Origin of the sequence: Shewanella sp. JNE2 (assembly GCF_023159115.1) — a bacterium.
Taxonomy (GTDB): domain Bacteria; phylum Pseudomonadota; class Gammaproteobacteria; order Enterobacterales; family Shewanellaceae; genus Shewanella; species Shewanella putrefaciens.
In genome coordinates this window covers 2,306,855-2,364,525 of the sequence record NZ_CP096169.1, presented here as the reverse complement: position 1 = coordinate 2,364,525, position 57,671 = coordinate 2,306,855, and the positions used below count along the sequence as shown (strand labels likewise).

At 44.5% G+C, this 57,671-nt stretch carries 40 protein-coding genes (2 of these 40 running past the window's edge); 17 read left to right on the top strand and 23 right to left on the bottom strand.

Going from position 1 to position 57,671, the window contains the following annotated elements; all coding sequences use genetic code 11:
* The 9 genes from recD to rmuC form a co-directional block, all read right to left on the bottom strand.
* A protein-coding gene (gene recD, locus MZ182_RS10580) for an exodeoxyribonuclease V subunit alpha (protein WP_248066927.1) crosses the window boundary here: on the bottom strand, nt 1–1,243 show its 5' portion. The gene continues 818 nt to the left of window position 1, outside the view; only the first 1,243 of its 2,061 coding nucleotides appear in the window; it begins with the start codon at nt 1,241–1,243; its stop codon lies beyond the left edge, outside the window.
* A complete protein-coding gene (recB, locus tag MZ182_RS10575; protein ID WP_248067047.1) occupies nt 1,240–4,995 on the bottom strand; it encodes an exodeoxyribonuclease V subunit beta in 3,756 nt (1,251 codons plus the stop codon). Before recB ends, recD begins: the two co-directional genes overlap by 4 nt.
* 17 nt (nt 4,996–5,012) lie before the next feature.
* Nucleotides 5,013–8,693 carry an exodeoxyribonuclease V subunit gamma gene (gene recC, locus MZ182_RS10570; protein ID WP_248066928.1) on the bottom strand — a complete coding sequence of 1,227 codons (3,681 nt, stop codon included), beginning with the start codon at nt 8,691–8,693 and terminating at the stop codon, nt 5,013–5,015.
* Nucleotides 8,694–8,844: 151 nt separating this feature from the next.
* On the bottom strand, nt 8,845–10,974 hold the full coding sequence (locus MZ182_RS10565) for a DUF3488 and DUF4129 domain-containing transglutaminase family protein (protein ID WP_248066930.1): 2,130 nt from the start codon (nt 10,972–10,974) through the stop codon (nt 8,845–8,847).
* Nucleotides 10,971–12,035: a DUF58 domain-containing protein gene (locus tag MZ182_RS10560; protein WP_248067050.1), complete on the bottom strand. Its 1,065-nt coding sequence runs from the start codon at nt 12,033–12,035 to the stop codon at nt 10,971–10,973. Before MZ182_RS10560 ends, MZ182_RS10565 begins: the two co-directional genes overlap by 4 nt.
* A gap of 71 nt (nt 12,036–12,106) precedes the next feature.
* Entirely contained in the window at nt 12,107–13,018 is a 912-nt protein-coding gene (locus tag MZ182_RS10555) for an AAA family ATPase (protein ID WP_014610511.1), read from the bottom strand.
* A gap of 143 nt (nt 13,019–13,161) precedes the next feature.
* Nucleotides 13,162–13,866: an EAL domain-containing protein gene (locus MZ182_RS10550; RefSeq protein ID WP_248066932.1), complete on the bottom strand. Its 705-nt coding sequence runs from the start codon at nt 13,864–13,866 to the stop codon at nt 13,162–13,164.
* Nucleotides 13,867–14,081: 215 nt separating this feature from the next.
* Nucleotides 14,082–16,007, bottom strand: a complete 1,926-nt coding sequence (locus MZ182_RS10545) for a transglycosylase SLT domain-containing protein (RefSeq protein WP_014610513.1) — start codon at nt 16,005–16,007, stop codon at nt 14,082–14,084.
* A 77-nt stretch (nt 16,008–16,084) separates the two neighbouring features.
* A complete protein-coding gene (gene rmuC / locus MZ182_RS10540; RefSeq protein WP_248066934.1) occupies nt 16,085–17,641 on the bottom strand; it encodes a DNA recombination protein RmuC in 1,557 nt (518 codons plus the stop codon).
* 242 nt (nt 17,642–17,883) lie between these two features.
* Here rmuC and msrP point away from each other — a divergent pair, with 242 nt between their 5' ends.
* Nucleotides 17,884–18,918 (top strand): protein-methionine-sulfoxide reductase catalytic subunit MsrP, encoded by a 1,035-nt coding sequence (gene msrP / locus MZ182_RS10535; RefSeq protein ID WP_248066936.1) that lies wholly within the window; start codon nt 17,884–17,886, stop codon nt 18,916–18,918.
* Between the two features lie 22 nt (nt 18,919–18,940).
* Entirely contained in the window at nt 18,941–19,573 is a 633-nt protein-coding gene (gene msrQ / locus MZ182_RS10530) for a protein-methionine-sulfoxide reductase heme-binding subunit MsrQ (RefSeq protein ID WP_014610516.1), read from the top strand.
* A gap of 73 nt (nt 19,574–19,646) precedes the next feature.
* Here msrQ and gloA read toward each other — a convergent pair whose 3' ends face one another.
* Nucleotides 19,647–20,057, bottom strand: coding sequence for a lactoylglutathione lyase (gene gloA / locus MZ182_RS10525; RefSeq protein ID WP_248066939.1), 411 nt, complete (start codon nt 20,055–20,057; stop codon nt 19,647–19,649).
* A 621-nt stretch (nt 20,058–20,678) separates the two neighbouring features.
* Between gloA and MZ182_RS10520 the strand changes: the two genes are divergently transcribed.
* From MZ182_RS10520 to MZ182_RS10500, 5 genes are all read left to right on the top strand, one after another.
* Nucleotides 20,679–21,842 (top strand): cation diffusion facilitator family transporter, encoded by a 1,164-nt coding sequence (locus tag MZ182_RS10520; RefSeq protein ID WP_248066942.1) that lies wholly within the window; start codon nt 20,679–20,681, stop codon nt 21,840–21,842.
* Nucleotides 21,842–22,291: a MarR family winged helix-turn-helix transcriptional regulator gene (locus tag MZ182_RS10515; RefSeq protein WP_011789239.1), complete on the top strand. Its 450-nt coding sequence runs from the start codon at nt 21,842–21,844 to the stop codon at nt 22,289–22,291. The genes MZ182_RS10520 and MZ182_RS10515 overlap by 1 nt, the downstream gene beginning before the upstream one ends.
* Before the next feature lie 211 nt (nt 22,292–22,502).
* The gene (locus MZ182_RS10510) at nt 22,503–24,608 is read left to right on the top strand and encodes a prolyl oligopeptidase family serine peptidase (protein WP_248066945.1); all 2,106 of its coding nucleotides are present in this window, start codon (nt 22,503–22,505) and stop codon (nt 24,606–24,608) included.
* A 288-nt stretch (nt 24,609–24,896) separates the two neighbouring features.
* Complete coding sequence (locus tag MZ182_RS10505) at nt 24,897–26,522, top strand: phosphoethanolamine transferase (RefSeq protein WP_011789241.1); 1,626 nt, start codon at nt 24,897–24,899, stop codon at nt 26,520–26,522.
* 148 nt (nt 26,523–26,670) lie between these two features.
* On the top strand, nt 26,671–27,696 hold the full coding sequence (locus MZ182_RS10500; protein WP_041408173.1) for a GGDEF domain-containing protein: 1,026 nt from the start codon (nt 26,671–26,673) through the stop codon (nt 27,694–27,696).
* A 68-nt stretch (nt 27,697–27,764) separates the two neighbouring features.
* Here MZ182_RS10500 and MZ182_RS10495 read toward each other — a convergent pair whose 3' ends face one another.
* The 8 genes from MZ182_RS10495 to hyaA form a co-directional block, all read right to left on the bottom strand.
* Nucleotides 27,765–28,727 carry a universal stress protein gene (locus MZ182_RS10495; RefSeq protein WP_011789243.1) on the bottom strand — a complete coding sequence of 321 codons (963 nt, stop codon included), beginning with the start codon at nt 28,725–28,727 and terminating at the stop codon, nt 27,765–27,767.
* Nucleotides 28,728–28,757: 30 nt separating this feature from the next.
* On the bottom strand, nt 28,758–30,383 hold the full coding sequence (locus MZ182_RS10490; RefSeq protein ID WP_411028073.1) for a cation:proton antiporter: 1,626 nt from the start codon (nt 30,381–30,383) through the stop codon (nt 28,758–28,760).
* Between the two features lie 223 nt (nt 30,384–30,606).
* Nucleotides 30,607–33,012 (bottom strand): carbamoyltransferase HypF, encoded by a 2,406-nt coding sequence (hypF, locus tag MZ182_RS10485; RefSeq protein ID WP_248066950.1) that lies wholly within the window; start codon nt 33,010–33,012, stop codon nt 30,607–30,609.
* A gap of 30 nt (nt 33,013–33,042) precedes the next feature.
* Nucleotides 33,043–34,896, bottom strand: a complete 1,854-nt coding sequence (locus MZ182_RS10480) for a NiFe hydrogenase (protein ID WP_248066953.1) — start codon at nt 34,894–34,896, stop codon at nt 33,043–33,045.
* Nucleotides 34,877–35,440, bottom strand: a complete 564-nt coding sequence (locus MZ182_RS10475) for a HyaD/HybD family hydrogenase maturation endopeptidase (RefSeq protein WP_011789247.1) — start codon at nt 35,438–35,440, stop codon at nt 34,877–34,879. The genes MZ182_RS10480 and MZ182_RS10475 overlap by 20 nt, the downstream gene beginning before the upstream one ends.
* A 7-nt stretch (nt 35,441–35,447) precedes the next feature.
* Complete coding sequence (gene cybH / locus MZ182_RS10470; RefSeq protein ID WP_011789248.1) at nt 35,448–36,122, bottom strand: Ni/Fe-hydrogenase, b-type cytochrome subunit; 675 nt, start codon at nt 36,120–36,122, stop codon at nt 35,448–35,450.
* A 19-nt stretch (nt 36,123–36,141) separates the two neighbouring features.
* Nucleotides 36,142–37,845: a nickel-dependent hydrogenase large subunit gene (gene hyaB, locus MZ182_RS10465; protein ID WP_248066956.1), complete on the bottom strand. Its 1,704-nt coding sequence runs from the start codon at nt 37,843–37,845 to the stop codon at nt 36,142–36,144.
* A gap of 3 nt (nt 37,846–37,848) precedes the next feature.
* Complete coding sequence (gene hyaA, locus MZ182_RS10460; protein WP_011789250.1) at nt 37,849–38,985, bottom strand: nickel-dependent hydrogenase small subunit; 1,137 nt, start codon at nt 38,983–38,985, stop codon at nt 37,849–37,851.
* A gap of 364 nt (nt 38,986–39,349) precedes the next feature.
* Between hyaA and MZ182_RS10455 the strand changes: the two genes are divergently transcribed.
* From MZ182_RS10455 to mdoH, 8 genes are all read left to right on the top strand, one after another.
* Complete coding sequence (locus tag MZ182_RS10455) at nt 39,350–39,817, top strand: TlpA family protein disulfide reductase (RefSeq protein ID WP_011789251.1); 468 nt, start codon at nt 39,350–39,352, stop codon at nt 39,815–39,817.
* Between the two features lie 3 nt (nt 39,818–39,820).
* Nucleotides 39,821–40,039 (top strand): DUF4266 domain-containing protein, encoded by a 219-nt coding sequence (locus MZ182_RS10450; RefSeq protein WP_011789252.1) that lies wholly within the window; start codon nt 39,821–39,823, stop codon nt 40,037–40,039.
* Nucleotides 40,040–40,117: 78 nt separating this feature from the next.
* The gene (locus tag MZ182_RS10445) at nt 40,118–41,437 is read left to right on the top strand and encodes a DUF3570 domain-containing protein (protein WP_248066959.1); all 1,320 of its coding nucleotides are present in this window, start codon (nt 40,118–40,120) and stop codon (nt 41,435–41,437) included.
* 238 nt (nt 41,438–41,675) lie between these two features.
* Nucleotides 41,676–42,503 (top strand): FAD:protein FMN transferase, encoded by an 828-nt coding sequence (locus tag MZ182_RS10440; protein ID WP_248067053.1) that lies wholly within the window; start codon nt 41,676–41,678, stop codon nt 42,501–42,503.
* Nucleotides 42,504–42,513: 10 nt separating this feature from the next.
* Nucleotides 42,514–43,173 carry a response regulator transcription factor gene (locus tag MZ182_RS10435; RefSeq protein ID WP_011789255.1) on the top strand — a complete coding sequence of 220 codons (660 nt, stop codon included), beginning with the start codon at nt 42,514–42,516 and terminating at the stop codon, nt 43,171–43,173.
* A 71-nt stretch (nt 43,174–43,244) separates the two neighbouring features.
* Entirely contained in the window at nt 43,245–44,639 is a 1,395-nt protein-coding gene (locus MZ182_RS10430; protein WP_011789256.1) for an ATP-binding protein, read from the top strand.
* A gap of 448 nt (nt 44,640–45,087) precedes the next feature.
* The gene (locus MZ182_RS10425) at nt 45,088–46,722 is read left to right on the top strand and encodes a glucan biosynthesis protein G (protein WP_011789257.1); all 1,635 of its coding nucleotides are present in this window, start codon (nt 45,088–45,090) and stop codon (nt 46,720–46,722) included.
* Between the two features lie 23 nt (nt 46,723–46,745).
* Complete coding sequence (mdoH, locus tag MZ182_RS10420; protein WP_011789258.1) at nt 46,746–48,929, top strand: glucans biosynthesis glucosyltransferase MdoH; 2,184 nt, start codon at nt 46,746–46,748, stop codon at nt 48,927–48,929.
* 173 nt (nt 48,930–49,102) lie between these two features.
* Here the strand turns inward: mdoH and ansA are convergent, their stop codons facing one another.
* Nucleotides 49,103–50,116, bottom strand: a complete 1,014-nt coding sequence (ansA, locus tag MZ182_RS10415; protein ID WP_248066962.1) for an asparaginase — start codon at nt 50,114–50,116, stop codon at nt 49,103–49,105.
* A 139-nt stretch (nt 50,117–50,255) separates the two neighbouring features.
* A complete protein-coding gene (gene sppA / locus MZ182_RS10410) occupies nt 50,256–52,103 on the bottom strand; it encodes a signal peptide peptidase SppA (protein ID WP_248066964.1) in 1,848 nt (615 codons plus the stop codon).
* 165 nt (nt 52,104–52,268) lie between these two features.
* On the opposite strand from sppA, the gene MZ182_RS10405 reads away from it, so the two are divergent.
* Together MZ182_RS10405 and MZ182_RS10400 are read left to right on the top strand one after the other, a co-directional pair.
* Nucleotides 52,269–54,287 (top strand): FAD-dependent oxidoreductase, encoded by a 2,019-nt coding sequence (locus tag MZ182_RS10405; protein ID WP_248066967.1) that lies wholly within the window; start codon nt 52,269–52,271, stop codon nt 54,285–54,287.
* 154 nt (nt 54,288–54,441) lie between these two features.
* Entirely contained in the window at nt 54,442–54,924 is a 483-nt protein-coding gene (locus MZ182_RS10400; protein ID WP_248066970.1) for a YciI family protein, read from the top strand.
* A gap of 31 nt (nt 54,925–54,955) precedes the next feature.
* On the opposite strand, the gene yfaE is transcribed toward MZ182_RS10400, so the two are convergent.
* The 3 genes from yfaE to nrdA form a co-directional block, all read right to left on the bottom strand.
* Complete coding sequence (gene yfaE, locus MZ182_RS10395) at nt 54,956–55,411, bottom strand: class I ribonucleotide reductase maintenance protein YfaE (protein WP_248066973.1); 456 nt, start codon at nt 55,409–55,411, stop codon at nt 54,956–54,958.
* Between the two features lie 11 nt (nt 55,412–55,422).
* Entirely contained in the window at nt 55,423–56,553 is a 1,131-nt protein-coding gene (gene nrdB, locus MZ182_RS10390; protein ID WP_011789264.1) for a class Ia ribonucleoside-diphosphate reductase subunit beta, read from the bottom strand.
* Nucleotides 56,554–56,617: 64 nt separating this feature from the next.
* Nucleotides 56,618–57,671: the final stretch of a class 1a ribonucleoside-diphosphate reductase subunit alpha gene (nrdA, locus tag MZ182_RS10385; RefSeq protein WP_248066976.1), read on the bottom strand. The gene runs 1,235 nt beyond the window's last position; the window shows 1,054 of its 2,289 coding nt (coding positions 1,236–2,289); its start codon lies off the right edge, out of view; it ends in the stop codon at nt 56,618–56,620.

Here is a 57,671-nt window from a genome sequence, read left to right as displayed (position 1 = left end):
TATGCATTAACATACATAAACTATCGCCCATTTGGGGGGACTGGCTGATAAATGGTGTTAAGTCATAGCCTGTCAATATACTGAGCTGTGTGGCCTGTTCGAGCGAATAGCGCATTTGCCAAAGTGATTCTTGTGTACCTCCTTGCGGCATAGGCAGTTTTAAACCTGCACAAATATCGGCAAGTACAGCACCCGCTTCAACGGAAGCCAACTGATCTTGATCGCCCAGTAAAATCAAACTGGCATGCTCTGGTAGGGCATTTAACAACTTATACATCATAGGTAAATCTACCATCGAGGCTTCATCCACGATCAATAAGTCGAGCCTTAACGGATTACCTTGATGGTGGCGAAACTGAGGTGAATTAGGAATGACCCCAAGTAGTCGGTGTAAAGTAGAGGCCTCTTCTGGTATTCGGCTGAGTGCGGTTAAAAATATTGCTTGGCTATTGTCACTTTGATTAAGGCTCAGTTCTTTCGCAAGGCGGGCTTTTGAGGCCTTAATGGATTCACTTAAGCGCGCCGCGGCTTTTCCCGTAGGAGCGACTAAGCGGATCGTTTGGTTTGATTCCAATTGCAACAATAATAATAGCTTAGTCACCGTTGTGGTTTTACCTGTGCCAGGCCCACCGGTGATAATCGCCAGCTTTTTGCCAAGCGCGGTGGCCGTTGCCACTTTTTGCCAATCAATTATTTCGGCATTGTTGGCAGGGAATAACTGATCTAAGTGACTTTTGAGATCCTCAACTTTTACAGTATTGGTTTGTGCGGATAATTGAATTAACGAGGTGGCAACAGCAGTTTCAAACTGATGATAACGCTGTAAGTAGAGTCTGCCATTTTCGATAATCAGGGGTTTATTGCTGCCAGCTTGGCCCACGGCATCAAAGGTTTGCAGAATGCTAGTTAATTCATCAAGGGTTAATGTGATTTTACAATGACTGACTTGCTCTGCCATGGGGTTGAGGGGCACGATATGGGCAAGTACTAAGCAACTATGCTGTGAAGATAACTGTTGGCTCAACAGCGCACAGAGTAAGATAAACAGGGGATTTTGGCTATCACCTTGATGTAACTGACTCATTTGTAGTGCAAAATGTCGATCGAGCGATGTTATCAATCGCTCTTGCTCCCACTGTTTGAGTAAATCAGCTAGTGGCGCCGTAAGTTGGATGGCGCCATAGTCAAGCCAATGCTCCGCTGAATGAGCGTGCGCATTTAAGCCGAATGTTGAGCGCATCATACCGTAACTCCAGTGTCGATAAATGGGTTATCAAATAAAGCATCCAGCGCATAGATCAGTGCCTTAGGCGGTTTATCATAATAAATACCATAGCCAGGATATTGAGCAGACATTCCCCTTAAAAACAAATAATAACAACCCCCTATATGGGTGTCATAATCATATGCGGGCAGGCGCAATCGTAAGTATCTGTGCAGGGCGAGGGAATAAAGAATGTACTGTAAATCATAGTGATGTTCTTTAATTGCTCCCTGAAGAGCCGCCTGATGGTAGGTATATATATCATCACCGAGATGGTTGGATTTATAGTCAGCAATGTAAAATTTACCTTCATATTCAAAGGTTAAGTCAATAAAACCTTTCAGCATACCTTGAAGATCATCAAATTTAAGGGTTGACCTATAACCAAATTGATTCAGTAAGGCATTAAGTTGTGTATCTTTTAGCGCGTTAAGGGGTAAATAAAACTCCATTTCAACTAAGGTATCTTGTTTTGATAATGTGGCCAAACACAGCTTTGGATTGATAACTGGAGTCGTCGCTTCGGCTTCAGCGGGCATCAGTGCAAGGGGTGCCTTGAGGATATCAAGATACCAAGCATGCAAGACGTCTACCCATTCGGCTGCGATACCATATTGCAGCATGGCTTTAGGAAGTTGCTCAGGTAAATCGAACTCTGCCTTTGTAAAATCAATTAGCTCGAGCACTAAGTGCATAAAACTCCCCGCGTTTGCACCGCGCTCAAAGTTAAAGCGATTAAGCCCAAATGGCTTAGGATCTAAGCTGTTATCGGTTTTAAGTTGGTCGCGTGATGCAACACCTTGTTCTAAGACGCTGAGCGCTTCATCATCGGCACCGGGCGCGGCTTTACCGTGGCTGGTATTTTTCACTAAACCAGAATAACTGCCGACTCGCCAAGGTGTACTGTACTGGCGATGGATTGTTTTGGGGGCGAGTGTTTGCGTTGCATCATGGCTTGATGGCAATGTTTGCAGGCTAGTTTCTTCTGGTATTTTATCAATGCTAATCGCATCAATACGTTGGGCAAGATTTTGTGCTGCTTGGCTGATACGGTTAAAATCACAATCGGCATCGGTGATCCCCAGAAGATAGCCAATAGCGGTTTCATGGAGCTGACTTTTAAGGCCATTTTTGAGTTGACGGCTGTGGTTAGCGATATACAAGTAACACAGATACACAGGCCGAGTGAGTGCCACATACAATAGCCGGAGATCTTCGGCCAAGGTTTCTTGCCTAAACTGCTCCCAGCCTTCCTCTGTTCCTTCAATATCCCACACTAACGCTTGCCCATGAGTCTGGTTTATTTTGTGGTAAAGCATAGGTGTTGGGCGACGGCGATTGTCCCGCGCCAGACTGACAAAGGGCACGAAACAAACGGGGTATTCGAGTCCCTTACTTTTATGGATAGTGACGATTTGCACTAAATTCTGCTCGCTTTCTAGGCGAAGCTGTTGTTCATCTGTTCCTGTATTATCAATAAGTTGTTGTTCATACCAATTGAGTAGGGCACTTATCCCGTCGAGTTCCGTGGCCTTTTGCTGTAATAGTTCAGCTAAATGACGAAAGTCGGTCAAGCGCCGTTCACCGTATGTTATTTCTTGTTCTTGATTGCTATCCAACTTGGGCTGAGGTGCGTGCAGCAAACGTTCGATAAGCGACGTACTATTGGCAAGACTGAGCAGTGCCGGCATGATGCCGCGTTTTTGCCAGATAGTGTGTAAATCAAAAAACTGTTCTAACAGTTGTTGTCTCTGCTCTTCATTTTGGTTAAATGCATGAATTTGTTCTGCGTTATAACCAAGTAATGCCGTGGCGAGGGCGCTTCGCAGTGCGCGCTCATCTTTGGGGTTTGCCAGTGAGCGTAGGATCAACGCCATTTCTCGCGCTTCAAGGGTATCGAATACACTGTCGCGACTTAAAAACACGGCACCGATTTGGTGCTGACTGAGTGCCGCTTTCATTACTGCGGCTTCGTTACGATCACGCACTAATATGGCAATGTCTTTAGCCATTAATGGCCCTTTAGGGGTATAGCATTCACCATGGGCGGCACTCGTTAACAAACGGGTGATTTCTGCCGCAGCATCGTTAGCGAGTCGATGCCTTGCCGTGGTTTTATTTAGGCCATTTTCGGTTTCACTTAACAGTCTTACTCTGAGCGCAGCGGGATTTTCACTTGGCTCGGTTAAGATTTTATGCTTCGCGCTGCTGGGGGTTTTGACGCTGTCAAAGGGAATCGATTGACTGATAAAAGGATCGGGATGTCGGCTAAATAAATGGTTAACGCCAGCGACCATATTGGTGCTTGAGCGGTAGTTTGTATCTAAGTGGTAGTGGGCTTCAGTGGCTTTGCGAGCCTCGATATAGGTATAGATATCGGCGCCACGAAAAGCATAAATCGCCTGTTTAGGATCGCCAATCATCAATAGACTGAGGTTTTTTTCAGCATGATTAAGGTGATTATCAGTTGGTAAATTGAATGCGTGATGGGGTTGATAAATGCTTGAGAAAATAGCAAATTGCAGGGGATCTGTGTCCTGAAACTCATCAATCAATGCCACAGGGAACCGACTTGCTACCGCTTTGGGTAAGGTCTGACGGTTGGCATTTAATGCATCGGCCAAGGTGGTTAGTAGGTCATCGGGCGTCAATACATTTTGTTGTTGTTTTTGTTTTGCAAAACGCGCGCTAATCCCCTGTTTAGCACTATACAAAAACGCGGGTTTAACGGCTTTAATGAGTGCCGCCAATTGCTCCATATGATCAAGCAGTGGAGCTTCGCTTACACTTGGGAGCACGCCGCCTTTATTGAGCTTAAGTTCCGATAGGGATAAATCCTCCAATACTTTTATGGGCGGTAGACCATTTCCATAGGCAAGCCAATTATCTAAGGCATCGAACATCGCCGCGAGTTTAGGGTAATGCTCCGTTGCTTTACCAAATCGCGTGCCATTAAGTGGTAGGCTATGCAGTAACTCGAGTAATCCATCACGGCCACGTGGCCAAGCTAACTTGAAGCGTTCTAAACTCTGGCAGAGGGATTGCGCTAAGGTGGTAAAGTTTGCTGTTGGGCTAAGCGGTTGCGCTTGGCTCGCCCCCAGTAATGGCCGCAGTTGTTTGATTAAACCGTCGGGCTCGCCAAACTCTTTTGCGATAACTTGGGCTAAGTAGTCTGGTAAGGGATAACAAGCCTCACGCCAAAAATCCCGCACAGCATGGTGCAGGAATTCGCTATCATCTAAGGTAAAGTCTGACTCGAAAAGCAGGGATGATTCAAAGGCAAGATCCGACAAAATGCGCTGGCAAAAACCGTGAATAGTAAAAATCGCGGCTTCGTCGAGGGATTTTAGTGCTAAATCGAAACGCCTAAGGGCAATTGAGCGTTCATCAACAGGCGTGTTGTCGTAAAGTGCTTGTACAAAGGGATCCTCAATCGGCAAGCCTAAAAAACACTTAAAGGCGACTTGAATGCGGCGACGAATACGATCCCTTAATTCTTCAGTTGCGGCATTGGTAAAGGTGACCACTAAAATTTGTTCACAGGTTAAAGGGGTATCGATGCCATCACCTAGGAGTAAACGCAGATAAAGACCTGAAATAGTATAGGTTTTACCCGTTCCTGCGCTGGCTTCTATCAGCCGACTGCCGCCAAAGGGCAATGTCAGTGGGTTAAGTGCCTCAGCCTGATGTTGTACTGTTGGCGTTTGGGTTGTCGTGTGTGTACTCAACATCCTATCTTCACCCATCTTTATTCTCCCCGAGAGATATGCTGTTGTGTGCTAACGCTATTGATGTCGGCCGCTGGATCTAAGTTAACACTACCGAGGTTCATGCCATGATTGAGGGCAAAGTCCTCAAGCTGAGCCAGCGTGTCTTTCACGTATAAACTGACCATGGGGCGATAAATACGGTCGGCGAGTACGCCAAAGGTGTTTTCAGTAAAATCCTGTGGGAATTGGAATAGCCGCTGATAATGGGGCTCTGTACCTTCACCTATTTCTCCTTGTTCATCTAGCCATTCAGCCCGTGCCTCATTGAGTCTTTCAGCATGTTCGCCTTCACTGCTCGCGTAAACAAGGGCGGTGCGTGGCATAAAACACAGGGGATGCTGTTGACCTTGATAAAAGAGTTGCAGTAAATCAGTCAATAGCTGGTGGGCGTGCTCTGGCGTGATGGGCGAAAGCGCATGAAAATGTCCCATATCCAATAGATAGCTAGCATGGTCATACCCCATCGCCATAAGGCACAGGTGGCGTAAATACAGCCTCAATATATCACGGCCATGGGCACTGCCGGGGCGGTAATTGATGAGTCCCTTAGGGCTAATATCATCAATGCGACCTTCAAGCCATACTCTGCGCGTTTGACTGGGCTGAGTTGTGGGTGAAATCGCTAAATCGAAGCTGAGCCTAATGTCTGCATGATGGCTCTGCTGCTCGCCTTTAAGGAATAAGGTCCTGCCAATAAGCGGTTTAATGTCCTGCTGATATTGGCGTAGCAGTAGATCATCAAAGGGATGCATGGGCAAGTTACCACTGGCTTTTAGGCGTTTTAAAAGCTCAATGTCCGGCTCTAACACACCTTGGCTTATGCTATTGTCGAGTAGTTGTGCTTGTAACATATAGCGTTCAAGGGCATTCAAGCTAAAGGGTTCGTCATTGTCATCAGCTTGAATATTAAGGCTTAAATCAACCTTGAGTGTACGGTTAAAGAAGTATTGTGCCGGATTACGAAAGAAGCGGATCAAGGCTGAAATATCCAGATGTTCTTCTTCAATAATAGCGGCCTGTGTGATTTCATTCTCGACCACTATCCGAGTGAATTCATCGATAAAACGACCATTATCCGTTCGAGTATTGGGTGGACACCATTGTTGGCTGTAACTTTGCTTGATCCCTTTTGTGCCCGCCGTTTCGGCTTGGTACAACTTAGGATCAAAGGGTTGCAATGGCTGTTGACTGACAATCTCATTGAGCAGGGCTTTTTCTACCTCTTCACTGTTACTGATAGTGGCAAGCTGCGGCGATAGATCTTCAGGCAGATAACAAAGCTGACAATATTCAATCAGTTCAGAAACAAGCATCGAGGCGATACGCTCCGAGTTGTCCCTTTCACTGCGACCAATGTAGCTGATATATAACTGCTCGCGCGCTGAGAGTAGGGCTTCTAAAAACAGATATCTATCATCAAGACGGCGGGAGCGATCACCTTTACGCGGCCCAAAGTGGGCCATAAGGTCAAAACCGACTGGGTGTTGCACTCTTGGATATACCCCGTCATTCATCCCGAGCAAACAGACAAGCTTAAAGGGAATGGAACGCATGGGCATAAGGGTACAAAAGTTGACACTGCCTGCGAGATAGCGTTGACCAACGCGGGATTCCGTTAAACGCTGATTAAACCATTGCTGTAATACTTCGATGCTTAAGGTTAGCGACGTGGCGATATCGGCTTGGGCTGTTGATAGTGCCTCGATCGGTTTTCCTGCGGATAATAGCTCTTGTTCTAGGGTGGCAATGGCATCGCGGATATCTTGTAACTGCTCGCGCTCGTCCTCATCTGTGTCGTAAAAGGCATCTAATAATGTCGTTAATTCCATTAAACGCACGGCGCCCGTTTGGGGCTTTTCGAGTATTTGTTGGGTTTCATCGAGTGCTTCGATAAAGTTGAGCAGTTTACCGAGTGCTTGTGCCGATTGTCCTTCTATGCCGGTAACCACTAAATGATCTTGATAGAGCGGCGCATCGTCACTTAAGGCATAACCTAAGATCAGTCGTTTTATGCCAAAGGCCCAAGAGTTTTGCTCAAATGCGGGTACACCTTGTTTTAGGCGACTTTGTTGATCTCGCCCCCAACGAACGCCAGCTTCATCAAGCCAGCGGCGGATCAGTTGTAATTCATCGTCATCAAGCTGAAAACGGCGCAAAATGGCGGGTACTTCGAGGATGCTGAGGATATCGGTCAAGCCGAAACGACTTTGATTAATCCCAAGTAAATTCAAAAAACTATTAATAAGAGGTGATTCTTGTGCCGCGCCGCGATCCGCGATGGCATAGGGAATATAATGCAGGCCCTGTTTGGCGGCGAACACAGCATCGATATAAGGCGCATAGGCGGCGACATCGGGCATCATCACGACAATATCTTTGGGGGACAATTGGGGATGGCGACTTAACATATCGAGAAGGTGATCGTGTAGGGTCTCGACTTCTCGCAGTGGGCTATGGCAGCTCTTAACGAGTATTGACTCGTCATCTTTTTTAAGTATGCGGCGTGCTGCGATATTTTGGTAAAGCGCAGCATCAGGCCCAAGTACGCTATCTAAGGTTTGCATCTCTAAAATATCGTATTGCACCCCGTGGAGCATACTGGCGTGACAGGCAGGATCGTTAGGGTCATCGCAAGGTTCACAGTAAACATCATCACCAAAATCACAATGCTCGGCGGGAAGCTCAAGCAACATATCGAGTAACTCACGCCCCATCTTGCCATTGTTTGCCAACAGAGGATTACCAACCTCGAGTTTATCCTCCCATTGCTCTGCTAATTGGCGCTTGCCGGCGTATTGCACCGCCATGCGTGCACGGTGCCGTGGATCGATAATATCACCCCAATAATGCTGGCATGGACTCAAACTTAAAATAATCACATCGATACGGCTTGCTAAATGATAAAGCACTTCAAGGGTTTGAGGCGCCATTGATGAAATACCAAATACAAAGAGCCGTTGAGGCAACGGGGTTAGTGAGGTATTGGGATCATTGAGCGCTTCAATCAATGCGCTGTGTAGGTTTGCCCTGTGATAATGGCTTTGATTGAGTTCATCTCGATTAAAGGCAACTAAGGCGCGCCATAAAATAGGCTGCCAGCGTTGGTCTTCATTGAGCGGTTTGTTGAGCGTTGTAGGGTGCTGGTTTTGCTCCCAAGCTAACATCCAGTCGGGGCGATACACTAAATATTGATCGAAAATATCGGCAATACGACCGCACAACTGATACAGCTTGATATCATCGGCAGGACGCTGATGCGCCAATTCATCCAATCCATTTATGTTACCTAACGTATGTAAACTTAAATCACCTAAATAGTGCCTAAGTGGCCCAAAGGCATCATCCGCTAACAGACGGGGCAATAACTGCATGAGTTTCCAGGTCATTGCAGCCTTAGTGAAGGCATTTTCCTTCGGGACATTAGGTAATAAATGGTGGCACAACTGCCATGTAAAACTGGAGGGCAGAGGAAATTCGAGTGCTGCTGCAATACCATTTTGCTTTGCAATTTCAAGACGTAACCAAGTCGACATACCGGGGCTTTGTACCAGAATATGCTCACTGCGTAATAGGCGTGTATTGGGGACACTCTGGCGAAGGTAAGCGGCTAAATGGGCACAGAGTACTTCCATTTGATTAGACTGGATTAACTTTAGCATGGGCAACTCGTGGTGTTGTGAGTGACTATTGTTTAACAAACAATGGTTTGTTTGAGTAGCAACAAGGTAAATGACAATAGTGTCAGTAAAAGCAATTCTATGTGTTTGATTTATAAGATTCAACTCTTTACTTTTTCAGTTGATTTAGTGCCTATTTTAATGGGTTATTCGGCCGTATTAATCGCCAATATAATGCCTTTGCCGTGTTGTTAAATTGCCTTAACTGTTGTTGATATACTTTGGGGGATAAATTTTGATATTTCAGCGCGACATAGCTTTGGGTTAATGCATTAAATAGGGTGCAAAAGTTAGGTGCTTTATGTTGATAAACTTTCATCACTTGCGCGGCAAAATCATTCGGGCCTTGGCCTTCTTGACGTGTTATCCCATGTGCTGCAAGGCGTAAACAAATTTTTTGATAGCGTGAACTTATCGGATCATTTGTCTGTTTACGGTGAAATAATCCCACGCTGTAGGCGATATAAAGTCCAATCAAACTTAGGCACAACCCCATAAATACCGCTATTTTGGTTTTAGTGACATCCCCTAAAATATGACTGAGCACCTGATTCTGTCTTTCTTGATTAAAGCCTAATACCCACACACTCCAGTAGTAATCTATGCTGGCAAAACGTTGTCTTAGCTCATTGAGCCATGGTGTGGATTTAAAGCGTAAGCTACTAAAAGGGCTTTCTTTTAGGTAACTATCCTCTGGTGTAAATTCAGCATCAAAACCGAGTTCAATACGATTAGGCGCCACCATAGCTGTGGGGTCGAAACGTACCCAACCTTCGTTTTCAAGCCAAACTTCGGCCCACGCGTGTGCCATATATTGATATACGCTCAGATATCCCGCTTTGGGATTATATTCACCGCCTTGATAGCCCGTGACCATACGCGCGGGGAGGCCCGTCGCCCGCGCCATAAAAATCAATGCAGTTGCATAATGCACGCAAAAACCCGCTTTATTTTCAAACAGAAAATCATCCACTTGCTGTGGACCAAGCGTAGGTGGTGTAAGCGTGTAGAAAAAGGGCTCAGTGCTGAAATATTGCATTATGGCCCCTAGACGTTGTTTGGCATCGGGGTAGGTTTGCTTAAATTGCTGCGCAAGTTGCAGGGTACGTGGATTACTCTTGTCTGATAGCGCCAGATTGATATCCCTTTGCCGAGAAGAGAGTACAAGGTCCATTTTGGCATGGGGCCAAGAATCAAGTTGATAGCTCATCCGCTGATCGAGATTACGTAGGGCTACAATGCGATAATCGGGTAGATTGACTACCGCTTTATCTTCGCTGTAGGCCACATCAAGACCAAAAAGCCATGGCTGATGACTTGGCTCGGCAATGATCTGATATCGATAAACCTGCACCTGTTGACCGCGAACCTTTGCTTGATTGTCATTCATGTTTAACGTGGAGATCTGTAGGGCAGGGCTTGGTCTAGAGGGTGGAAAAATCAAGGCATCCTGTTGCAGTTTTTTGATCCCTTTCTCTTGTCGCCATGTCACTCCGTCGTAATCTTCCATCACCAATGCCCGCCAATAAAGGTCAGCATGATGTGGCGTGTGTTCTGTAAAACTTGCTCTAAAGGCAAGCTCGGTGGAGCGGGTTAGTTTATTGATATCACCAATGGCAAGGATATCGGATAAGCCTGTTTTGGCCTCTTTCATATTGGGGACGAGCCAGAGCGGTGTAAAGCGGGGCAAGACTAAAAAGAGCAATAACGCGAGCGGTACACTTTGTAACAGCAACTTGCCCCCAAACCACAATGTATGGCGCCATGTGTATTGACTTTGATATAACGTCACAAGTACGCAGGTATTCACCACTGTCACTGCGAGTAAATGCGCAGTGCTTAGCATCGATTGGTGATCGATAAACGTTAGCGCGATTAGAAAATAGCCAACAACCACTACAGCTCGGACATCCCTTTGATTACGCATCTCAATGTATTTTAAGGCATAACCTAAAATAAGCAGATTGATTAAGGCATTGAGTACCCCCATTTGACCTGAGACCAGTGCTAAGGTGATGGCAGCACCAATAGCCAAACTTGTCACTAAAAAGCGCGGCGGTTTCGCCACTTTGCCTATATAAATGCCTATGCGCCAAAGTAGACAAATTGCGCAGATCGCAAGTGTCCAAGGGGTTGCTTTATCAAATAAGGGGCTTAATACGGCAAGGTTAGTCAGTAGCAGCCAAAAGAGAGTTTGACGGCTGATATTGTCACCGATTTGTGGGACTGTGATAACTTCATCCGTAGGCTTTGATAGGCTCATTTTGAGCGGCTCGGCGTGAATGTGCGCAGTTTCTCAATGTTTTCCTTGGCGTTAAAAAGTGAATCAGCGCTAGCACTATGGGGGAAATCACCCGCTTGTGGCGTGTGTGGATTGAGCCGATAGAGTGCCAGCGCTTTCAGGCAAGCCATGCGATGACGATTGCCGACAGCGGGCGGCAGAATAATATCCTTGCCAGAAGGGATGTGTAACCAGAGGCCAAAATGCTGCTCACCTTGACTCAGTTTATTCACTTGCCAACTTAATTGGCTTAATTGGCGTTCAAGCGATTTAGGTTCGGGCCTCAGTATTAACCATAGAGGCTTACCTTGAGGTTGCTCGAATTCTTTACTTAGCATGCCGCGTCCCTGCGCCCATTGTTTCCAGGCTACTTGCTTAAGGGATTCGCCCAGTACATGGGGTTTGAGCCCTTTAAACTCATCAATACCCGCTACATGCTGGCCTGTGAATGTGCTGGGTGGCTCAGTGTGTTCAAGCCTTGCTAAAAGTTGGAGTGGGGTTTCTATTGGTTTTGGATAGACGATATGAGTGATAGCCAAATCAACATAGGACCAGGTACGACAAAGCCCCAGTGGATAGCAAGATTCAATGGTCAGTCGTCCCGGTCTCACAATACCGCGTTTTCCATGTTCAAAGGGAACGAGGGCTTGGACTTCATCTATACCGACTAGCATAAGCGTGTAACTGTGATTGTTTGGGTATTTTAGGTGGATATGATAACGGTTATGGTGGGATTTAAGCTGAATGGGGAAGGTGAGAGTTTGCCCCGCATAAACTTCAGGCGGGATATCTGCCCGTAAATGTAGCCCAGCAAGGTTGTTATAGCTGTAGAGAATACAGGTGTTAAAAAGACTTAAGAGTAAAATGCTTAACCCGATCACCAAATTGTTTTGGTAGTTGGTTCCAAATATAAATAACAGTAAAACAAGACTGAGCCAGATAAGCCCAAACCCACTGGGCAGAATAAAAATACTGCGATGGCTGAGGGTGATTTCGGAATTGGGAGGGAGGCGTCTTTCAAGCCATTGCTGCCAAATGCGCATGATTAATCGTTTCACTCTGTCCTCATCATTGATGCTGGTTTTTGTCTATATCACGACATTCATCTTACCCATTACATAATGGGATTCACGCTGGCGAGGATACGCTCTGAAATCGCTTCGCCTTGTAATTGGCTACTGGTTCTGAGTCTGTGCTCCGCGACACAGCCAAATACGGCTTGTACGTCTTCTGGGACAAGGTAATGCCGTCCTGCTAAAAATGCCCATGCCTTTGCTGCTTGCAGTAAGGCTTTGGTGGCGCGGGGAGATAACCCAAGGCTTTCAGTGTGAGTGCGAGAAAAGCTCACTAAAGCCAAGATGTAATTGAGTAGGGCATCGGATGCACTGACCTTGTCACATTGTTCTTGTAACTGCATTAAGGTCATCGGGGTTAAACATTGGGGCAATTGATCCAGTATTTGCGGTGTATGGCGAGTTTTAAGCATGGCAAGTTCAGCTTCGTGGCTTGGATAACCAATGGAAAGCCGCATCATAAAACGGTCTAGCTGGGATTCAGGTAGCGGAAACGTACCCGATTGATCCGTTGGATTTTGTGTTGCGATAACAAAAAAGGGATGTGGGAGTTTGTGGGTGATGCCATCAACGGAGATTTGCTGTTCCGCCATGGCCTCAAGCAGGGCACTTTGAGTTTTGGGGCTTGCGCGATTAATCTCATCGGCTAAGACCATTTGTTTGAAAATGGGGCCAGGGTGGAAAATAAATTGCCCTTGGTGCTTATCAAAAATGGAGACTCCTAAAATATCCGCGGGAAGCATATCGCTGGTGAATTGCACTCTTTGGTAACTGAGGCCTAAACTTTGGGCGATAGCATGGGAAAGACTGGTTTTACCCATGCCGGGGAGATCTTCAATTAATAAATGACCGCGGGCGAGTATGCAGGCGAGCGCGAGGCGAATTTGCCGTGGTTTACCCAGTAGTACTTGCTCAAGTTGTGCTAAAAGGTCGTTAAGCTCCAATGCAGCCACGCTGAACTCCTATTCCATACTAGAGGAGAGTCAATCATCAACTCGTCCTATCACTATGGTGGATAATTCCCTTGATATCCAGTTGGGAGTAAGGTCAAAGGTGCATTACATATTTTTCAATAAAACCGAGCTTAGTGATGAGGTTAGGTTAAATGTAAGGTTTCTGTACTGATCGGGCGAATAAACCATGACTTGAATAAAAATCCTTGCACTAAATGTACGCCAATATCTTTTGCAAAGGCTAGGTGTGCTTCAGTTTCTATTCCTTCCAGAATACAGCGCTTTCCTGAGCGTTTTGCAAAGTCGATAAGTGCAGTTAACAATTGGATCCCCTGAGGTTGTGTAATCAAGGTTAACCAATGGCGATCAAATTTGAGGTAATCCACATTCATCATTAATTCCACAGATAACATGGAATGGGGCGCACCAATATCATCGAGTGCGACGTTAATGTTGGCCTCCTTAAACTTTGTAAAAAGTTGGTTGGCAAGATCTGCATCGCTCACACAGGTATTCTCAATGATTTCGACCGTGATCTGCTGATAGTCTGATAACAAGGCTAGCAGCTTTGCTGTATGCGGTCCGTCAACGGCATGTGGGTCAACATTAATAAAAATGGGTTGGTTTCGCGGAGCATGAGCGAGCTGAAATGCTTTTGCTTGATATTCAACAGCCGCTAACATTTCTGAGGATTCATGTAATTGCTCGAATACAAGATTAGGCGCAATGGCCTTACCATCGGGAAAATAAAAGCGGGCGAGGGCTTCATAACCGTCAATGGCTAAGGTTTGTGGATCGACAAAGGGTTGGTATTCACTGCTTAGACTGAGCGTTTTAAGGTTAATCATTGGCCAAATGCGAGAGCTAAATCATTCAATTGCTTATTATTTGCATTTAACCTCTGGGAGTGCAAATAAGTTTTGACTAATTTGGTTTGATCGCGGATTTTGTATGCATTTTTACTCTCATATAAAACGCCCGATAAGGTATATCGGGCGTTTTAGGAGACAATCAGTGCCAATCAATTTTGATACGAGGCAAGCCGTATAACGAAGATTTGCAATTAATAGCTAAATTTTAGCTCAGCATCACTGAACAAGGGTTGTGGATTTTTCTTTTGCGCTTCGTAAATCAAGCGGTAACTCAGCACTGCTTGGACATATTCACGGGTTTCAGTGAAGGGAATGGACTCAATAAATCCCATGGTATCCAATCGTCCATTGGACTCTGCTAACCAGCGGCGTACCCTTGAGGGGCCAGCATTATAGGCTGCGGTGGCGAGTACACGGTTTTGATTAAACTCTTTTAAAAGCTGGGCGTAATAGGCGCTACCCAAATTAAGATTAAGCTCCGCACTGTAAAGATCCTTAGGATCGCTATATTTTGCGCCATGTTTTTTAGCGGTGGCTTTGGCGGTTGCAGGCATAATTTGCATTAAGCCGCGGGCGCCAACACCAGAGGTCGCATAGCGATAAAAAGCACTTTCGCGGCGGCTAATTGCACGGATTTCATCGATATTAACCCGATGCTTTTTGCTGGCATGTTCAAATCCGGGTTGATGTGCCATGGGAAAGCGTAGGGGAATATCGTCCCATAATTTGCCTTGGATACTCGCCTCGACACCAAAATCATACCAACCTTGAGCATGGGCATAACGGCCGTAGCGGGCCCGCATTGGGTTGTCGCTGCGCTTGAGTAACGTAACCCATTCATAACGGGCATCGAAATATCGATCCAGCGCCATCAGTTCTTTTACGCGTACAAAACCTAAGTCATCCTCTAGTTTTGGACTGCTTGCATCCACAACAGGCTCAGGGCTTTGGTTGAGCGATACCGGTTTATTTAACAGTTGTGAGGCGGCAAAACCATAGAAATTACGCTCGTTACTGATGGCCCCGAGTGCTTTTGTTGCGCTATCAGGGGCATTTTTTGCATTGGTGCGGTATAACCAGTATTGCCAACGCTCTTTGGCGAGGGTTTCTGGTTCGAGTAAGTTTAGGTAACGGGCAATATGGGTTGTATCTTGTTTACGAATGGCCCACCTTAAACGACGTTCAACTAAATCATCGCTTTTCATTTCGGGTAAGAGTGTGTCCACGAAATCTTTATGATTGTCATCCTGCTCAATTAATACTCGACGGACTAAGAATTTTTGCAGTTGTTGTGCTTGAGCGGGAGTAAAGCGCTTAGACTTTTGATATCGGGTATATAAATGGATGGCTTGGTCGAGATCCTTGCGGGCCAGTCGCTTTAACCCAAGGGCGACAATATCGCCCACAATGGGATTTTTATCGTTGAATTTTTCGGTATGTCGTAGGCTATTCGGATCCTTAAACACCGCCACTAAACGCTTAGCTTCGTTATTATGGGTGGTGATTTTTTGGGATAAATAACTCAATAAACTGGTTTCGCCCTCATCAAAACTTAGCAGCATTCGCGCCCAAATCAGATCTTGAGTACGCTTGCCCGCTTTTATCCACGCGTTAAAGAGGGGATCACATTCTTTAGGACGAGAACCGCCATAAACCCACAGTGATTGTGCGGCGGCATAGGCGGTTTGCGTTTCACCCTTGGCAAGTTTGGCCTCATAAAAAAGACACTGCAGGCGAATATCCGAGGGTGGATCTTTCGCTATCACAAGAAAGTCATTCCAGCGTTTTTGACTACCTGCATTGGTTAAATACTTCGCGCGCAAGCGGTTATACATAGGTGTGGTTTGGTATTTATCAATAAGCGCCTTGGCTTGAGTGCCCGGTAGTGCATTGAGGTTACCTATATCGATATCATGGTCTAAATAAATCGCCAGCGGATAGTCACCCAATTTTGCGCGAAGGGGTTTATAGTTTGCATAATCTTGTTTTTTTAGCGCTTTTTCTGCTTCTAAAAATGTTTTTTGAACTGGGGTCAAGGCGAAAGCAGCAGAGGCATTGAATGCACCAGCTATGATAATTGCGCTCGATAAAACCATATTCATTAATGGCTTGCACATGCAGAACTTGCCTCCTGTAATGTCATTATCGATATTTTAGTATCGATTCAAGGTGAAAATGATTATTGTGTTTTTGCTTAATAGGGTTCCAGTTCGGCAATTCCCTGTGGCCCATGGGCGAGTGTTTGAGTTGGCTCATCGTCCTCTGTGTCACTGTCGTCTTGCGCTTCATTCAATGCTTTTTGCAGCAATATTTTGTCCAATTGTTTACTGGTATCTACACCGAGTTGCTGCATTAAATGGGCTTGGCGAACTAAGTTACCTTTGCCCGATGATAGCTTGTTCATTGCACTATGGTAGGTTTTTTCCGCGTTATCTAAGGCACGACCAAGCTTTTCCATGTCTTCTATATAGCCACATAATTTATCGTAAATGCGGCCAGCCTGCTTGGCGATAGTTTGAGCATGTTGGTTTTGATATTCATAACGCCAAATATTGTTGATTGTACGCAGTGCCACTAAAAGATTGGTCGGGCTGACCAGCATAATATTTTGCTCTAGTGCAAAATTCACTAAACTTGGGTCGTGCTCCAAGGCGAGCAAGAATGCAGGTTCAATGGGGATAAACATCAGCACATAGTCTAAACTTTTAAGCCCATGTAAATGTTGATAATCCTTCTGGCTCAATCCCTTAATATGGTTACGAATCGAGATCACATGCTCGTTGATAGCCTGTTGGCGTAGGGCGGGATCTTCACAGTTAAAATAGCGCTCGTAACTCACCAGTGACATTTTGGCATCGATTACGACATCTTTGTTTTCGGGAAGATGGACGATGACGTCGGGCTTAAATCGTTTGCCATTATCATCTTTTAAATCCTGCTGAGTATGGTATTCATGTCCTTCACGTAGGCCACTTTCTTGTAGCACGCGATCGAGTATCACCTCTCCCCAGTTGCCCTGTTGTTTGTTATCCCCTTTGAGCGCTTTCGTGAGATTGATGGCATCTTGGCTCATCTTTAAATTGAGTTCTCGTAGATGTTCGAGTTGATGTTTAAGGGCACTGCGCTCGGATTGTTCGTGGGTGTAGGATTCTCGGATTTGTTGTCTAAATCCTTCAAGCTGTTGTTTTAGTGGGCCTAAGACACCCTCTAGCTGGCTGGCATTTTGGTGCTTAAAGTTTTCGCTTCGCTCTTCAAAAATACGATTCGCCAGATTTTCAAACTGGGTTTTAAGACGCACCTCGGCGGTTTCTAAGGTGGCAATTTTTTCCTGAAGGGATTCCTGCTGGGCATCGGCCTTCGCTTGAATTGTCTGCTGCATGGCATTGGATTTTGATAATGCTAACTGCAATTCTAATTGGCGACGCTGGCTATCGTTAAGCTGCAGCTCTAAACTCGGTACACGCTCGGCTAAGGCTTCGGCTTTACCTAATTGCTCAATTTTTTGCTCTAATCTTTGCTGGTATTGACGTAATTGTGCTTCTTTGTCATCGACCAGTATTTGTTGTTGTGCCAATGAGAGTTCAGCATCTTCATTGACTTGACGCATTTCTTGTTCGAGTTCGTCTTTAAACTGCTGCCAACGCTGGCGCGTTAAACGTTGATTGAGAAGGGCACCAATCAAAAGACCCAAGAACGCGATGGCGATAAAACCGATGATGTCGGCAACGGAAAAAGATTGAGAAAATGGCATGGTCAATTGCACTCCTTTAGCATTGGCGCTTAGGTTCGCATGCTCCCCAAAAGGCTTCAAGTGCTTTAATGAACAATCTCTGTGAGTCTGGCTTGAATGAGCAAGTCTTATACGTTTAAGCTGAAATATCCGTGAAGTGAAAGTTTTTTAAGGATTTCGCTGTCTATATCTGTATCTACCGCAGCTTGGCTCTACTGGGCGCTGCGTGACCATAAAATGGCAAAACAAAGTTGAGGTGTCAATTGGCTCATTCTTCCCGTTTCACCCAAGGTATTCTTAAAAAAGCGCAGTGGCATATTCAAGATAATCAAGTCACGCCTGAATCAGTTTTTCGTTCACGCAGGCATATTGTTAAAGCATTGGGACTTGGCGCGATCGGGGCGAGTATTCCAGGTTATGTGCAGGCGGGTTTGTTTGATCTTTTTGGCGACCAACCTAAAACATCGTTTATCACGACACCACTGACCTTCAAAACGAATTCGTTATATGGCGGGAGTGACGGTTTAACGCCCTTTGATAAAGTCACCTCCCATAATAATTTCTATGAATTTGGCACCAGCAAGCAAGATCCAATGGACAATGCCCAAGGTTTTAAGGTTGATCCTTGGCAACTTCGGATTGAAGGTGAGGTTGAGCGACCCATGACATTGGACTTTGACCAACTCACGAAAATGCTTCCCTTAGAAGAGCGAACCTATCGTTTGCGATGCGTCGAAGCGTGGTCAATGGTGATCCCTTGGGTGGGATTTCCCTTAGCTGCATTACTTAAAAAAGTGGGGGTGACCAGTAAAGGCAAGTATGTTGCCTTTGAAACGGCTTTCGATCCTGAACAAATGCCCGGCCAAAAAAGTCGATTGATGGGCGGGGGAATACATTACCCCTATGTTGAGGGTTTAACCTTAGCCGAAGCCATGAATGATCTGACTTTGCTGTCGGTGGGGTTATATGGCAAAACCTTACCCCCACAAAATGGCGCCCCCATTCGATTAGTGGTGCCGTGGAAATATGGTTTTAAAAGCATTAAATCTATAGTGCGTATTCGAGTCATGGACAAACAACCGCCTACGAGTTGGAATCAGTTAGCGTCCCATGAATATGGTTTTTATGCCAACGTCAATCCCGCAGTAGATCATCCCCGTTGGTCACAGGCGACTGAACGTCGGATCGGTGAAGGTGGATTATTTTCCGCGACGCGAATCGATACTCAGTTGTTTAATGGGTATGGTGAGTTTGTCGCATCGCTCTATGACGGCATGGATCTTCGCCAATTTTATTGATCATCATTTATATGGGAGTGGGATGTTGAGATTAACGGCGAAGCATGTCATTTGGCTTAAGAGTGTGTTCCACTTAATCGGTGTTATACCTATTGCCTATTTAGTTATCCTAGTCACAACGGGTCGCGCGGGTGGCGATCCGGTGCAGTACATCATTCACTTTACTGGAATGGGCGCACTCAATGCATTAGTGGCGACCTTACTGATCTCACCCATTGCTAAGCTCACTAAACAAGGTGTATTAATGCAAACCCGCCGTTTAGTCGGCTTATATGTATTCGCCTATGCCACCTTGCATATTCTGGCTTTTTTTAGCTTGGATTTGCTGTTTGCTTGGGGCCTTTTGTTGAGTGAAGTTGTGAAACGCCCTTATATCCTAGTGGGTGCCTTTGCTTATCTTATCTTAGCAACATTAGCCGTGACCTCGTTTAAGGCATTAATGCGTCGAATGGGGCGTCGCTGGCAAATAATCCACAATGGCGTGTATTTGGTTGCCATACTCGCACCTATTCATTTTTATTGGTCGGTTAAATCGGAAATTATTGAACCGAGTTTATACCTTGTGGGGTTTTGTTTGTTATTGCTATGGCGGCTACCATTGAGATACAAAAAGCGTGTTGGACGGGATATTACAGATGGGAAAATGGCAAAATAATTTGTCAGAAACTTAAACGCTGCGTTAAGCCTTACCAGCAAACGCAGCGTTTAATGATCGCTTAGTCTATCAATTAGCCTAAACCTTGAGTGGCTGATTTCATTTGAATAAATTCAATCTTATAACCATCTGGATCTTCGACAAAGGCAATTTCTGTTGTGCCACCAGCGACAGGACCTGGTGCGCGTGTGACTTTACCACCTGCTGCGGCAATGGCCTCACAGCGGGCATAAATATCTTCATCACCAATAGCAAGGTGACCAAAACCTGTGCCTAAATCGTATTTATCTGTGCCCCAGTTATAGGTCAGCTCAACGACGGCTTGGCCTGTGGATTCCTCGCCATAACCAACGAATGCCAAAGAATACTTATACTCTGGATTTTCAGAGGTACGTAGTAATTTCATGCCTAATATTTCGGTATAAAAAGCGATACTGCGTTCTAAGTTACCGACGCGGATCATAGTGTGTAACAGTTGAGACATAGGTTTCTCTCGGTCAATGAATTGCGCGGTCGAGTATAACAAAAATGTGCTTTTATATGATGCTAAAAATTGCGTTAACGAGATCATTAATACTGATTGACCCGAATGTGGTGTTAGGCTAGGGAACGCTGTTTTTTACCTGTGTGCGTGCTTTTTTGAGACCAATAGTAGATAAAATGCCCGATAAATTGGTTGTTGCTCACAAAACAGGGAATCAAACATGGTTTTTATCATTAGGTTGATAATAATGTAGCCATACCAACTAGGAGAGTGAATGATGAACACCGAACTTAAAATGGCCTTAGGTACAACTGTTGTTATTGCTTTGTTTTTCAGTGCGTTCTTTGTTTCAATGTTTTGATTTAGCTCGTGTTAACCTGCCGTAATTTCGTTGGACGACAAAACCGAGATTTTCAATCTTAGATTGTATATAAGGTTATTGTTCGTTTCTTATGTAAACAAAAAGCCGCAATAGCGGCTTTTTGTTTACCTCAAATTTGGTTTAGCAAAATAGTTTGAAAAATAACTAATTTGATATTCATATATTTTGATTTTCAAACTATAATCCCGAGCCAGTGAGTATCACTTATCAAGCCTTATGTGGCGTAGGGAATTTATATAATGAAATCAGAACATTCAGAACAACCAGCCAGTGGTCTAGATGCCGCAAACACCATTACAGGGCACGCAATCACAAAGTGGCAGCATTCCCATGGCTTTTCGAGCCAAAATATCGCTGGCGAGAAAAATACACGCTATGTTCTCTATTTAACGCTGATCACTATGGTGGCAGAGATTGTCGCTGGTACGATTTACGGCTCAATGGCACTGTTAGCCGATGGTTGGCATATGGGCACCCATGCTGCGGCTTTTATGATCACCTTGTTTGCCTATTCCTATGCCCGTAAACATGCCAATGATCCTACTTTTGCGTTTGGTACAGGAAAGGTGAGTGTGCTCGGTGGTTACACTAGCGCGATCGCCCTAGGTTTAGTGGCATTAATCATGCTGGTTGAATCTGGGATACGACTTATCAATCCTGAGCAAATTCATTTTAACGAAGCGATTTTTGTGGCCGTGATAGGGTTAAGTGTAAATGTGCTGAGTGTCTTTTTGCTCAAAGATCATCATAGCCATGATCATGGTCATCATCACGGTCATGACCACTCCCATATGCATTCTGAACATGAGCATGTTCATCACGATGATGAACACCATGACCATACACATTGCCACCATAATGCTGAGCATGAGCATGAGCATGAGCATGAGCATGAGCATGAGCATGAGCATGAGCATGAGCATGAGCACAAGAGTCAGAAGGTACATGGTGGCCATGACCACAACCTACGCGCCGCCTATTTTCATGTGTTAGCCGATGCGTTAACCTCAGTGCTCGCTATTGTGGCATTGCTATTTGGTAAATATATGGGCTTAACTTGGCTCGATCCTATTATGGGAATTGTCGGCGCTGTCATTATTAGCCGCTGGTCTTGGGGGCTTATTCAGCAAACCAGCCCCATTTTACTCGATGGCGGTGTGAAGGAATCATTGCAGCATAGGGTTAAACAAACAATCGAAGCTGTGCCGGATCATCAAGTCGCCGATTTACATATATGGCGTCTGAGTGCAGATCATCATGCTATGATGGTGTCAATCGTGTCTCACTCACCGAAAGAAGCCAGCTATTTTAATCAGTTACTGAGTCAATTTCCTGAGTTATCACATATCACTATTGAATTACATACGTGTCGCCAAAGCGAGTGTTTGGCTAAGGAAGTTTAATGACAGCGGGGCATCCCAATACCACTCAACATCATTCGACTGATCACAGCTTGAACCATGTGATTATTGAGTTTTACGAAAAGCTGTCGTCTTGGGAACATGCTATCGTGCGTGACAAAGGCTTCAGCTTGTCACAGGTGCATACCATTGAGTTACTCGGCGTGCATGGCGCCATGAGGATGAAGGAACTGGCCGATAAAATCGGTGTCACTACGGGTACCCTTACCGTACAAATCGATAAAATGGTGGAAGCTGAGTGGGTTGTACGTCGTCCCCATGAAACCGATCGTCGTTCGATTCTGGTGGAGTTAACCGAAAAGGGCCAAACTTTGTTCCTCGAACATGATGCTCTGCATCTACAGCTCACCACAGATCTCACCGCTAAAATGAGCAGTGAGGAACGTATCGTGCTGCTCAATTTATTGTCTCGTATGAATAACGAGTTTTAATTTACTCTATTTCAGCCACTAAAAAGCGTCCCTCGTGGACGTTTTTTTATAGCACGACATCCTTAAAAACGCGACTCATTCTAGATTAATCATCAGCTATTACAGTACCTTACCTTTTGTTACATTCTTGTTGGATTAATAGTTGAACTGGAGATTAATTAAGGTAATGTAAGGGCAGATCTCAAGATGGACTTTGTTTAAAAGGAATAGAATGAATAATAAATTACTGCCTTGGTGCATTGCAGGAGTGCTCGGTATGAGCGGTCAACTTCACGCAGAAGAAGATAAATACATTTGGTTAGAAGATGTTGAAGGTGCAAAGCCGATGGAATGGGTGAAAACCCAAAATGCTGCATCTGCCGCCGAAATTAAAGCGTTTAAAGGTTTTGATACCTTAGTGGCGAACAGTCTTGCCATCCTGAACGATAAAGAACGCATTCCCTACGCGACCCACATTGGCGACAAGTTATACAACTTTTGGAAGGATGACACCCATGTGCGCGGTATTTATCGCCGTACTACCATGGAAGAATATGCTAAACCCGATCCCAAATGGGAGACTGTGCTTGATATCGATGCCCTAGGCAAAGCTGAATCCGTCAATTGGGTATTTAAGGATATTAGCTGTCAGTATCCCGAAAATGAGCGCTGTTTTGTCTCACTTTCCCGCGGCGGTGCCGATGCAGTGGAAGTGCGAGAATTTAATTTAAATACTAAATCCTTTGTTGCCACCAAAGATAAGCCATTCTTTTTGAAAGAAGCCAAATCAAGTCTGAGCTGGATAGATAAAGACCATGCCTTTGTCGGTACTGATTTTGGTGATGGTCAAAGCATGACTGACTCAGGTTATCCACGGGAGGTGAAACTCTGGCAGCGTGGTACACCACTCAAGCAAGCGAAACCAATTTTTACTGGTGACAAAACCTCAGTCGCAGTATCAGGCTGGGTTTTATTCGATGATAAAACGCCGCTGAGTTTAATCACCGAGGCACATACTTTTTATACCGCAACCCAATATGTTTACCAAGATGGCAAACTTATTAAACTACCCTTGCCAGAAGATGCTGAAATTAAAGGCTATTTTAAAGGTAAGTTATTTATTGAGTTAAAGAGCGATTTAACTAATGATTTAACTAATAAGGACGGTAATTTTAAGCAAGGCGCGGTCGTGTATGCCGATGTGGCGGATCTTATCGCCCAAAAAGCCAAATTCAGTTTATTTGTGAGCCCGACTCAGACCGCATCGATTGCGCAGCTGAGTTTTAGTAAGAGTGCTATATTCGTGAATTGGCTCGATAACGTGAAAAGCAAATTAGTGCGGTATGAGCAAGACGAAAAGGGCGCTTGGCAAAGCACCCAAGTCCCATTCGACGCGAATGGCGCCTTGACGGTAATGGACGTTGAGCAAGACAGTGATGATTTTTTCGTGAATTACACCAGTTTTCTTGAGCCTTCAAGCCTCTATACGGTTAACGCAAAAACCTTAAATCCGAAGAAAATTAAAGGTATGCCGCAACAGTTTGCTGCGGATAAGTTTAAAACTGAGCAATACTTTGCGACGTCTAAAGATGGCACTAAAGTACCGTACTTTGTGGTAATGGCTAAGGATCTTAAGTTAGATAGCACTAATCCTACGCTACTTTATGGCTATGGTGGGTTTGAAGTCTCACTACGTCCATCCTATTCGGCCACCATTGGTAAGAATTGGTTAGAGCAGGGCGGCGTATATGTGTTATCTAACATTCGTGGCGGTGGCGAATATGGCCCAGCTTGGCATCAAGCGGCGTTAAAGCAAAATCGACATAAAGCCTATGAGGATTTCGAGGCAATAGCGGAAGATTTGATTGCCCGTAAAATCACGTCAAGCAAACATTTAGGCATCCAAGGTGGCAGCAACGGTGGCCTGTTAATGGGGGCAGCATTTACCCGCAGGCCGGATCTTTACAACGCTGTTGTATGCCAAGTGCCTCTGCTTGATATGTTGAGATTCAACAAGTTGCTAGCGGGTGCCAGTTGGATGGGTGAATACGGTAATCCTGATATTCCTGAGGAATGGGCTTACATTAAAACTTACTCTCCGTACCATAATCTGCATAAAGACGTGCATTATCCCAAGGTCTTTTTCACCACATCGACGCGTGATGACAGGGTTCACCCAGGCCACGCTCGTAAGATGGTGGCTAAGATGAAAGACATGGGAATTGATGTCTTGTACTACGAAAATATTGAAGGTGGCCACGCTGGCGCTGCGGATAATAATCAAGCTGCGGAACTTAATGCGATGACGTTTGCCTACTTATTACAGCGTTTACGATAATTGTCATACGAGAAACACATAGACGTAATAACTCAGTCGTAAAAGATTGGGTTATAAAAGACAGAGTTGTAAAAACAGAGTAGTAAAAACCGAGCAAGTCCCTATAGGTTGGGGAGTAAAACGGCCGAGTTTATTGATATTCGGCCGTTTTTTTATGGATAACAGGGAGTTAATAAGGTTTGAGCTAGGGGCGTCGCTTGCTACTATGGCGCGAAAATTAAGTCGTAAGATTACCTTAAGAAAATTAAGTTAGCTTCGGCCAACGGCCAATTTGAGAGAGCGTTATCGGTGCTAACAAGATTTAAGACCTTATCAGTGAATCAATTTACGCTGATCACTGCATTGTTCTATGTGTGTATTTTTAATATCCCACTCTTTACTTTTATTCACGAAGGTATTGAAAAACAGCCTGAGGTAGATCCGCTTTTTATCGCCAGTATGCCACTGTTTTTTACCTTTGCCCTTGGCTTGGTATTTTCGTTTTTTTCGGTGAAGTATCTACTAAAACCCTTGTTTATCGTGCTCACCTTAATGTCGTCGACGGTATTTTTTGCCACGATGAAATACCAGGTTGTATTTGATTACGGCATGATTGAAAACATTTTTCAGACGAATCAGGCGGAAGCCTGGATGTATATTAATGTTGCTTCAGTGGCTAATTTACTGTTAACAGGGATATTGCCAGCATACCTTATCTATAAAGCCGATATTCAATACAAACCGTTCTTTAAGGAGTTGGCACATAAAGTATTTTTTATGCTAATAATGCTTGCTGGTATCGGGGTGATTGGTTTTTTCTATTTTCAGGATTACGCCACGTTTGGTCGAAATAACGATGGCCTGAGACGTTATATTGTGCCAACTTATTTTGTGGGTTCGGTCTCTAAGTACATGTATTCACATTATTTACAAACACCAATCCAATATGAAACACTTGGATTGGATGCAAAAGATGTCAGTGCTACCCCTAACCATAAACCCAACTTATTGGTGCTGGTGGTCGGGGAAACTGCACGTTCGATGAACTACCAATATTATGGCTATAAAAAGCCAACCAATGCCTATACCCAAGATCTTGGCTTGATAGTGTTTAAGGATACCCATTCCTGTGGTACCGCAACGGCGGTGTCCTTGCCCTGTATGTTTTCACGAATGGGGCGCAAAGATTACGATTCACGCCGCGCTTATGCTCAAGATACGGTTATGGATGTGCTGAAACATGCTGATATTGAGGTGAAGTGGTTTGATAATGACTCTGGGTGTAAAGGCGTTTGCGATCGCATAGAGAATATCACTGTTGATCTCAATAGTGATCTTAAACTCTGCTCTGGGCAATATTGTTTTGATCAGGTGTTATTAGAGAAATTAGATGAGGCGCTTAATAGCGCAAAAGCGAAAGACACTGTGCTTGCCTTGCATATTATTGGCAGTCACGGTCCAACTTATTTTCTACGTTATCCCCCGCAATACCGTCGATTTATACCCGATTGCCAACGCAGTGATATCCAAAATTGCACCAACGAAGAGTTGGTAAATACCTATGACAACACGCTGCTGTATACGGACTATATAGTGAGCGAAGTCGTTAAAAAACTTCAAAAACAGCAAGATAAATTTAATACAGCGATGTTATATCTCAGTGATCATGGTGAATCATTGGGGGAAAAGGGGATGTATTTACATGGTGCGCCTTACAGTATTGCGCCGATAGAACAAACCAGTATCCCCATGTTAGCTTGGGTCTCTGATCATTTCAGTCAAGATAATCATTTAAATATGGCGTGCTTGGCCGAACATGCTGACAAGGGAGGATACTCCCATGACAATTTATTCGATAGCCTCTTAGGGTTAATGAATGTGAAGACTGAGGTGTACCAAAGCCATCTTGATATTTTTGCCTCTTGTCGTAGCTAATGGACGGTATTAGATAAGATAAACCTATGCGAATGTCAGGTATAGGTTTAAAACCATCACAATAATTATGCTTCCCCATATCCAAATTCGATCAGTTGAGCTAACTTATGTTATACAAAAAATTAACAATAATATGGTTTCAATATTTATGTTTTCTGTTGAAAATAAAGAACTTGATTCCGCGGCGCAAATTTTGCGGCTAGCCGTGCCACAAATGTCGGCCCTTGATATCCCCGTTACCCCGGAAAACTATACGGTTTGGTATGAATATTTTGCGGGGACTAATCTTGACTTAAACCGTGCGATTGATGGTTTTATCGCAAACGGTGTTGTGTTTACAAAAGAGGTTAATACAAGCTTATATAAAAATTTTATCCAAGAACAATCCCCCGAGGTGATTGAGAATGTACAAATAGAGACTCAGATTTTAATCAATTCATTACTGTGCAAAATTGTACAATTGAACCAAGGGACCGCGGATTTTTCGGGCACTTTAGCGGAATTTGGCATCAAGCTTCAATCCAATTCTGACATTAATACCTTAAATCAACTTGTTGATGGTGTGATGGATGAAATGCAAAATTTACTGATCAACAACCAAAACATGGAACAAAGCCTAAATGCCATGGGGCAAGAGGTACAACATCTTAAGTCGGAAATGGAAAATTTAAGTCTGGCGGCCATGACGGATCAATTAACGTCTTTATATAATCGCCGCGCCTATGAAATTGCCATTCAAGACCATATTCACCGCGCCCAAGAACAGCATTCCCGTTGTAGCTTACTGATTGTTGATATAGATAGGTTTAAACAATTTAATGATACCTATGGTCATCAAATTGGCGATAAAGTATTAGCTTATGTCGCACTCGCCTTAAAGCAATGTGTTCGAGGTGATGACTTTGTTGCTCGCTATGGTGGCGAAGAGTTTGTAGTGCTTTTGCCTAATACCCATTTTCACGATGCTTTACAAGTTGCGGAAACCTTAAGAGAACGTATTTCAGAGCGGCACTTAACCATAGGTAAAGATAAAAAATTATCCCTCGGCGCAATTACAGTATCGATCGGTCTTGCCTCATTACAAGAGGGTGATGATGCCGAAACGCTCTTTAGCCGAGCGGATAAAGCCTTATATGAAGCTAAATCCGATGGGCGTAACTGTGTTAGGGGATAGAGATACCCAAACCTCCTCACAATACACAACGCCACATCTTCAGATTGTTTGAGTATCCAGTTCGCGAACTATTTTACTGGGGAAATAAATCCCTTAGGTTTAATCGCTAGTACTGAACAATTCAGTTGGGTAAGGATCGCTTCCGCTGTATTTCCGATGATAAGCCCAGGAATACCTGTACGGGCAACGGTGCCCATAACGACAATATCGACCTGTAGCTTTTTGGCTAATTGTGGAAGTTCTTGAGCGGCAGCGCCTTGTACCAAATGGGACTGGGGGGAAAGATAATCGTAGGATTGCTTACCCAGTTTATTTTTTAAATTATCAAAGAGCGTTGCCATTTTACTGCGTTTTTGAAGATATTCGTCTTCTAATAACTGGCGCTCTAATTTTTCGGGTTGCTCTGCCCATAAACCAATAAATCCAGCTTCAGGCGTATCGTATGCATTTACTACATGTAGTGATGCAAAATCAGACAGTGCGAGTGCACTGGCTATATTTACTATCTCTTGATTTAAATCACTATTTTCTTCTTCGGTAATATCACTATTGAAATCCACCGCGGCCATAATATGGCGGTAATTGGGATTTTCATTGGGTTGCATTAACCAAATTGGACAGGGGCATTTGCGCAGCAGGTGCATATCGTTACTGCCAAAAAGGCGATCGAGCCAGCTATTTGATTCAGTTTCTTTGATGACTAAATCAATATTTTCCATCTGCACTGTGTGAATGATATCGATGTAACTTTTACCCATTTTTAGTTCAGCTTTCGCGGTGCAGTGGGGCGTAAAAAACGCCAGTAATTCTCGCAATTTAGCTTCTTCATGGTTCTGTATTTTTTGTGCTATGTCTTCATCATTAATGCCTAGTTGTTTGGTATAAGCACTCAATGAAGGCTTAGGGATAATACGTAATAGTGTTAATTCAGCCTGATTATTGTTGGTAAGTGAGATGACTCTGGCTAATGATTGGGGATTTTCATCTCCATGAGGATGCAGTACATATAAGATGTTTTTGAATTGATTCATGGAATATCTCCTTATTTATAGTGGGTAGATTTATACATCCACACCATCAAGTAACAACTCTATTGCCCTATCTGCAGCATCTTGAAAGGGTTCTAATACGAGGTCGATACCCAGCATTGTTAATTCTTCCGTTTCTTTTTTACTCTGAGAAACCGTGGCTAATTTACCGCTAAAACCGCTTGTGCGAGTGAGTTGTATAATGGTTTTTCTTGTATCTTCTAAGGTCAGGCCCGTATGGTGCTGTGGCATAGTAGATACAATCCAATGGGCGTGTCTAAGAGGAAGTTCGGCGATAAACTCGGCGTCTGTCACATCGCCGTATTCTGTATCAATACCGAGTAAGCGACACTTTTTTATGGCTGATGGATTGAAGTCTAAACCGAGTACTTTCACGCCTTTTTCTTTTAGACGCGCAGCAATTGCCGTCCCTAAACGTCCTAATCCAAAGATGACCACTTGATAATGATCTTGGGTTGAATGTTTAGAAGGTTGTTCACGTGGAGTGCCTGTTCGTTCAAATATTCCCAATATCGGTTCGCATATTGCGTAAAGTTTATGGGAGTAGGTGATCATATAGGTTGATGCCGTGATAGTGACAATGCCGACTAAGGTCACTAACCCCAAAATGTCTTGTTGAATATGGCCTAGGCTTATCCCCATCGCAATAAAAATGAGCGAGAATTCACTGATTTGTGCAACGGTTAGGCCAGCTAAAAAACTGGTTCTTTTTTTGTAGCCCATTAATCCCATGATAATCAACACAATTAGAGGGTTGCCTATTAACACGAAGACCGAAAATAGGATGGCTGCGTAGATATGTGATCCAAGTTGAGACAAATCTAAGGTCGCACCAAGGGCGATAAAAAAGAATAACAATAGAAAATCGCGCAGGGGGCCAAGTCTTGCGGCAATACTTTCGCGGTAAGGGGTTGAAGCAAGCGCAATCCCTGCGAGTAAGCCTCCCACTTCCATCCCTAAGCCTAATAAATCACAGACGGCGGCAAATAGCGTCGCTTGTGCTATTGAGTATATCAGCAGTAATTCCGGTACTTTTGCCAATTGCTCTGTGAGAGGGCTGGCTAAATATCGAACAAAAACAATGATAAATAGCACTAATCCGATGCCTGATGCTGTCACTTGCAGTATCGATGTATTTTGAGTTCCGCTATGCCCCGCATCAGAACCTATGCCGATGGCAGCTAAGACTATCATGGCGACCACGACGACAAGATCTTGAACGATCAAAAAACCTAATGCTATTTGTCCATGCAGAGAGTCAATTTCTCGTTTATCGGACAAAAGCTTGACGATGATAATGGTCGATGAAAAGGTCAGGGCGACGGCAATATAACTACTGGTGATATGATCTAACCCAAGAGCTAATCCGATAAAATAGCCAACAATGGAGGTAAATATTACCTGTCCAAGCCCCGTGAGTATTGAAACCCCACCAATAGATTTGATGAGTTTTACATCCAGCTTGATACCCACGAGGAAAAGTAAAACAGCAATGCCTAATTCTGAAAGTAAATTAATTTGCTCTTTTGAATGCACTATATCTAAAACGGAAGGACCAGAGAGTAGACCGACAACAATAAAACTGACTATAAGAGGCTGACGCAAAAATATACCAATAAAGCCGATAATAGCGGCCATAACCAGCAGTGCGGCAATTTCAGTAAATGAGGATTGCGTAATGATGTCAATCAAGGTTCCACCCTCAGCTAAGCACCGTATTTACGTATAAGGATAGAACAAAAAGGCTAATGTATGTCCAGCGTTTTTACTAAAAACTGTCAATAGTATAAGGACATAGAGCATACTTACATTTTAACAAAGCCTCTTCTATCGCACGCCTGGTGCATCAAATAACGCATTTTCAATCGGTTTGATGAATCCCATACCACAGTTGGCCAAGGGCTATCCCTCCATCATTGATGGGGATGTGTTGACTAGATAATACCTGATTATCTTGGACACTGAGTTGACTCAGGCAGTATTCCAACAGGTATTTATTTTGAAAAACACCACCACAAAGTACGGTTGGAAGATGTTTGTATTTAGCGGCATAAACACAGATTGCTTCACCTAGGGTATGTAAAAAGGCGCGGGCTATCGTGTCGCGTCTGTGAGCGGTTAAGGGTTGCGCTGTGATTAACTGAATAATTTGTTTGAACATGGCACTGCTGCTCCATTGTCCCTCGCTGAAGGGAAGATCGAGGATTAACGGATCGAGTGCCAGCATATCGGCACGATTTGCTGCAGCTTCAATAGCCATCCCTGCTTGGCCTTCGAATAGCGTGGTTTCAATAAGCCCTAACGCACAGGCGAGGGCATCAAACAGACGTCCAACGGATGAGCTTTCTATTGCGCTGCCGTTTTGCCAGATTTTATGTAAATTCGTCAGTGTGTTTGGACTAAGGCATCTTAGTATAGGTAATGGCAGAGCCAGTACCTCGCTTAGACTCATTTGTTCAAATAGGAGTGCTAATAAGAGTCTTACTGGCTGTTTAATCGCTTGCTCACCACCCAGTAAGGCGATGGGCTCAAAGTGAGCCAACCGTTCTGCTTTATCGAGCGTGGTTAATAGCACTTCGCCGCCCCATAAACGGCCATCTTCCCCAAGTCCTGTCCCATCGAAGCTAAAGCCGAGAACGGGATCGCGATATTGATTAATTGCCATCACACTCAATACATGGGCATGGTGATGCTGCACCGAGAAACATTTGCGTTGTTGGCTTGTATCTATGGCGTCATTAGCATCTAAGACACTATTAGCCTGCGCCCAACGAGAAGGCGCGTAGTCTGGATGTTTATCACAAATAATCCATTTAGGTTCAAAGTGATATAGGCGAGAGAAGGTGGTTAATGTACGTTCAAAATACTGCTCAGCACTGACACTAAAGAGATCGCCAATATGTGGGCTTAAAAAAACATTCGAGCCAAAACCGAAGGCAATCGCATTTTTTTGTTGTGCACCAACGGCAAGAATCGATTGAGTCAAAGGTGTTGTTAGGGAAAAACTGGCTGGAGCAAATCCCCGAGCGAGGCGCAGTACTTGTACACTTGGCGGTATAAGATAAGGGGCCGTGTCATGTGTTCGAGGTTGGATGACTTGTACAACACTGTCATCGCAGCCGTTAATAATAGGGCGATTATGATCGACTATGGCATCTACAACATGGCTCAGGTGACTCACTAACTCATCACAGTGGGTGATGATAGGTTCACCCGATACATTGGCACTTGTGGCGACCAAGGGTCCATTGAAGAGAGCTAACAGCAAATGATGCAGTGGGGTATAAGGTAAGAATACCCCGAGTTTATCCAGATTAGGGGCGACTTCAATGCTAAGATCGTTTGCGGGTACGCTATTCATCAGTACGATGGGGCGTTCCTGTGAACTGAGCACTTGCCATTCAGCATCTGTCCCGGTGACATATCGCTGCGCCATCGCAATATTGGCCACCATGACCGCTAAGGGCTTTGCTTGACGCTGTTTACGTTGGCGAAGTGCTGTGACAGCCCCAGTATGGCGTGCATCGCATACTAAATGAAACCCACCTAATCCTTTAATCGCCAGAATTTGCCCTTGGGCTAATCTATTGGCCGCCAGTTGTAACACAGTCTGCTGTGTGAGGTTAACTGGCGTAATATCTTCTCCCTGTGGTGTTTTTAAATAGAGTTGAGGACCACAGTTAGGGCAGCTTACGGGTTGGGCATGATAACGGCGATCGAGCGGATCGTAGTACGATTTTGCACAATCTGGACACATGACAAAATCAGCCATAGCCGTATTGTGTCTATCATAGGGTAACGCATTGATAATAGTGTATCTTGGACCACAATTAGTGCAGTTGGTAAAGGCATAACCGAAGTGGCGATCCTTGGGGTTATGCATATCGTTTAGGCAATCTTGACAGGTACTTTTGTCGGCAGATACAGCGACAGCACTGCCTGATCCCTCAATATCTTCATCACAACTTTCGATGATGGCAAATAGAGTTTCGCCTTCAATAACGGGTAGTAATGTTTGAGTTATCTGATCGATTCGCGCCAGTGGTGGTGGATTGGATTTGAGTGCGGTGATAAAAAGTTCGAGACGAGTCTCATTACCCTGCAACTCAATGGTTACACCTTGGGCATTATTGAGTACAGTGCCCGTTAGTTGGTTATCAAGGGCGTAACGATATACAAAGGGGCGAAACCCCACCCCTTGTACTATGCCTGTAATATGCAATTTATATCGCTTGAGCGCTTGGTTCTCTAGGACAACATGTTCCAATACGTATTCTCTTGGCTTTTTTGTTAAACGTTACTCATTCAGTTTACGCTGCTTAGCGTAGAGCGCGCCGACGGCTAAATTATCTCCGTCTAAATCAAGACTGCGATTAATCACAAGAGGAAAGTTCTTTCCTATGCGTAAACTTATCCGTTTGCAGAGGGTTTCATTGGTTAACTCATCTCCAGCGAGAGCAATCTGCTGTAATCCGATATTCAGATCGATATGTTCTAACCAGTTTGCGAAATAGTCAGCAAGGGAATCCTGCATCGCAAAGGCGAGTTGGCTGGGATCGCCATTGCCTGCAATACGAAAACTCAGCACAGTACCTAAGGTTTTGCACCAATTAAGGCTGCGATGTGCTTCACCTTTAGTCAAGGGGTAATCGATACGCGGCGCATTGGCACCTTGGTAACGCATGGCCGCCGCCATTAGGGCATCACTCAAGGTTTCTGGACGTTGAGTTTCTTCACTGTGGTTAAGTCCCACTAAGATAGCGGCAATTGCCCACAGGCTCTGTAAGTTATCACGTCTTCCTGACAGTTTTAGGCTCAGTAATTTTAAATAGTCATCCGGAAACAAGCTTTTAAATTTTTGTGCTACGGCTTTTTGTGGGCAGCTATCCAATTGATGGAAGATTTCATAGCCGTTATCGGGTAACTCAGGTAATGCGAAGAAGAGTTCAGTATCACCCTTTTTATCGCAGGTAACGATTTGGCTGGGCCTAGTGCGGCTAAGGTAGATGATAGCGGCATTTTTTGCCTGTTTATGGCTGGCTAACTTGCCGTTTAGCAATGCGCTGAATAGCGCACAATCGGTGAAAGTATGATCTTCTGAATGGGTGTTCTCAATAGTTGAGTGTTCGTTTGATTGTGGGTCGTATAACGCCGTGACAGTCAATTCTCCTTGGTGCGAACGCGAGCGCTTAATGGCTTGCCATTGTGCTTGATAGCCCTCAAAGCTGATTTTTTCGCGTAGCGGTTCAGGTGCGATAAATTGTTTAACAGCCACAATGTGTTGGCTTGATAGCTGAGCCCAAGCGCCATCGACCCACGCAAGCTTTGGTCTTTGGTGATCGCCTTGAATATAGACCCAATCTACGCCTTTTTGCCTGAGCACTTCAGCCAGCACTAAGATAACGCGACTATAAGCAAAACATATATCGTAAAGTGGGGCGGTAAGTTTACTGTGCTCTTGGGTGGGTCTGGCACAGATCAGCGGTTTTTCTATACTGGAAAGCGCTAATACTTGATGATCTTTGAGGCAAAAATGGGCATTGAGTGTATTGGGATTGCAGATCAATAATTGGGGACGTTCGCCTAAGGCGTCCCTGGTAAAAGGCGTCAAGCTAAGGCTGATACTGTCTGGTGCATTAAGTGTTAATGTGCCTTGTGTCAGTAAATGCTGTGCCATAGCTTTTATGTCTGACAAGGTTAAAGCTTTTTGTTCGGTGGTTAACAGGTTTTCGCCTTTGCAACAAGGGCAAGCCAGGTCAATGATGCCAAATTGAGCTGACTGATTATCACCGAACAGTGGGTAGCATTGCTGACAAAAAGGTGCGATCGCTCGGGCAGTATTGGTTGACGAAGGTGTGGCATATAAACAAGGAAGGAGTGTTTTGTGACCGGTGGATTCATTGATGACCTTGATGCCTGAGTCAATGAGCCAAGCAGAAATTAAAAAATCCGCGGCGATTGCATCGGCAAGTTGTTCCAGTTGTGTTTGCTCACCTTGGGCTTCAATGAAATAGGTTTGTGAACCAAAGTGGTTTTGATTGTCACAGCCAATAGTAATGTTCAGTGCATCATAATTTAGATATTGATTACATAAATGCGCGTACAAAGGCACCTGACGTGAGCAGGTAAAATCAAATCTGATGTTTTTCATCTATAAGGACACCACGTTTATAAGAGTCTGGGATCAGCGAATCAATGCTATGTTCAGCGATGCGCGTCACAGTAAAGCCAAGGGAGGCTAAGTGGGTTAACAAGGTTTTTTCCATTAAAGGCACGGCTGCTGCGACCTTAGGAGTTAGCCCTAGGATCATAGGTTCAAGCACTGTAGGTGTGACACCTAGCACAAAGGTTTTAGGCCGATCACCCACCATTTCCATCATATTGAGGGTTTGCAGCATTTCCACTTCATGTGCGCTGCCTTGCCAATCAATTTCCTTGGGTGCTTTGTCAAAATCGAAGAAATAGACTTCGCCAGTATCGACACCATTGGCATTAACGGTATCAACCACAATTAAATAATCATATTGGCAGATAATAGGAATGAGTCCCTGAGCCAGCGTACCGCCGTCGAGCAGTTCTAGCTGGTGGGACTCATGGGTAAACTGATAATTATCAGCAATGTAATTGACAAAATGTACGCCGATGCCTTCATCGGCGTACAGGACATTGCCAATACCAAGTAGCAATATCTTCATTGGACTCCTAGTGATGTGAGTCTGGCTTATGGTAGTCATAGCCAGAGACAATTGAGTCAACAGAGTTATGTTTGAAGCGTATCCCTGACCAAACCGCCATATAGACGTGGATAACCACAAAGATAACAAATGCCCAAGTGAGGTAGTGGTGCCAAATCCTGACCTGTGCGAGTCCACCCATTTGTGCTGTAATCCAGGCTGCGCTTCCCCAAAGCATGCCACCTAAACCTTCGTGGTATACATTGGCATATAAAACGAGGCCTGTAATACAAATCACCAGTGCAACTAAGGATATTGCTACATAAGTCACAAATTGCAGTGGTCCATAGACTCCCGCTTTATGCAAATGTCCCATCCAAATATAGGATTTCAGTTGGGTTATCCAACTTTGGATACTCATTACATCCCGGAATGAACGTCGCTCAATATCGCTTCGGCTGAAAAAATACAGGTAGAAGCGAACTAAAGTAATTGCGGTCAGTAAAAAACCACAAACCAAGTGAGCAAAACGGATCCAACCTTGAACGAGTACATCGCTACTTTCTGGTGCCACAAGAAACGGCCAAGCAATATAGAATCCTGTGATCACCAGCACCAATATTGACAGTGCCCTGAGCCAGTGAAAAATTCGTATTGCAGGACTAAATACTAGTGTACGAATGCGGGTTGCAGAATGGTTCATTATGCGCTCCCTCCCTCGATTATTGTCCATTGGGGCTGACACGGAACTCGCTCAATGCCTGACCTTTAAAATCCATTACGTGTACAGAACACGCCATGCAAGGGTCAAATGAGTGAATAATACGTATCACCTCAAGGGGTTTAGTTGGATCTTCCAGTTTTAAGCCAATGAGCGAAGCTTCATAGGGACCCATTTTACCGTTGGCATCAATAGGACCGGCGTTCCAAGTGGTCGGTACCACAGTTTGATAGTTTTCAATCACACCATTTTTGATTCTGATCCAGTGGCTTAACGAACCACGGGGAGCTTCCATCATGGCATGGCCAATATATTCCTTATTCGGGTCCATATCGGGTTTTATATAGGTTGTTTCATCTGACTGAATATTGGTAATTAATGCGTCGAAGGTTTTTAAGCCTTGTTGCGCCGCGATCAGTGTTTGCAACATACGTGCAGCGGTACGGCCTAAAGTGGTAAATAATGCTTCAATAGGTAAGCCCGTCCGCGCGAGTAGGCCATTAACGGTATCCACAACAATTTGATTACCGCGGGCATAGCTAACCAGTAAGCAAGCGAGTGGGCCAACTTCAACCGGTTCACCTTTATAACGAGGTGATTTCACCCACGAATATTTACCGTCACCGTCTAAGGTTGGCAATTTACCGTAAACAGTATCGCGCTCAACAAAGCCGGTATAGTTAGGGATAGTTGTCCCGTCGTAGGGGTGTTGCGGCGCATCGGCGCTGTACCAAGCGTGGGTGACGTCTTCGGCAATCCAGTCTGGGTTGATATCACTGACGCCCGCTAAATCGCCATTCATAATCACACCTTGGTCAAACAGGTGCTCACCATTGGCAAGAACAAACTCTTGTGAAGCCATAAAGTTCTTCACGTTAACGCCACCCAGTACACTGGGTTCAGCACCAAAAGCTTCGGCGGCCATGACGATGTCAGCTTGGTATCCGCGCACAATAAAGTCAGTCACGATAGCGTGTTTTTGCTTCCATTCTTGCAGGCGTGCAGGGCTTAACATGTCGCGTACTGAGGTTACTCCGCCGACCACAATCGATTGTGGATGAGGAGATTTACCGCCGAATATTGCCATCATTTCAGCAGCAATACGCTGTATTTCAAGAGCTTTAAGGTAATGTGATAGAGCAACAAGGTTTTGTTCAGGCGTAAATTTATAAGTGCCATTACCCCAATAAGCATTCGCAAAAGGGCCCAGTTTACCGGTATCGACAAAGCCCTTAATTCGCTCCTGGACTGCCCTTAAGTCACCTTCACCAGCGGCAATGGGGTTATCGGTATATTTTAAGGCAACTTGGGCGGCTTTCGCGGGATCGGCGCTGAGTGCAGAAACCACATCAACCCAATCTAAACCATGTAAATGGTAGAAGTGCACAATATGATCGTGCATATAGAGCGAGGTTTGCATCAAGGAGCGTAAGTATTTTGCGTTCAGTGGAATTTGGAGCCCCAGTGCATTTTCAACGGCTTCTGTACCACAACGGTAATGGGAATAAGTACACACACCGCAAATCCGCTGAACGATAAGGCCAACATCCATAGGCGTACGGCCCTTGAGGATGACTTCAATACCACGCCAAAGGGTAGAGGATGACCAAGCCTTGTTGATGACATTATTCTCATCAACTTCAACTTCGATACGTAAGTGACCCTCAATACGGGTAATAGGGTCGATAACAACGCGCTTGCTCATGGGTTATTCCTCCAGCGGTTTGGCAAAAATACTGGCAACAGCATGGGCTCCAATGCCCACCACAGTCGCGCCTAAAATTACCGCACCAATAGTATCTGCGGTCGCATCCAATCCATGGAGGAGTTGACGGCCAAGGGGTTTTTCAAAGTCAGCCATATCATCCCAGAAGTTAGGTTCTGAGCATCCCATACAACCGTGTCCAGCGAGTACTGGCCAGCTAGTGTGATGGTTAAAGCGTTCGGTTGGGCAGTTGTTGTAAGTGTAAGGACCTTTACAACCCACCTTATAAAGGCAATAACCTTCTTTCGCACCGTGATCGCCAAATTCTTCAACGAATTCACCTGCATCGAAACGGCCACGACGTTCGCAGTTATCATGTACTCGAGCACCATAAGCCCACTTTGGACGATTAAACATATCCAGTGCGGGTAATCTTCCAAACATAATGAAGTACATCAATGTACCCACAATATTTTTTTCACTCGGTGGACAACCGCCTAAATTAATAACAGGTTTACTCACGACCTCATGGACACCTTTGGCGCCAGTGGGGTTAGGGTATGCGGCTTGAACGCCACCAAATGCGGCGCAAGTGCCGACCGAAATAATGGCTGCAGCACCTTCAGCAGCATGCTTGATAATCTCTAAACCTGTGTGGCCTTTACAACCCACAGTTAAGAAACTGCCATTATTGGCGGTAGGAATGGCCCCCTCAACAGCCAGCAAGTAGCGACCCTTGTAGGCTTCTAGCGCATGTTCGAGATTTTCTTCTGCTTGCCAACCAGAGGCCGCCATTAAGGTCTCGTGGTATTCCAGCGAAATATGGTCGAAGATCAGTGAATCTAAGTTCGGTGTATCGGCACGAACAAGAGATTCAGAACAACCAGTACACTCGGCCATATGTAACCAAATTAAGGGGACTCGGTCAGCTAATTCGGCCGCTTCGGCTACTAAGTTACTAAACGGAAGTGGTAATGCGAGCATGCCCGTCACCATCGCACTCCATTTCATAAAATCACGGCGACTAATGCCATGTTGTTGCATTTTTTCGACAAGGGATTGCTGTTGACGGGGAGCGAGCTGGCGAAGTGCCTCTAAGCGCGCTTTTCCCTGTTCATATAGGGCTGCATGTGTGTCCATGGATCAACCTTTTTTGTTATTTGAATGTAAATTGTAAATGTTTTACATAATTGACGTTATCAGTTTAGGCTTTAGGTTTGTAAAGATTATTGATGTATATCAAGAATTTTTAAGAGATGTGATAGAACTGATTTTGACATTTGATTAACATGACGCAGATCTAATTTCAGTTTTTCTAATGGGACAAAATGTCTCAATCTAAGGGTTTTGATGTAAATTGCTTGTTTTTTCATCGTGTTTGTTCGGGATGATTAATTAACCCTTTGACGGCTCCATCCTTGAATGGATTTATTATTTGATTGTTTAAGAAAACCTTAAGATAGGGTTAATAGATTCAAGCTTAATTGTTAGTAATGGATATGTTATGAAAAAATTATTGTCGCTATTGGTTTTAATGGCTGTGGGTGCCCAAGCCGCACCGTCTTTGGATCACACAGTATTTGATGCCCGAAATGAAACGACTTCACTTGCTGAATTTAGGGGGCAGGTGGTGTATGTCGATTTTTGGGCATCTTGGTGTGTGCCTTGCCGTAAGTCATTTCCTTGGATGAACGAAATGCATCAAAAGTATCAAGCACAAGGTTTAGCCGTTGTGGCCATCAATCTTGATACTGATCCTTTGCTTGCTCAGGCTTTTCTTGCCGAAGTTCCCGCCCATTTTACTGTGCGTTTTAATCCTGAAGGCGATGTTGCACGTAGCTTTGATTTATTAGGTATGCCAAGCAGCTTTATCTTTAATCGTCAAGGTCAATTAGTGCAGAGCCACGTGGGGTTTTATACCAATAAGGCCGCAGATTACGAGCAAGAGCTCGTCAGCTTACTCAAGGAGTAATTTATGCTTAAACCTATATCTGTCGCTGTAACTCTTGTGATTGGTTTGAGTGGTTGTTCAAACTTAGGTGTCCAACCCTGGGAAAAGGGCCACCTAGCTCGGAGTGATATGGCGCTTGACAGTGAAAAACTCGATTTAGCGCTTGATGATCATATTTATTTTAGTAAAGAAGGTAGTAGCGGTGGCCGAGCCTTTGCAGGTGGTGGGTGTGGCTGTAATTAGTGCGTTATGTGACTAATGTTCTCTGCTATATCGCGGCGATCAACATTAAAATCAAGTAGCCTACAGGTGTTGTCAGTTATGACAAATAAACAAAATACCATTCCAAATAGACAAACAAAGCAGATTGCAGGCGCCTTAGCTCTCGCCAGTTGTGGCCTGTTTACCACCAGTGCCCATGCCACTGAATTAGCTAAAAAAAACGATGAGTGGAAAATTGATGCCGCGCTAATGTATTACGGCGAGCAAGATAGAGTACAGGCGATTGAGGCGATTGGAACCGCACAAAAGGCCTTTGGTGATGAGAGTGTGTTGGATCTCAAATTGGTTGTTGATAGTTTAACAGGTGCATCAGCATCGGGAGCCGTCGCTCAAAACAGCAGTCAAACCTTTACTCGTCCCTCTGGTAATGGTCAGTATCATGTATCCGCGGGGGAAACGCCGTTAGATGACACCTTCCATGATACGCGTGTGCAAGCCAATGCGGCTTGGAGCGAAGTGCTGGATCCGGATTGGAAGCTCAATGTTGGTGTCTATGGTTCTAAAGAGTTTGATTATATGTCTATCGGAACCAATGTTGGCATTGAGCGGGGCTTTAATAAGGATAATACGACGTTATTTTTAGGGACCGCCTACAGTTTTGATGTGGTCGATCCGGTCGGAGGGCGGCCAGTCGATTTATCTTCTATGGCGATTCGCGATAACTTCACGACGCAGGAGGCCTATCGCAGTGCATTTGATGCGACACGTCAAGGAGGTAGCGATAATAAACAAACGGCCGAGGTTATGTTAGGTGTTACCCAAGTACTCAATCAGCGTTGGTTATTACAAGCAAACTATGGTTTATCGAGTGTTAATGGCTACTTGACCGATCCCTATAAAGTACTCAGTGTGGTCGATAAGAATGGTATCACTCAGGATATATTGTATGAAAGTCGGCCTGACTCCCGCTTAAAACACAGTTTTTATGTGATGACAAAAGGGGCATTAGATTCTGGTGTGGTCGATTTTTCCTACCGCTACAATACCGATGATTGGGATCTCACCTCGCATACCCTAGAGACCCATTACCGTTATTATTTTAGCGGCAGTTTCTATGGTCAATTGCATTTACGTTACTACCAACAAAGTGCGGTCGATTTTTATCAGCCCTTTTTAATGGCTGATATTCCTTTACCTGAATTTGCCAGTGCCGATTACCGAATTGGGGAGATGACGGCGTACACCATTGGGATTAAATTTGGTCATAAACTATCGGGTGGACACGAAATCTCTTATCGATTGGAATATTATCAACAAGATCCTAAAAATAACGGCACAAGTATTCCTGGAGAGCTACAAAATTTCGATCTTTTCCCGACTCAAAAGGCGATTGCAGCACAGTTTAGTTATTCTTTTTAAGCGATTTGTTGAGTCAGTGGAATAAAAAGATGTTGGCGCTAATAAGTATGGGAAGCTTTGCAACCCATACTTATTCATTTATTTCTCGCCATGCTTAATATGATCTATGGTGCAATGCAATCGTGATGAGTGATTTAATCTTTATGAGAGATTTATAGTGCAGCCAACTTTTCCCCTTAAGAAAATACCATACACTTTGTCGCGTCGGGATTGGGGTTATATCGGTGAGTTTCGCGCCATGGCAAGCCCCTGTGAGCTGCTGATTGCCTGTGACCAGTTCGATATTGCTGATCATATGCTCAGTATGGCGGTGGCAGAGGTTCAACGAATAGAGCAAAAGTATAGCCGTTTTATTGCACACAATATGCTCTGGAATGTGAATCATGCCCAAGGCCAAAAACAATCAATTGATGAAGAAACTTGGCAATTATTGCAATTTGCTCAGCAGTGTTTTCAGTTAAGTGAGGGATTATTTGATATTTCGGCAGGGCCTTTAATGGCACTTTGGCGATTCGAACCTAACACACCATTGCCTGCCCATATTGATATTCTGAGAATGAAAGCGTTTGTGGGATTTGAGCGTATCGACTTCACCTCACAATATTTAGTTATGCCAGCAGGAATGCAGTTAGATTTTGGAGGGGTTGCAAAAGAATACGCAGTCGACAGCGTCGCCTATCAGCTCGCGGAGTCTTATCCCACTATTGCAGTATTAGTCAATTTTGGGGGGGATATTGCCTGCCCAATTGCAAAAGCGACACCGTGGCAAGTGGGCATTGAAGATCCACAACATCTTGATCATGCAGCTAAAGTACTTTCAATAAGGCATGGCGCACTCGCAACCAGTGGTGATACCCGCCGATTTATTGAAGTAGCAGGAAAGCGTTACGGACATATTATCGATCCGCGAACGGGATATCCTGTGGTGCGCGCGCCACGTTCAGTGACTGTGCTGGGACCTAATTGTGTTACGGCTGGAATGCTTGCAACAATGGCGATGTTGCAAGGCGCTGATGCTGAATATTTTTTATCACAACAATCTGTTAAATATAGTATTTTTAGATAGGATAAAGCGAATGCGCATTATGTTAGTTGAAGATAATGAATTACTTGCACAGGGTATTTGCCTTAGTTTGGCAAAGCTGGGTATGCAAGTTGATCATCTCAACAGTTATCAACAAGCCTTACAAGGCGTTAAAAATGAGACCTTTAGCGCAATCGTTCTCGATCTTGGGTTACCCGATGGCAATGGAAAAGATCTTCTAAAAGCTTGGCGTCAACAGGGGATCTCAATCCCAACGATAGTGCTTACCGCCAATACCAATTTCGACACTAAACTTGAGTGTCTGGATATGGGAGCCGATGATTATCTAGGCAAACCTTTTGATGTCAGAGAGTTGGCCGCACGTATTCGAGCGATAGTAAGACGTCAGTATGGATTAGATCATAACAGTTTGATAGTGGGGGCTTTATGTATTGATTTAAACACCCGTGATGTGACTTTTAGAGAGCAAAACATTCAGCTTTCAAGGCGAGAGTTTCAACTTTTGTTGGAACTAGCACAATCGGCAGGGCGAGTATTGACTCGTGGTCAGTTGGAACAATTGACCTATGGTTGGGATGAGGTTGGCAGTAATTCAATTGAAGTGCATATTCACCATTTACGTAAAAAACTCGCTAATGAACTGATAAAAACGGTCCGTGGTATTGGTTATACCCTGATTGAAATGCACTAACTAGAGTAATAGCGTGATATACCTCAGTTTATAGTATGTAGTTGGCAATTTGAGAGAATGAGAATTTCACCGTGAACCGATTAAAGAAGCTGAACACGTATTCACTACGTTTATTGCTGACACTGTTGATGCTTTCGGGAATTTCCGTTTCAGTGGGGATTTCTAGCTGGTTCAGTATTCTAGATGCAAAATATCAAATCGAAGAATTATTTGATGCGCAAATGTTGCAAACCGCTAAAATACTAGAGCTTTTCTATCATGATGAGGTTGATGCTCACCAGCCAAACCCTACACCTCAAGTCCTCCATATTCCCGATAGTCAAGTGAGTACCTTTACTGAAAAATCTGACGCTTTAGAGCTTGCTTATGAACATAAACTGGCTTTTCAGATCTGGAATGAGGCAAAGCAAATACTAGTCCTATCGGACAATATTGGTCGCCAGCCTATCACTGAGTTTGAGCAGGGATACCACAAAACCTTATTAGGCGGTGAGCTTTGGCACGTTTTTAGTTTTTTTTCTACAAAATATCGAGTGTGGATTATCACTGCTCAGCAGGATGAGGTACGTGAGGAGCTTGTCTCACAGATTATGCACAATACGGTCATTGTGCCTTTAATCGTTGTGCCATTAACATTATTGATCGTGAGTTTATTGTTTTATATTGCATTTAAGCCATTAAAAATATTTGAGAAAGAGTTAATCCAGCGTGCGCCTAACGATCTGACCCCCTTGACGATGTCATTACCCAAAGAGCTTATTCCTGTACGCAATGCACTTAACCAGTACATTAGAAGCATTGCGCGTTTTATTGCGAGGGAACGCCGCTTTAGTGCCGATGCAGCCCATGAACTTAAAACCCCGTTATCTGTGATCAAATTACATCAACATGGCTTAGAGAGTCTTATCGGAGATGATCCGCAGCAGCGGTTTCATTTAGCGGCGATTGATGCTGGTGTTGTACATATGAGCCATACGGTAGAACAACTACTAGTGCTTGCACGGGTTGACTCGATCGATGAATTGAATGTGCAATCCCATGCCATTTTATCCATAGTGGAAGATGCATTAAATCAGTTAATGCCGCAAATAACAGATTATGAGTGGAATATTCAAATCGACCCCAACTTAACCTTAAAATGTGATCGATTTTATTTACTGCTAGTCCTGAAAAATATCATTGAAAATGCGTGTAAATACAGCCCGATAGAAACTGAGATTTCAATTTTTGCAGATTCAGTACCGTCAGGCATTGAGATCCGTGTCGCTGATCGTGGACAGGGGATGACAATAGAACAAATTGCCAGTGCAACAGAGCGTTTTTATCGTGTGAATGAAAATGAAGGCATAGGTGCAGGGCTTGGGTTATCCATCTGCCACCACATTGTAGAGTTGCATCAAGGACGGCTTGAGATAAGACCTCGGGAGCAGGGAGGGTTAGTGGTTATCCTTTTTTTACCTCAATAGGGCATGTTTTGCGGCTTCCATTGTTATCACTCTCTCTTGCGTCGCCCTGTGCAGAGATTATGGCGGAACTCAGCTAGAATATTCTCAACTATAGCAATCAATTAGCTCGCTAATTTGATTATATAGCCTAAAATGGTGGTTGGCATATAATGCTTTTTCCTGTGTTATAAATAGAGATAGCGCTCTATACAGGGGATCTTGATTAGTTTTTAAATGAGAAGGATAGGTTAACAGTCACTTGTTATGCCTTTATGATATAAGTATATTGCTAAATAGTATTGTTTAGGTGAGGTTAACTGCATCTTTATTTATGCGTTTTTTTCTTGTTCTGATATCTTTCGCGATATGTAACAGTATGTTCTTTTTCAGCTTAAAATAGAGATGAAAAAAATTCACTGTATACAGAAAAAACATTGATTTCTTAGTTTATTTTTAGGTCACCAATTCTATGGTTAGCTTGTTGCGTTGCCAATCGTCAAAACCTTATTCGTCTCTTATTTGTTCACTGGCACTAGGCGTAGCGTTTGCTTTGTCTGGTACCGCGTACGCGGAAGAGACTAAACCGACTGAAACAGTCCCCGCGCCAGTGGTGACGCCACCCAAAGTGACTCCTCCACCTGCGACTAAAAATCAAGTGAGATTCACTAAGACTGGCGCTTTTGATAGTGATTATGTGGTGAAACTTGCCAGAAAGCTGGCTGCCAAACCCTATTCCGTATTAAAGGATCCACTTCCAGTGGGTCTGGCAAAACTGACCTATGATGAATATCGTGATATTCGTTTTAACCCAACGGCATCAATTTGGCGTGATCAAGGGTTACCGTTTCAAATGCAGATGTTCCACCGTGGATTTTATTTCCAAGATCTGATTGAAATCGCCATTGTTGAAGGCAATAAAGCCACTCACTTAGCCTATGAGCCTAAATATTTCACCGCGGGTGAGGTGATTACACAGGCATTACCGAATGATGACATTGGTTACTCTGGTTTTCGCATTCATAACCAGTTGAATAACAATGGTGTATTTGATGAGTTAATGGTTTTCCAAGGTGCGAGTTATTTTCGAGCATTAGGTAAAGGTAATGCTTATGGGTTATCAGCCCGAGGTCTTGCACTCAAAACCGCAGATCCTGAAGGTGAAGAATTTCCTATTTTCCGAGCTTTTTGGGTTGAACGTCCTCACTATGATAGCAATTTGATCGTGGTGCACGCACTGCTCGATAGTCCGAGTGTTGCGGGTGCATATCGTTTCTCAGTTCGTCCAGGGGATAACACTCAAATCGATGTTGAAGCGACGCTTTTTCCGCGAGTCGAGTTAAGTAAAGTCGGTCTTGCCCCCAGTACGAGTATGTTTTTACATTCACTCAATGGTCGCCATGATACTGATGACTTTAGACCAGAGGTGCATGATTCTGACGGTTTATTGATGTTCAATGGTCGTGGTGAACACCTATGGCGTCCGTTAGCTAACCCACGTCAATTACAGGTCAGTGCTTTTTCTGATAATTCACCACAAGGTTTTGGTTTAATTCAACGTGAACGCAGTTATGCGGCCTATCAAGATCTTGAAGCCCAATACGAACGTCGTCCAAGTTTGTGGATTGAACCTGTGGGTAACTGGGGACAAGGAGCGGTTGTTCTTACTGAAATTCCAACAGAATCAGAAATTCATGATAATATCGTGAGCTTCTGGAAGCCGCGTCAACCGATTCCTGCTGGAAGCGAATACCACTTTGCTTACCGCATGAGTTGGGGAGAAGAGCCTGCAGTAAAACATAATTATGTCGTAGTTAGCCGTACAGCAAGTGGTCGTGCCGACATTGCCAAACCGACACCTAGACGTTTATTTGTCGTGGATTATCAAGTCAATGGCGCTATGCCAGAGGAGTTACCGCTGGCGAAAGTGGAAGCTTCAGGCGGTATCATTTCTAACGTAGTGATCGCCCCTAATGCTGCTAATAACGGCTATCGCCTCGCGTTTGAGTTAGAGCCAGAAGGTAAAGAATTGATTGAACTACGGGCTGAACTCAAATTTCCAACACCTCGTCAGGTTGAAACCTGGCTCTATCGCTGGACGCTTTAAGGTCCATGACGGAGCAAAATAATATGACTGTATCCGAGAATTCGGTACTCGAGACTGAAGTGCTCGTGGGCGGTAGTGCCATGCCAAATGAAAGACCTGGTGCTATGGAGCCACAAAGTTTAACTGAAATGCCAGAGGGTTTTCCTCGCCGCAGTACTGTGGCTAATGGTGTTCGTTCACGTTCTTCTAGGCGTTTCTTTGTTGTTGGTGGTGCGCTGTTACTTTCCTCATTTGCAATTTATGAAATGGGTGCAGTATTCAGTATCGGGGGGATCACGCCTCTGGAATACTTGGTGCTGTTGCTTTTTGCGATCAACTTCTGTTGGATTGCGCTGGCATTTTGCAGTGGTATTGCTGGTTTTTTAATTTTATTGAGAAAACCCAAAGCAAAAGATTTGGAAGTGACCGAGTTACATACTCGCACTGCGATTCTAATGCCCACCTATAATGAATCCCCTGATCGGGTGTTTTCTGCCGTGTCTGTGATGGCTGAAGCCTTATCACAGACAGGGCATGGTCATGCCTTCGATTGGTTTATTTTAAGTGATACAACCGATCCAGAAATTGCACTGTTAGAAGAACAGGCATTTTTGGTGTTGCGCCAAGAGACTCATAAACATTCCCGTGTATATTACCGTCGCCGTCGTAAAAACGTGGCTCGTAAAGCGGGTAATGTCGCGGACTTTTGTCGCCGCTGGGGCTCGCGTTATGATCACTTATTAGTGCTCGATGCGGATAGCTTAATGGAGTCTTCGACCATCACAGGTCTTGCCCAGCGAATGCAGGCGGATCCTGATGCTGGGCTTATCCAAACCATACCTTCGCTTATCAATGGTACGACCTTGATGGCTCGTTTGCAGCAATTTGCGGCGCGTATTTATGGTCCTGTAATTGGTACTGGTTTAGGTTGGTGGGTACAAAAAGAAGGGAACTTCTGGGGCCACAATGCGATTATTCGCACCGAAGCATTTATGGGGGCCGCGGGCTTACCAAATCTGAAAGGTAAGCCGCCTTTTGGTGGTCACATACTAAGCCATGACTTTGTTGAAGCTGCACTTATCCGCCGCGCGGGTTGGAGTGTGGTGATAGCCTATGATTTGCCTGGTTCATATGAGGAATGTCCACCATCAATCGTTGATTTAGCGGTACGGGATCGTCGTTGGTGTCAGGGTAATTTACAGCATTCGCGTATCTTGCCGACCAAAGGATTGCACTGGGTCAGCCGTTTACATTTGTTGACGGGAATTATGGCGTATTTATCATCGCCATTTTGGTTATTGTTGATCTTAACGGGCTTAATGCTTGCCTTGCAGGCGCACTTTATCAGACCTGAATATTTCACCGATCAGTTTTCTTTGTTCCCTACATGGCCAATCATGGACTCCGATAGGGCATTGAGATTATTTTACATCACTATGGGTGTACTGTTTGGGCCCAAAATATTTGGGGTATTACTGCTACTCAAAGATGGTCAGTTTGCGCGAAGTGTAGGCGGTCGTATCAAAGCCATTTTTAGTGTGTTGTTTGAAGTTGTGCTTTCCGCATTAATCGCACCTATTATGATGTTTATTCACTGTGGCGCAGTGATGTCCATTCTGATGGGGCGTGATAGCGGCTGGTCGCCTCAGCGACGCGATGATGGCAGTATGCCTTGGTTAACGCTTATTTATCGTCACCGTTGGCATATGCTCGCGGGGGTGATGTTAGGTTATGCCGCCATTTTGGACTCATTAACTTTGCTTGCGTGGATGAGCCCAGCCCTGATTGGTTTATGGTTTGCGGTGCCTATCTCGGCTTGGACAGGGTCAGTCAAAATTGGTGAAGTGTTTAAGCGAGCGGGTATTTTAGCTACGCCAGAAGAACGTAGTCCTGCGGCAATTTGTTTGCAGGCTCAGGATGCGCGTGCAGCCTATCAAGCACATATCTCAAAACCTTGGACATTAGCACAGTTATTGAAAGATCCAGCGTTAATGGAGCTGCATTTAGCAATGGTGGATAAACAACCACTGCGTGCGGCGGGAACGCCTATTGAGCCAGTCGAAGCTATTGTGCATGTTAAGGTGCATGAAGCGCAGTGCCAAGAAAGTGCGATGGCATTATTTAACCGTCAAGAAATGGCATTAGTCTTAGCCAATCCATTGATGCTTCGCAGCTTACAAAAGTTACCTGAGCAGTTTGTGGCAGAGGATTTAGTGTCTTTTTGCTAGCAGTTCACGGTAACTCAATTTTAGGTCTCGAATAATTTTAGACTTCGAATGAGTTTAGCGAGTTAGAATATAGGCTAAAAATAAAATGCCACTGATTTATCAGTGGCATTTTTGTCTCTATGGCGTATAAGAAAATTTAATTTATACGGCGCGGTCTAAATAATATTTAGGCATTAATCAATGCTGAGTTCACCCACTAAATTCTGTAGCATAGCCGCTTTTATTTCATGCGGTTGTAAGTTTTTGGAGAGTAAATAGTGCAGTTTTGCGAGGGCGGCTTCAATGGTCATATCCGCACCACTAATAACGCCAGCTTTAGCGAGGGCATTACCCGTTGCATATCCCCCCATATTCACTTTGCCTTGGAAACATTGAGTCAGATTAACCAGTACAATTCCACGCTCATCAGCTTGTTTTAAGGTTTTGAGCAGCGCAGGATCCTGTGGTGCATTACCGACACCGAAAGTCAGTAATATGAGTGCTTTTACTGGTTGTTGGAGGATGTTTTCAAATATCTGTGTTGAAATACCCGGATATAAGGTCACGACTCCGATAGGTTGCGGGCTAATATTCGCGACTTCTAATTGTCTATCACTTGCCACTGCAATTTTACCCGCTCGAAGATTAATTTTGATCCCTGCCTCCAATAGAAGTGGAAAATTGGGGGACGCGAAGGCATCAAATCCATCGGCGTGGGCTTTTGTCGATCGGTTACCACGGAAGAGTTTGTTATTAAAGAATAAACACACTTCTGCGACTGGATAATTAGCTGCGATATAGAGTGAGTTCAATAAATTAGTTTGCCCATCTGAGCGCAGTTGGGCGAGAGGAATTTGCGAACCTGTCACTATTACAGGTTTTGATAAACCTTGTAGCATAAATGACAAAGCAGACGCCGTGTACGCCATGGTATCTGTGCCATGGAGGATAACAAAGCCATCATATTCTTGATAATTATCTTTTATATCATCGGCAATCATCTGCCAATCGGTCGGTGCCATATTTGATGAATCAATCAATGGGCAATATTCGTGGATCACGAAATCAGGCATTTCATCATGGTAAAACTCAGGCATCGATTGCACGCACTGAGTGAGGAATCCCGCTACGGGAACGAAGCCGTTATCGGTTTTTTGCATACCGATAGTGCCACCTGTGTAGGCTACATAAATGGAGCGTTTAGTCATTCTTGTCATTATCTTAGCTGCAAGTGGGGCGATTATACGATTTTGCGGAGTTAAACCCAATAAAAAAGCCGATTTAACATCGGCTTTTAAATCGAACATTTAATGCGTTGTGACGATAGGTTAACCCTATTATTTCGCGTTAATTGAGTAACTCACAGTTGTCACAGTAAATATAAACATGATTAGGATCATTGAAAGAGGTAATCGTCTTTAGGCTACCAGTCCATTGTTGTAGCATTTGCTCAAGCACAGAAGAATGGCTGAGTGATGCCGGTAAATAACTCGATACTGAAGCAAACATTTGCTGAATAAAGAGTTGTTCAGGGGTTAATTCCTGTTCAATCACACGGGTATCAAATAGATTCAAATTGGCTAATTTTGCGGCTTTGGCGATAGCTTCATCGATGTCGCCTAGCTCATCGACTAAACCTAACTCAAGGGCTTTTTTACCGCTCCACACCCGCCCTTGGGCGATGCTATCGACCTGTTCTAAGGTCATATTACGCTCTTTGGCAACGAGGGAAATAAAATTGAGATAACCTCGCTCAATATGGCTCTGGATAACCGCTTCAACCGATGATGAAAGGGTACGAGTCACCGATAAACCAGCCCATTCAGATGTGGATACACCATCCGTATGTATTCCTATGCTATCAAGGGAATCTTCAAAAGTGGTGATCATACCGAAAATACCGATTGAGCCTGTAAGCGTAGTGGGCGTTGCAAAAATATAATCTGCACTGGCCGAAATCCAATAGCCACCGGATGCAGCAAGGCTTCCCATACTGACAACCACAGGTTTACCCGCCGCTTTTAAGGCGAGTAGTTCTTGGCGAATTTGCTCTGATGCGAAAGCACTTCCGCCAGGGCTATCCACTCTAAGCACTAAGGCCTTAATGTGTTTATCAAAGCGGGCTTTACGTAACAATTCTGCCGTGCTATCGCCACCAATTTGTCCAGCAGGTTGCTTGCCATTGAGGATAGTGCCACTGGCAACGATAATTCCAACGCTATCTTGCTCAATAAAGCTAGGTTTAGGGGCGACAAGGGTTAAATAGTCATAAAAACTGATTTGCTTAAAACTATCGCCACTTTTCGCTTTGCCTACCGTATCGATCATGGTTTTGCGGAAATCTTCAGCAGTGGCGAGTGAATCAACCCACTTCATATTGATAGCCATCGTCGCAGAGTCGCCTTGGGCTTTATCTAACTCGGCTAAGTATGTTGATGCGTCGAGAACGAGGGCTGAGGCGTCTATATTGCGATTGTTGGCAACAGTTTGGGTATAACTCTGCCATACATCGGCGAGCAGTGCGCTGTTAGCTTCTTTTGCAGCATCAGACATATCATCGCGCATATAGGGTTCAACAGCAGATTTGAAGGTACCGACCCGAAAAATATGGGCTTTTATTTTGAGTTTCTCTAAAGCCGACTTGAAGTATAAGTTGTACATGCTGAGGCCATCGAGTGAAATACCCCCCTGAGGATTGAGATATATCGTATCGGCAAAGCTGGCGAGAAAATATTGATTCTGTTCGTAATAATTACCAATGGCAACCACTTGTTTACCGCTTTCTTTAAAGCGGTTAATGGCGTTACCTATAGATTGTAGTTTACTGATCCCCGCACGTTTAAGATCGGCTAAATCTAAAACTAGGGTTGTTATCCTTGTATCTTGTGCTGCGTTATCAATCACATATAACACATCTGCGAGCAGGATTTCACCATCGGCATTTGCCTTATTCCCTTGTTTGAGCGCCGCTTCTATAGGATCAATCTGTTGTTTTTGATCGACGATAGAACCGGCTAGGTTAAGCACCAGTGCCGAGTTATCTTCGACTTGGATATCTTCGCCAGCAGTTATGGAAATCATGATGACTGCCAAGATACCAAAAAAGATCAGATTGAGGATGAGTTTACGGGTTCCGTTGAGGATATTCCAAATAAACAAACATATTCTCTTGAAAAACGATGGGTTAGCGGACATCTGCCACTCCTTTATAAGTCCAATCTGCCCATGCTAACCGAAAATCTCGTTTCAGGCTAAACACAATTGTAAAGGTTTTTAACTTAAGGCATCTAAGCAACGGTTGAGCTTATATTTGAGTCAAGGTATGCTGATTTAAATCACTTGTTTTAAAAGGATGTTTGAATGTCGTTTCCCCATTTATTAGAACCCTTAGATCTGGGATTTACCCAGCTCAAAAACCGCGTGCTTATGGGCTCAATGCACACAGGTTTAGAAGAAGAAAAGGGCGGATTTGAGAAACTGGCAGCGTTTTACAAAGAACGCGCTCTGGGCGGTGTAGGTTTGATTGTGACGGGCGGTATTTCCCCCAATCTTCGTGGCCGCCTTACGCCCCATGCTTGTCAGTTGAGTTTTCCATGGCAAGTGGGTAAGCATCGCGTGGTTACGCAGGCGGTGCATGAGGCTGGCGGTAAGATTTGTATGCAAATTTTGCATGCGGGTCGTTATGGTTATCATCCTTTTTCCCAAGCACCAAGTAAGATTAAGTCACCCATTACACCCTTTACGCCGTCGGCAATGTCGAGCCGCCAAGTACGTTCGACCATTAAGGATTACGCCAGCTCTGCCGCCCTTGCTAAAAAAGCGGGTTACGATGGTGTTGAGGTGATGGGCTCTGAAGGGTATTTAATTAATCAGTTTGTCAGTGCGCGTACCAATACTCGCAGCGATGAATGGGGCGGTGCGTTTGAAAAACGAGCGCAATTTCCTATTGAGATTGTTAACGCGATACGGGCAAAAGTCGGTAAAGAATTCATCATTATCTTCCGGTTATCCATGCTCGATCTGGTCGATAACGGCTCGACTTGGGATGAAGTGGTGCAACTCGCCCAGTGGCTTGAGCAAGCGGGGGTGTCCATTATCAATACGGGGATTGGTTGGCATGAAGCGCGTATACCAACAATCGCAACCAGTGTGCCGCGGGGCGCCTTTGCATGGGTGACTGAAAAACTCAAACAATCCGTTTCTGTCCCCTTAATTGCAACTAACCGTATTAATACGCCGGAGATTGGCGAACAAATCATCGCCTCAGGGCAAGCGGATATGGTGTCGATGGCAAGACCTTTCCTTGCCGATCCCGAGTTTGTGAATAAGGCTGCGGCGAACACACCGGAGCTTATCAACACCTGCATTGGCTGTAACCAAGCTTGTCTTGACCATACTTTTTCCCTCAAGCGCGCAACCTGCTTAGTGAATCCTCGTGCCTGTTATGAAACGGAAATCAACTTCTTACCAACGGCACACAAGAAACGTATTGCGGTGATGGGCGCAGGCCCTGCTGGGATGGCATTTTCGGTTTATGCGGCGATGCGCGGCCATGAAGTTGTCTTGTTTGAAGCGAAATCTGAAGTCGGCGGTCAATTTAATCTGGCACGTAAAATCCCCGGAAAAGAAGAGTTTAACGAGACTATTCGTTATTTCCTCAATCAAATCAAACTGTATAAAATCGATTTGCGGTTAAATACTCGGTTAGATGCCAAGGTGTTAGAAACGGAGACGTTTGATGAAATCGTTATCGCATCAGGCGTGGTACCCAGAGCATTAAACTTCCTAGGATTTGACAGCCATAAAGTGGTGGATTATCAACAAGTGCTCACAGGCCAAGTCAGTATTGGCGATAAAGTCGCCTTAATTGGTGCCGGCGGTATTGGTTTTGATATGGCGCATTACCTATGTGAATCCGAATCGAGCACATTACATCCTGACAAATGGTTAAAACAGTGGGGCATTGATAAGCAATATCAACATGCGGGCGGTTTAAGTGAGCCTGAGACCGATAATCCAGAACACAGACAAGTCTATTTATTGCAACGCAAAACCTCAAAAATGGGCCAAGGCTTAGGTAAAACGACTGGCTGGATCCACCGCTTAGTGTTAAAGCAACATGATGTGAAGATGAAAACGGGTGTGAGCTACAACAAGTTTGATGATGAAGGATTGCATATTCGCGTTGGCGAGCAAGCAGAAGTGTTGCCCGTCGATAATGTTATCCTCTGCGCTGGCCAAGAATCTAATCGCACGTTAGTGGATGAGATGAAAGCAACAGGCATTCCTGTGCATTTAATCGGCGGTGTAGATGTTGCTGCAGAACTTGATGCGAAACGGGCTATTCGCCAAGGTGCCGAACTGGCGATGCGGTTATAGAGCCATTTTGAAGAACCCATATAAAATTAAAGCCTGAATCTTAATCAGGCTTTTTTTATTGTATTTTCAACATTATTGCCGCAAATACGCTAAGGTTTAAATGTTTAAATTAAGCAACATAACTCACCCATAACTCATGCAGAGGGAATTCGCTATGCAGCTTAACACTATCTTTAACGCTAAGGTCACCATCAGCCTTATCACTTGTCTATTATGTGGATTAGTGATGAGTTTTTCAGCGCATAGTACTCCACAGTTTGACGAGCAGCGTGCTAAAAATGCCGGTGCCGATGAATACGGTATGAAGCACTATGTCATGGCCTTTTTAAAGCGGGGCCCTAATAGGGATAGAACACAGGCACAGGCCGAGCAATTACAACGGGCGCATTTGAACAATATCACTCGCCTTGCCAATGAGGGTAAATTAGTGCTGGCAGGGCCCTTTTTACACGATGGCGAATTACGCGGCATTTATGTTTTTGACGTTACTACGGTTGAAGAGGCAAAAGCCTTAACGGAAACCGATCCTGCAATTCAAGCGGGTAGCCTAGTATTGGAGTTATTACCTTGGTATGGCAGCGCCGCACTGACAGAGGTGAATGAACTGCATAGGGTGATGGCGAAAAAAGATATTTAACAGCCAAGTCGCTAGACTCAATTAGCAGAGGTTATTCTTCGCACACTTCGGCGATTTTTGGTGAGATCTGCGGCTTTGCACTATGGGATATGGTGCTCTGTGTTGGTGAATGGGTGTGGCCCGTTTGCTGTGGCTTTCTGGCCACATTGGCTGCGTAGGTGACAACAGTCGCCCCTTCGGGGGATAAATCGAGTTCTAAATCCTCCGAAGGTATACAGCAGCAGGGTAGGCATTCGTCGTTATTCAGCTCGGCTAAGGGCTCGCTTAAATAGCTGACTTTACCGCTGATAATCCTCGTCTTGCAGGCACCACAGAAACCGCTTCGGCATTCAGAGAACATCTTGATGTTCTTCGCTTCGAGTGCTTGCAACAAAGACCCCTGTTGCTCGGTAAAGAGCAGCACAGGTTGGCCCTGAAGGCGCACTATGGGCGCCTTCGCAAAGGGGCTTTTGGCTAAATTGGGGCTGAAGTGCCTTGGTTTTGCCACTGTAGGTCTACCTAGAGATCGAAGTCGAGGAATTCATCACCATCCACCGCCGAGTCAATTTGCCCGACAAGATAAGAAGACACTTCTACTTCTTGGGGGGCAACTTGTACTGCATCACTTTCTAGCCAATTTTTCATCCAAGGCAATGGGTTGGTACTTTCTGGATAAGGTTGTGGCAGATTGACGGACTTCATGCGTTGATTGGTGATAAATTCAACATATTGACAAAGAATTTGCTCATTCAAGCCAATCATAGAGCCATCTTTGAACAGGTATTTTGCCCATTCTTTTTCTTGCTCGGCGGCTTTTAAGAACAGATCGTAGGCTTCCTGTTGGCACTGCGCCGCAATTTCGCCCATTTCAGGATCGTCTTTACCGCCCTGCATAATGTTTAAAATATGCTGAGTACTGTTTAAGTGTAAGGCTTCATCACGGGCAATTAAGCGAATGATTTTTGCGTTACCTTCCATTAGCTTACGTTCAGCAAAGGCAAAGGAACAGGCAAAACTCACGTAGAAACGAATGGCTTCGAGGGCGTTCACAGACATCATGCACAAATAGAGTGCTTTTTTCAGTGTACGGGTATTTACGACTAATTCTTCGCCATCAATAAGATGGGTGCCAGCACCAAATAGGTTGAATACTTGCGTCAGTTTAATCAAGTGGTCGTAGTATTCGGCAATGTCCGTTGCGCGGCGTAAAATTTCTTTATTCACAACGATATCGTCAAAAATCACCGAGGGATCGTTGACGATATTGCGGATAATATGGGTATAAGAGCGTGAGTGAATTGTTTCAGAAAAAGACCAAGTCTCGATCCACGTTTCCAACTCAGGCAATGATACTAAGGGTAAAAATGCGACATTAGGTGAACGCCCTTGAATAGAATCGAGCAGCGTCTGGTATTTCAAGTTTGAAATAAAAATATGCTTTTCATGATCGGGCAGATCGTTGTAATCAATTTTATCGCGACTGACATCAACTTCTTCGGGGCGCCAAAAGAAAGATAACTGCTTTTCTATCAGTTTTTCGAACACTTCATATTTTTGTTGATCATAGCGTGCCACATTGACCGATTGACCTAAAAACATAGGTTCGCGGGTAGCATCGTTAGGTGTTTGACAGAAGGTAGAGTAGGCCATGTTGCTATTTTTCCAATGGGCAGGGATCCCAAAGGGACCCCTGCAAAACCGTTAACGTAAAAGACTAGATTTTACAGGCACCGCCTGCACATCCATCATCTTCTTTCTCTAGGTTGGTGATGTCATCGTGTTGATCCGATGCACCATCGCGAGTGTTATGGTAGTACAAGGTTTTTACACCCAACTTATAGGCATTGAGCAAATCTTTCAGTAGCGTCTGCATTGGCACTTTACGGCCTTCGAAACGTGAAGGATCGTAGTTGGTGTTGGCCGAAATCGCTTGATCAACAAACTTCTGCATAATGCCCACTAACTGCAAGTAACCGTCGTTGCTTGGCATTTTCCATAGCAATTCATAGTTATCTTTTAGGATGTCAAAATCAGGCACTACTTGCTTGAGTTGACCGTCTTTACTGGCTTTTACGCTGATAAGTCCACGTGGTGGCTCGATACCGTTCGTCGCATTTGAAATTTGTGATGATGTTTCAGACGGCATCAAGGCAGACAATGTTGAGTTACGTAAACCGTACTGCTTAATATCGCTGCGCAGTGATTCCCAGTCTAAATGTAACGGCTCATTACAAATCTTATCTAAGTCACGTTTGTAAGTATCAATTGGCAAAATACCTTGGGAGTAGGTGGTTTCGTTAAATAACGGACAAGCACCTTGCTCTTTCGCCAAGTTCATAGAGGCTTTCAGTAAGTAGAACTGAATGGCTTCAAAGGTTCGATGAGTCAGATTGTTTGCACTGCCATCGGAATACTTCATGCCATTTTTGGCTAAGTAGTTCGCGAAGTTAATTACACCTATACCGAGTGTGCGGCGGTTCATTGATGCAATTTGTGCCGCTTTTATTGGATAATCTTGATAATCCAATAGGTTATCCAGTGCTCGTACTGCTAAGTCGGCCAAGGGCTCAAGTTCTGAAAGTTCCTTAATCGCTCCGAGGTTTAAGGCTGACAAAGTGCAAAGGGCGATTTCGCCATTAGGATCATCAATGTTATTTAATGGCTTAGTTGGCAGTGCGATTTCAAGACAGAGGTTAGATTGTCTGATCGGCGCAACTTTTGAATCGAATGGGCTGTGAGTGTTACAGTGATCCACGTTTTGGATATAG

Coding starts and splice junctions, on each gene's coding strand:
- MZ182_RS10455 (WP_011789251.1), top strand. CDS start 39,350: ATGAAAAAATTATTGTCGCTATTGGTTTTAATGGCTGTGGGTGCCCAA.
- hyaA (WP_011789250.1), bottom strand. CDS start 38,985: ATGGACACACATGCAGCCCTATATGAACAGGGAAAAGCGCGCTTAGAG.
- gloA (WP_248066939.1), bottom strand. CDS start 20,057: ATGTCTCAACTGTTACACACTATGATCCGCGTCGGTAACTTAGAACGC.
- MZ182_RS10495 (WP_011789243.1), bottom strand. CDS start 28,727: ATGAATCAATTCAAAAACATCTTATATGTACTGCATCCTCATGGAGAT.
- MZ182_RS10405 (WP_248066967.1), top strand. CDS start 52,269: ATGTCGTTTCCCCATTTATTAGAACCCTTAGATCTGGGATTTACCCAG.
- msrQ (WP_014610516.1), top strand. CDS start 18,941: ATGTTGAGATTAACGGCGAAGCATGTCATTTGGCTTAAGAGTGTGTTC.
- MZ182_RS10560 (WP_248067050.1), bottom strand. CDS start 12,035: ATGCGCATTTGGCAGCAATGGCTTGAAAGACGCCTCCCTCCCAATTCC.
- cybH (WP_011789248.1), bottom strand. CDS start 36,122: ATGAACCATTCTGCAACCCGCATTCGTACACTAGTATTTAGTCCTGCA.
- MZ182_RS10475 (WP_011789247.1), bottom strand. CDS start 35,440: ATGAAGATATTGCTACTTGGTATTGGCAATGTCCTGTACGCCGATGAA.
- MZ182_RS10565 (WP_248066930.1), bottom strand. CDS start 10,974: ATGAGCCTATCAAAGCCTACGGATGAAGTTATCACAGTCCCACAAATC.
- MZ182_RS10490 (WP_411028073.1), bottom strand. CDS start 30,383: ATGGCCGCTATTATCGGCTTTATTGGTATATTTTTGCGTCAGCCTCTT.
- MZ182_RS10545 (WP_014610513.1), bottom strand. CDS start 16,007: ATGTGCAAGCCATTAATGAATATGGTTTTATCGAGCGCAATTATCATA.
- rmuC (WP_248066934.1), bottom strand. CDS start 17,641: ATGCCATTTTCTCAATCTTTTTCCGTTGCCGACATCATCGGTTTTATC.
- recC (WP_248066928.1), bottom strand. CDS start 8,693: ATGCTAAAGTTAATCCAGTCTAATCAAATGGAAGTACTCTGTGCCCAT.
- ansA (WP_248066962.1), bottom strand. CDS start 50,116: ATGACTAAACGCTCCATTTATGTAGCCTACACAGGTGGCACTATCGGT.
- MZ182_RS10510 (WP_248066945.1), top strand. CDS start 22,503: ATGAATAATAAATTACTGCCTTGGTGCATTGCAGGAGTGCTCGGTATG.
- MZ182_RS10440 (WP_248067053.1), top strand. CDS start 41,676: ATGGCAAGCCCCTGTGAGCTGCTGATTGCCTGTGACCAGTTCGATATT.
- MZ182_RS10435 (WP_011789255.1), top strand. CDS start 42,514: ATGCGCATTATGTTAGTTGAAGATAATGAATTACTTGCACAGGGTATT.
- MZ182_RS10515 (WP_011789239.1), top strand. CDS start 21,842: ATGACAGCGGGGCATCCCAATACCACTCAACATCATTCGACTGATCAC.
- MZ182_RS10450 (WP_011789252.1), top strand. CDS start 39,821: ATGCTTAAACCTATATCTGTCGCTGTAACTCTTGTGATTGGTTTGAGT.
- MZ182_RS10400 (WP_248066970.1), top strand. CDS start 54,442: ATGCAGCTTAACACTATCTTTAACGCTAAGGTCACCATCAGCCTTATC.
- MZ182_RS10425 (WP_011789257.1), top strand. CDS start 45,088: ATGGTTAGCTTGTTGCGTTGCCAATCGTCAAAACCTTATTCGTCTCTT.
- MZ182_RS10500 (WP_041408173.1), top strand. CDS start 26,671: ATGTTTTCTGTTGAAAATAAAGAACTTGATTCCGCGGCGCAAATTTTG.
- MZ182_RS10445 (WP_248066959.1), top strand. CDS start 40,118: ATGACAAATAAACAAAATACCATTCCAAATAGACAAACAAAGCAGATT.
- MZ182_RS10480 (WP_248066953.1), bottom strand. CDS start 34,896: ATGAAAAACATCAGATTTGATTTTACCTGCTCACGTCAGGTGCCTTTG.
- MZ182_RS10520 (WP_248066942.1), top strand. CDS start 20,679: ATGAAATCAGAACATTCAGAACAACCAGCCAGTGGTCTAGATGCCGCA.
- recB (WP_248067047.1), bottom strand. CDS start 4,995: ATGTTGAGTACACACACGACAACCCAAACGCCAACAGTACAACATCAG.
- MZ182_RS10550 (WP_248066932.1), bottom strand. CDS start 13,866: ATGATTAACCTTAAAACGCTCAGTCTAAGCAGTGAATACCAACCCTTT.
- sppA (WP_248066964.1), bottom strand. CDS start 52,103: ATGTCCGCTAACCCATCGTTTTTCAAGAGAATATGTTTGTTTATTTGG.
- mdoH (WP_011789258.1), top strand. CDS start 46,746: ATGACTGTATCCGAGAATTCGGTACTCGAGACTGAAGTGCTCGTGGGC.
- nrdB (WP_011789264.1), bottom strand. CDS start 56,553: ATGGCCTACTCTACCTTCTGTCAAACACCTAACGATGCTACCCGCGAA.
- hyaB (WP_248066956.1), bottom strand. CDS start 37,845: ATGAGCAAGCGCGTTGTTATCGACCCTATTACCCGTATTGAGGGTCAC.